This window comes from Streptomyces sp. NBC_00442, from assembly GCF_036014195.1.
Taxonomy (GTDB): domain Bacteria; phylum Actinomycetota; class Actinomycetes; order Streptomycetales; family Streptomycetaceae; genus Streptomyces.
On the sequence record NZ_CP107918.1, the window covers coordinates 7303167 to 7360837 of the forward strand.

Below are 57671 nucleotides of genomic sequence, written 5' to 3' on the forward strand. Positions count from 1 at the left end.
TGGGGCGTGCCCAGTGGTGGCGCAACACATTCAACCCCGAGTCCTCCTATGTGCAGCAGCACAAGAGCGACGGTTCCTGGAGCTGGCCGCTCGACCCGGCGAGCCAGTCCACCTTCACCGAGGGCAACGCCTCCCAGTACACCTGGATGGTCCCCTACGACTTCTCCGGCCTGATCAACTCCATGGGGGGCGCGGCGACCGCCGTGCAGCGTCTCGACCACCACTTCACCGAGGTCAACGCCGGGCAGAGCAGGCCCTATTACTACATAGGCAATGAACCCGAACACGGGGTGCCCTGGGCCTACGACTACGCCCGCCACCCGGCCGGTGCCACGGACGCGGTGCGCAAGGTGATGGCCGAGTCCTTCACCACCGGGGCCGGAGGACTGCCCGGAAACGACGACCTCGGCGCCACCTCTGCCTGGTATGTGTGGGCGGCGCTCGGCATGTACCCGGCGACACCCGGCGCGGACACCCTCGCGCTGCACGGGCCGCAGTTCCCCTCCGTCCTGATCCAGCGCGCAGCCGGGAACATCACCATCAACAGCTCGGGCAGCGGGCCCTATGTGCAGGGTCTGACCGTCAACGGAGCGTCCACCAGCCACAGTTACCTGCGCTATCCGGACGTCGCGGGCGGCGCGGTCCTCACCTACACGATGGGCGGCGCACCCGGCACCACCTGGGGGACCGGCGCCTCGGACGTGCCCCCCTCCTTCCAGGACGGAGCCGATCCGGTGCCCACCGCGCCCGAGCTCGGCCCCGACCTCGCCCTGGGCAAGCCGGTGACGGGATCGGCGCCCTGCGTCGCGGCCGAGTCGGCGGACAAGGCGGTGGACGGCTCCCTGGCGAACAACAGCAAGTGGTGCTCGTCCGCCGCGAACCCCTCGCTCCAGGTCGACCTCGGGTCGGTGCGGACCGTGTCGTCGTTCGTGGTCGAACACGCCGGTCTCGGCGGCGAGAACACCGGCTGGAACACCGGCGCCTTCCAGATCCAGACCAGCACCGACGGCGCCGCCTGGACCGCGGCGGCCTCCGTCACCGGCTCCCGTTCCAGCCGCACCTACCATCCCGTGTCGGCGAGAGCGGCCCGCTACGTACGCCTGACCGTCACCGGCCCCGCCAACACCGGCGGCGGAAGTGACGCGGCGCGCGTCTACGAGCTGGGGGTCTACGGGCCGAGCGGCGCCGGCCAGGACCTGGCGATCGGCCGGCCCGCCACCGGCTCGGCCGCCTGCAACTCCACGGAGACTCCCGACAAGGCGGTCAACGGCAGCTTCGCCGGCGGCACCGCGGACAAGTGGTGCTCGAAGGCCTCGGGCACCAAGGTCCTCCAGGTCGATCTGGGCGCCTCCCATCCGCTGTCCTCGATCACCGTGCGCCACGCGGGCGCGGGCGGCGAGAGCGCGGACTGGAACAGCAAGGACTTCGACCTGAGCGCCTCGGCTGACGGCACCACCTGGACCACGCAGGCCCAGGTGCGCGGCAACACCGCCGACTCGACCACGAGCCCCGTCGCGGTCTCCGCCCGCTATGTACGGCTCTCGGTGATCACTCCGACCCAGAACGGCGACGCGGCGGCCCGCATATACGAGCTGGAGGTGAACGGCACCTGATCGTCCCGGAGCCGATCCGGGGCGGCGTCTCCGGGACGGCCCCACCGCGCCGGCGGCCCACCCCAACTCCCCTGGGGCGGGCCGCTGTTGCATGGCTCGAACCCGTTGCCTCGGCAGACCCGGAGAACAGAAACCGGCCAGGCGCATAAAACGTCCGAAGCTTGGGAATTCAACCACCAGAACAGGGAACACGTGTGCGATGTAATACCTGTGTGACGCAGGGGCAAAGGTGGGGATGCACGGATGAAGGCCATACGGTTCGAAGGTGCTGGACGACCGCTCAACATGGAGACCATTCCGGACCCGGAGCCCGGTCCGGGGTGGGTGGTGGTCGACATCGAAGCGGCCGGATTGTGTCACTCGGACCTGCACATCATGAGCGGCATGGACCTGGGCGATCTCACCGTCAAGGCGCCGGTCACCCTCGGCCATGAGGGCGCCGGAGTGATCTCCGCGATCGGGGAGGGCGTCCGGGACTTCGAAGTGGGCGACCGGGTCGGCATCGCCCTGGTCTCGCACCCCGTGGAAGCGGCCCGCTTCGCGCCGGGAGTGGGACACGACGGTGCCTTCGCGGAACGGGAACTGGCCCATGTGTCGACGCTGGTGCACATCCCCGACAACGTGACGTTCGCCGAGGCCGCCGTCGCGACCGACTCGGTGGCCACCGCCTATCACGCGGTGCGGACCGCGGGTTCCGTGCGGCGGGGCCGCGCGGTCGGTGTCATAGGCCTCGGCGGACTCGGCCTGAACGGTGTGCGGATCGCCCATCTGCTAGGCGCGACGGTGTACGGGGTCGACATCAACCCGGCCGCCCACGGCCCCGCCCTTGAGGCCGGAGCCACCGCGTGCTTCCAGGACGTCAGCGGGCTCGCGGCCCGGCATCCGGACGTGATCGTGGACTTCGCGGGTACCGACACGACGGTCGCCTCCGCAGTGGCGAGCGTGCGCCCGGGAGGCTGTGTGGTGCTGGTCGGTCTCGGCACCCCGGTCGCGGCGATACCCGTGGCCTCCCTGGTGATGCGCAACGTCCGGCTCGTCGGCTCCCTGGGTGCGAGCAAGGACGAACTGCGCGAGGTGTACGACCTCATCGCGAGCGGGGCGCTGAAGCCGGCGGTGCAGGAGGTTCCCTTCGCCGAACTCCCCGCCGCGATGGACCGGTTGGCGCGTGGCGAGGTTCGCGGCCGCCTCTATACGCGGCCGCGCGCCGATCTGCGCGTAGAGGTGGGAGCTGTCTGAGCGACGGCGGGGCGGGGTGTCTCGTCGACCCGCAGGGTGAAGACGTCCGGGCGTGCGTAATGGCCGGTGGCGTCGAAGTCGAAGCGGCTCCGGGCGATGTCCCCGAGGTCGAGTTCCGCGACGAGCACCCCCTCGCCGTCCCGCAGCGGTCCGGCCAGTACCTCGCCGAGCGGGGAGACGATGGTGCTGCCGCCGCCGATCAGGACGGTGTCGGGGTCGTCGCCCTGCAGAGGATGGACGTTGCCCGGAAGGCCTGAGCGCAGCAGATACTGAGCGGCGCTCAGCACGAAGCAGCGCCCTTCGAGGGCCACGTGCCGCATCGTGGCCTGCCAGGTCTCCCGGTCGTCGACGGTGGGGGCACACCAGATGTCGACGCCCTTCGCGTACATGGCGGTGCGAAACAGCGGCATGTAGTTCTCCCAGCAGATGGCCGCCCCGAGCCTGCCGGGTCCGCAGTCCACCACCGGCATCGTCGAGCCGTCGCCGCATCCCCAGATCAGCCGTTCGGCGGCGGTCGGCATCAGCTTGCGGTGCTTGCCGATGAATCCCCCGGGCCCGAAGAACAGGGCGACGCAGTACAGAGTCGAGCCCGACCGCTCCACCGCCCCGACCACCGCGTGACACCTCAACTCACGTGTCAGCGCGGACAGTTCATTCGTCTCGGGGCCGGGCACGACGATGGCCGACTCGAAGTACCGCCGGAACGTCTCACGTCCTTCGTCGCTCCGGCTGCCGACCCGGACCCCGAAATCGAGGCCCTTGGGGTAGCCGCCCAGAAACGCCTCGGGCAGCACGACGACCTCGGCGCCGCGCCCGGCCGCGTCGCGCACCAGGTCCAGCGCCTTGGCGAGGGAAGCCGCAGTGTCGAACAGATGGGATCCCGCCTGGACCACGGCGGCGGTGAGGACAGTCACGGCACCGAGCCTAGACGCATCGCCGTCCCGAAGCGCCGAACACGGGCCAGTGGCGGATGCGAGTCCCGGGAGCGGCACACCGGCACACGATCAAGTCCCGTGCGGGCGGACCCATATGACGGTTGGCCGGGGCGCTCGTCGGCGCCGGGGGTGTTCGAGGAGTGAGACCGGCGGTATGTCAGAGTGATCCACATGGTTCTTCTTGGTCAGGCACCGCAGTACACCTCCCATCGAGGTCCCTCCCGCCGGAACCTCCTGATGGCCCTCGCCGTCGGTCTCGCCGTCTGCCTCGGCATCGGAGCCGTGGCGGTGTCGGCATTCAACGACAAGCCGCTGTTCCACGACGACGTTGCCTACGAGGGCGGCTACGTGGTGGCCCTCGCCGGGATGAAGGCGGACCCCACCGGGAAGACCCAGGGCTTCCTCAAGAGCGGCGGCTGCGAACAGTGGCGTCACGAGCAGGGCGGCCCCAAAGCCGCCGCCTCGCCCGGACGTTGGCTTCAGGGTTGCCGCGACGCGGCCGACGACGGTGACTGCCGGGACGGACAGGCAGCCGCCGCACCCAAGGGCTCGGCGGGGATCAGGGGTCTGGTCTGCGACAGCAAGAAGGGCGCGAAGGCGCCCGTCACCGGCCGGTAGCCCAGCGGCCGGCCGGGCACACCGGATTCGGGCCCGGCGTGATCCGTACCCTGACGACCCCGCCGTCCAGGGTCTGTCCGGCGGATCTGGTTGGCTTTGGTTCCGGGTGCGTTCGGACAGACCCTAGGCAGTCCCGCCGGCACCCAGTACAACGGTGGGGCGGACCCGGCGGGCGCCGGGTGCGGAGCGGGCGGAGGCACGGGTGCGCAGGATCGCGATCATCGGGGCGGGACAGGCAGGGCTGCAACTGGCGCTGGGACTCCAGGCGGCACACTACGACGTGACGCTGTTCTCGGAGCGGACCGCCGAGCGGATCCGCCACGGCCGGATCACCTCGACACAGCTCATGTTCGGGCCGGCGCTCGCCCTGGAACATGCGGCCGGGCTCGACCTCTGGGGCGCACAGGCCCCGGCGATGAGCGGCCTGGAGATGAACCACTGGGACCCGGCGGGCCACGAGCTCCGCGTGAGGCGGTTCACCACCTCCTACGACACCGAGGCCCGCTCGGTGGACCAGCGGCTCAAACTCTCCGCGTGGCTGGAGCTGTTCGCCTCGCGGGGCGGCCGGGTGGAACACCGTGCGGTCGAGGCCGCCGATGTCGCGGGCATCGCCGCCCGCCACGATCTCACCGTCGTCGCCGCCGGCCGGGGCACGCTCTCCTCGCTGTTCGGCCGCGACGCGCGACGCTCCGTGTACGACCGCCCGCAGCGCACCCTGGCCGCGTTCTACGCGAGCGGCGTCACGGGCCGGGCCGACGAGTCCGACACGTGCCTGCGCGTCACCGGTGTCCCCTCGGTCGGCGACGCGATCGCCCTTCAGGCCCTGACCGTCGGCGGCCCGTGCGAGATCCTGCTTCTCGAAGCCAAGCCCGGCGGCCCGTACGACTGTTGGGCCGACCGGCCCGGACCGCGCGAAGGGCTGCGGCGTGCGGTGGAGCTCCTGCGGGAGTACGCGCCCTGGGAGTACGAGCGCTTCGCCGACGCCGAACCCACCGACGCGGGCGCCGCGCTGTACGGCGCGGTCACCCCGACCGTGCGGGACGGCGTGGCCGCACTGGGGGCCGGACGGTACGTCCTCGGCATGGCGGACGCGGTCGTCGCGAACGACCCGCTCACGGGGCAGGGCGCCAACAACGCCGCGCGGGCCGCCGCCGGATACCTCGACGCGATCCTGCGGCGGGGCGAGCTGCCGTACGACCGGCGATGGATGAGCGAGACCTTCGAGGACTACTGGGAGCACGCGCGTCACGCGCACGCCTTCACCGACCTGATGCTGCGCCAGCCCTCGGCGGAGCAGGTCGGACGCGTTCTGGCGGCCGCCTTCGAGCACCCCGAGGTCGCCCACCGGTTCGCCAACGGCTATGCGGATCCGACCGACTACCGAGACTGGCTGCTGGACCCGGAACGTGCCGACGCCTACCTCTCCAAGATCATCTAGTACCGCTCGCGACTGACCCCGGCGCCCCGCGTCAGACTTGCGATGTACGGCACACGGGCTCTGAGGGTGACTCGTCACCGCCCCGACGTCTCATAGCTTCTTGATCAAGGCGGAGCCCTGGGCTCCACACCACGATCCGAAGCGAGACCACCATGTACGGCAAAGCGTTCGCCCCCGAATACCGGGGAAGCCTGGGGGAGTTGTCGGTCAACACCTCACTGGAGGAGGTGCTGGCCAAGGCCGTCGAGGAGCGACGAAGGGCCGAAGCGACGGCGGGCGCCGCGGAGGTGGCGCACGCCGGGCTCGCCGTCGCCGAGGCGAGCAGGCGGCTCGGCCGCGTCGACGAGGCGGAGCAGGCGTGGAAGGGCAGCTACCGCGCGGCGCGCGGCGCAGGTGACCTCGGTGCCATGGCCTGGGCCATGTGGAGCGGTGGCACCCTGGCCCGCCAGCGCGGCGCGCTCGCGCTGGCCCGCCGCCGCCTCGCCATCGCGGCCGAACTCGCCGAACAGGGCGGTGACATCGTTGCCCGCGGCTATTCCCTGGCGGGACTGGCCGAGACCGGACGCATCCAGGGCGACTACGAGGCCGTGGGCCGGCTGCACGAGCAGCTCCTCGCCGAGGCGCGCCGGCGCGGCGAGGCCCGCCACACGGTGTGGGCGCTCGAAGGCATCGCGCAGATGCACCGCAACACCGGCTCGTTCGACAGTGCGCTCGCCCTGTTCGAGGAGGCGGCTCGGATAGCCGAGAACGCCGGGGACGACCGGGGCCGGGCCTGGGCGCTGCGCGGGATCGCCGATGTGCACTCCGTCCGGGGCGACACCGAACGGGCCCTGGCTCTGCTGACCGAGGCGGAGACGCTGTGCCGGGCCATCCAACTGGTCGGCGCGCTGGCGTACAACCACAAGATGCGGGGCAACGTGCTGTTCCGGGCTGGCCGTCACGCCGAGGCGGAGGAGTGCTATCGCGGGGCGCTGGGCGAGTTCCGGGCGATGGGCGAGCCCCGGGGTGAGGCGCTCGCCCGGCTCGGTCTGGTGAAGGCGCAGGCCCGTCAGGGGCGCGCGGTGGAACGGACCGCCGCCGACCTCGACGAGCTGGAGCGGGCGTTCGGCGCCATCGGCCTGCTGCGGGGCAGCGACCTGATCGGCGCGGCGCGCGCCGAACTGGGCGTCCCGGCCGCCGCCGCCACTGCCGTCACTCGCGCGCGCTGAGGCCCTCGCCCCCGCGCTGTCCTTCGTACCTCCACACCGCGACAGGAACGGAACCGCATGTCCATCCACACCGCCGCGCACAGCGCACCCCAGGCCGAGCCGGGACCGCCCGCGCCGCACCCCGGTGCCCGTCCGGCCGCCGTCGCCACGCTCGCCCGGTGCCGGGACATGGTCGAGCCGGCCCTGCGCACGGCCGTACGGGAACTGCACCCGGGCCCGCGCCGGATCGCCTCGCACGCGTTCGGATGGTGCGAGGCGGACGGTACGCCGCGGGCAGGCGGCGGAGGCAAGGGGGTCCGGCAGGCCCTCGTGATCCTCGGCGCGGAGGCGGCCGGCGCGCCCGCGGAGGTGGCGGTTCCGGGGGCGGTGGCGATCGAGCTGATCCACACGTTCTCCCTGGTGCACGACGACATCATGGACGGCGACGGCCGACGCCGGCATCGCGACAGCGCCTGGAAGGCGTTCGGCACGGGCCCCGCGCTCCTGGCGGGCGACGCCCTGTTCGCCCTCGGCGTCCGTACGCTCGCCGAGGTCGGTGGAGCGCGGGGCGGCGAGGCGCTGGGCCACCTCACCTCCATGCTCGGCGAGCTGGTGCACGGCCAGGCCGACGACGAGCTCTTCGAGTCGCGGCCGTGGACCGGCGAGGACGCTGTGGGCCTGGGGGAGTACCGGGCCATGGCGGAGCGCAAGACGGGCGCCCTGCTCGGCTGCGCCGCGGCCCTCGGGCCGGTGCTCGCGGGCGCCCCGCCGCGGCTCACGGACGCACTGGCGCGGGCGGGCAGGCAGTGGGGCCTGGCGTTCCAGGCGGTCGACGACGTTCTCGGCATCTGGGGCGAGCCCGTCCGCACCGGAAAGCCGGCCCACAGCGACCTGCGGCGTGCGAAGAAGACGCTGCCGATCCTCGGGGCGATCGCCGCAGACCCTTCTCTCGGTGCCCGCCTCGACCAACTGCTCGGCGCGGGCGGCGTGTCCGACGCCGCGTGCCTGCGCAGGGCCGCCGAGCTCGTCGAGAAGGCGGGGGGCCGCGCGTACGCCCTGCGCGAGGCCCGCGCCAGGGTGGCCGCGGGGCGTGATCACCTACGGACCGCGGCACTGGGTGGGACCCCTGCGGACGCACTCGTCGCCCTGTCGGAACTGCTGTTGGACCGGCAGCTGTGACCCCACCTGAAGTGGCCGCGCGGGCCCACGAGTTCGAGTGCTACGACGTCGCCGCGGTGCCCGCGAGCGGGCGATCCGTCAGGAGCAGGTCCGCGTGGTGGCGGGCGGCGACCAGCGGGTGGGCGCGGAGCTTGCCCTTGAGCTCGTTGCGCCCGTACTCGGCGAAGAGCGGGTTGGCCGGGTCGGCGGTCGCTCCGGGAGCGTGCGCGGCATGAGGGAAGGGGAGGGGCTCGATGCGGGCGTCGAGGCGGGGGTTGTAGAAGAACGGCACGGAGAAGCGCTCGGTGGCTCCGGGCGGGCTCACCACGCGGTGGTTGGTGGCGAGCAGGTAGCCGTTGGTGGCCACTTCGAGCAGCTCGCCCAGGTTGACGACGAACGCGCCGGGCAGCGGCGGAACGGCGTGGAAACGGCCGTCCTCACGCTGCACCTGGAGGCCGCCGACGGTGTCCTGGTGCAGCAGGGTCAGGAAGCCGTAGTCCTTGTGTGCGCCAACACCTTGAGCGGTGCCGTCGCCCGCGCTGCCGGGGTAGCGCACCAGCTTCAGGTGCAGGTGGGCCCGGTCCCCGAAGACGTCGTCGTAGAAGTCGTGCGGCGCGCCGATCGACGCGAGCAGCTCGTGCAGCAGCTTCTCGGCGACCGAGCTCAGCCGGTCGATCCAGGTGAGTGCGGCGGTTCGCAGCGCGGGAAGGGCGGCGGGCCACTGGTTGGGGCCCTGGAGCCACCAGTACGCGGGCTCGCCCGGCCCCGGGATCCGGGCGGGCCGCTCGGCGCCGATGTCGAGCTGATCGCGCCAGTCGCGCGAGCCGCCGGTGCGTTCGTCACCGATGCGCGTATAGCCCCGGAAATGGGGCGAGTTGACGTTGTCGATGGCGAGCCGGTCGGCCTCGGGCAACCGGAAGAACGCCCGCATGGTGTCGTTCAGTGCGGAGGTCTCGGCATCGGTGACGCCGTGCCCGACGAGCTGGAAGAAGCCGACGCCGTGCGCGGCGCCGTGAAGCTGGGCGTGCAGGCGCCGACGGGCCTCGGGGCCGCGATCGGCGGCGGAGAGGTCGATGACCGGGAGCTGCGAAGAAGACACGTACGACATGGGAGCCATCCGCTGGGTGTGCCCCGGCCGGCGCGGGTGGCGCGGTCACGGCCCCGCCGGAGTGGGGCGGGCGCCGTGGGAGGCACGGGGAGAGAGGAAAAAAGGAGTCTGGGGTCAGCGGTGAGCGCGACAGGCCATGCTCGTGACGCGGACGAAGTCCACGTGGCGGCGTCGAACGAGCGGAGGCATGGCGCAAGCGTACTCCCGGCCGCCCCACCGGAGCTGTGATCACGCTCACAGGCCCGGCAGGGAGGCCCCTCCGGCCGGTGTCGCGGACGGCCCGCCGCACCTGCCGTCACGCCCCTGTCCATGAGCGGGCGAGAGGGACCGTCCGGGTGGTGGGCGCCCCCGGCAGGGCCGCGCGATCGCCACGGAGACGGCGCGTGAGGCGGGGCGGGACGGCGAACACTGACGGCTGAGCGAGAGCGGCCGCGTGAGAACGACTGACGGGCCCCACGGCGATCCGCTTCAACTCCGGGATTGCTGACCCGGGTTGAGGCGCATGCCGTGCGACCCGTGTGCGGGGGGGGCGCCGGGCCCCGGCGCCCGGGAGGCTCCGTACGGTCGACGGATGCCTCGCGGCGGGGCCGGAGCGAGGCGTCCGACGTCAGGTCTTGCGGGACCTGGTCATCAACATGCCGCCCGCGACCAGTGCGAACAGGCACACACATGCGCCTGTGATGACATTGCTGAGGATGGCTCCGGTGCCGGCGCTTCGTGCGACGACCCAGGGAGAGACGATCAGCCACGCGCCCAGGAGCAGAACCACGAAGTTCAGATCCTGGGACCTCTCCGGGACCATCGACATGCACAGGCCCAGGACGGCGAGGGCGATGCCGACGATGAGGTTGCTGATGGCGAGGGTGGGCTTGGCGGCCGAGAAGTGGACCGTCCAGCCGGAGATCGCCGCGTAGATTCCGGCAAGGATCACGAGTTCCTCGACGGCCGCGACACCACGGGTTTCCATCACCCGTGCGTAGCGGTCCCGCATTTCCGACACGTCGGGGTGCCCCGAGATATCACCAGGGCGGTGTGAGACGTCGGCCATCCGACTCGCCTCCTTCTAAAAAGTCTGCACGTCTGGCCGCGCTGCGACACGATGTCGCCATCCCATTGTGCGCTTATATGTCCTTTATGAGTAGGTGGGGCGTAAATCGGTTGTAAGAACTTTTTGCGCCATGCAAATAGTGACCAACAGGTGACACGTTGTGATCACGGCGCGTATGTCGTCGTGCCGATGCCCCGGCCACGCCCCGCGGTCACCCCACGGACATCCGGCGAGGATAGGACCGGACCATGTCACCCACGACGAGGCAGCCTGCGACCGCGCCCCCGGCTCAATTCTCCGACGTCAAAGGCTGGTTCTGGCCCGCCGATCAGCTCCTGTTCGACTGGTTCCTGAAGCGGCAGGACCAAGTCCCGCAACAGGCGGGTGACTTGCTCGAACTCGGTGCCTATCTGGGAAAGAGCGCGATCTTCCTGGGCGGCCGGCTGCGCCCGGGGGAGCGGTTCACGGTGTGCGACCTCTTCGACTCGCCGGCCCCCGACGACTCCAACGGCGCCGAGATGGACAAGTCGTACTCCACGCTCACCCGGGACGCCTTCGAGGTGAACTACCTTGCCTTCCACGAGGAGTTGCCCACCATCGTCCAGGGCCCGACCTCGGTCATCGGTTCGCGGGTGGAGGCGGGCAGCTGCCGCTTCATCCATGTCGACGCCTCACACCTCTACGAGCACGTGCACGGCGACATCGTGGCGTCCAAGAAGGCGGCCGCCGCGGAGGCGGTCGTGGCCTTCGACGACTTCCGGGCCGAACACTGTCCCGGCGTCGCCGCGGCCGTGTGGGGCGCGGTCGCGACACAGGGACTGAAGCTCATCTGCATCACCGCGACCAAGGCGTACGGCACATGGGGTGATGCCGGGCCGGTGCGGGCCGACCTCCTGAAGTGGCTGGAGTCCCGTCCCGACCTGTGGCACGGGGTGGAGGAGGTGGCGGGCGCGCCGCTGATCCGGATCAGCGGCAAGAGGGCCCAGGCGCCCGCACCGCCGCAGCCGCTCCACCCGGCTCCGCCGGAGGAGCGGGAGGCGTCGGAAGCGCGGGCGGTGCCGGACGTGCCGGGACTTCCCGAGGAGCGGGAGGTTCCGGAGGCGAGGCGACCGGCCGGTGCGGCCGGGGGGCGGGGGCTGTTCGCCCGAGCGCTCGGTGGGCGGCGCCGCCGCTGATCACCCCGGAGGGTGCTGTGTGTCGCGCCCACATGGGGGCGCGACACAGGTCCCGGGAGCCCCGGGACCGGGCCCTAGTGGTCGACCACCACACCGACGCCCTGCTCCTGCCCGAACAGGTCCGTCCACGAGCCGAAGAACAGGAACGAGTTGTTGGTCGCGAGCCCCACTGCGGCGAACACAAGCACCTGTGTCGCCACGAGCAGGCCGAGCCTGCCCAGGAACGTCTTCCAGTGCTGACGGGCCAGGCGCGGCCACAACCAGATGGTGACGACGAACATCACCACGGCGCACAGCACGGTCAGTACCAGCACCTTGTTACTCGTGAGACCCATGGGTCGACAAAACTCTCTGCCAGAAGAACGCCCGGACGCTCCCGGACGGCACCGCTCGGGGGTGCTCAGGAGAGTAGACAGCGAAGTGCGCCGATCCGTTCCCTACGGGCGTGCCATTCGGGCCGTACGAACATCACAGCTCCCTCATCACAACTCCCTTACGAACCCGAGCGCGGGGCGCCCGTTCAGCCGCATCGTGCCGGTGGGGACGAACCCCGTGCGTGCCAGGACCGTGCGGGAGCCGGCATTGTCCAGGGTGGTCTTGGCGCGCAGAGCGGTGAGGCCGTACCGCACCCGGGCGAGCGTGCAGACTTCCTCGACGCATGCCGTGGCCAGGCCCCGGCCGGCGGACCGCTCGGCGATGCGGTAGCCGAGCTCGGCCGAACCGCCGTCCGCGTCCACCAAGTTGACCCTCCCCAGCACCTCTCCGTTCTCGTCCACCACCACGTGGAAGAAGCAGTCACCCGCCTCCTGCTCGGCCAGCAGCGCCTGGAGCCGGCTGTCGAAGTGGGCGAAGTAGTCATCACCCCGGTCGGGAATCGACGCCGCGAAATAGCGACGGTTCTCCCGCTCGAATTCCAGGAGCGCGGGGGCGTGGTCGAGGCGGAGAAGCTGAAGCTCGGGCATGCGTCCAGGCTACGCAACGCGCGGCGCGCGACCCCGGACACGCTTGCCGCACCTGCTCGGGGCTGCTCTGATGGGTCGCCGTGACGGCAGTGAGTGCGACCGGGACGGTCGAAGCGGTATTCAGGATCGAGTCCGCGCGGATCATCGCGGGCGTCGCCCGCATCGTGCGGGACGTCGGCATCGCGGAGGAGCTGGCGCAGGACGCGCTGGTCGCCGCACTGGAACAGTGGCCCGACACGGGTGTGCCCGACAAGCCGGGTGCCTGGCTGATGACCACCGCCAAGCGCCGGGCGATCGACCTGGTACGGCGCAAGGAGACGTACGCCCGCAAGCTCGCGGAAGTCGGCCGGGCGCTCGAGGACGTGCCGCCGCCCGACCCGGCGGACTTCGACGATCCGGACGGCATCGACGACGACCTGCTGCGGCTCATCTTCACGGCCTGCCATCCCGTCCTGTCGACGCAGGCCAGGATCGCGCTCACCCTGCGGCTGCTCGGCGGCCTGACCACGCAGGAGATCGCCCGCGCGTTCCTGGCCCCGGAACCGACGGTCGCCCAGCGTGTAGTCCGTGCGAAACGCGCCCTCGCCAAGGCCGCGGTCGCCTTCGAAGTGCCCTACGGCGCGGACCGCGAGAACCGCCTGGCCTCGGTGCTCGAAGTCATCTACCTGATCTTCAACGAGGGGTACTCCGCGACGGCGGGCGACGACCTGGTGCGGCCCGGCCTGTGCGAGGACGCGCTCCGACTGGCACGGGTACTCGCCGTCCTGATGCCCAAGGAACCCGAAGTGCACGGCCTGGCGGCCCTGTTGGAGTTCCAGGCCTCCCGCATCGCGGCCCGCACCGGGCCCGACGGCGAACCGGTGCTGCTCGCCGATCAGAACCGGGCCCGGTGGAACCGCCTGTTCATCCGGCGCGGCATCGAGGCGCTCCAGCGGGCGGGAGACGGCCCGTACTCCCTGCAGGCCGCCATCGCGGCGTGCCACGCACGGACGATGCGGTACGAGGAGACCGACTGGGCCTCGATCGCCGCCCTGTACGGCCGCCTGATGGCGATCACTCCGTCACCCGTGATCGAGCTCAACCGGGCGGTCGCCGTGGCGATGTCCGAGGGCCCCGCGGCCGGTCTCGAGCTGGTGGACGCCCTCGGCGACGAACCCGCCCTGCGGGGCTATCACTTGCTGCCGAGCGTCCGGGCCGACCTTCTGGAGCGGCTGGGGCGCCACGCCGAGGCGCGCGCCGAGTTCGAGCGCGCGGCCGCGTTGACCCGCAACGTCCGGGAGCGGGACCACTTGCTGAAGCGGGCCGCGCAAGCGCGGTGAGGCGTCGCGCTCAGCCGCCGACGGCCGGGGCCGGTGCCGCGGTGTCGACGCCGTGCGCGGTGACGAGCCGGGCGTTGCCCTCGGCGAGCTGGTAGGCCAGGCCCACGACGCCGGTGTGGCCCTCGGCGACCTGGTCGGCGAGGACACGCGAGCGGTCCAGGAGCAGGTCGACGGTGTGCCTTATGTGGGCGTCGATGAAGTCGCTGTCCGTGGTGACGCCGGCGGCGCGTGCGGCGAGCACGCTCGGGGTGACGCGTTCGACGACGTCACGGACGTAGCCGGTGGCGGGGAGCCCGTCCTCGACGGCGGATCGCGCGGCAGCCACGGCGCCGCACGAGTCGTGCCCGAGGACGACGACGAGACGGCAGTCCAGGATGCTCGTGCCGTACTCGATGCTGCCGAGCACCTCCGGGCCCAGGACGTGTCCCGCCGTGCGGACCACGAACAGGTCACCGAGGCCCTGGTCGAAGATGATCTCGGCGGCGAGCCGGGAGTCGGAGCAGCCGAGCAGGACCGCGAAGGGCGTCTGCACGGGCGCCAGTTCGGCCCGCCGCGCGGCGTCCTGATTCGGATGCCCCGGGGTCCCGGCGACGAAGCGCCGGTTTCCTTCGAGGAGAGTGGCGAGTGCCTGACCAGGAGTGACTGGAGTGGATGCCATACCGCCAGCCTACGAGGTGCCCTGGTCCGCGCGATCCGGGGCCCCCACGTCCGGCCCCTCGGCGATCTCTTCGGCAGGCACGGCGGACAGCAGCCGCAGGGCGTTGAGGAAACCCCGGCGGTCCCCCGCGGGGAGGCGTGCGAGGAGGTGTTCCTCGCGCCTGCGGATCGCGGACCGCACCGTGTCGCGCAGCCGCCGTCCCTCGGGAGTCAGCGACAGCAGGCGGGCCCGCCGGTCGGCCGGGTCGGGGCGGCGGGCCAGCAGTCCGCGCCGCTCCAGGTCGTCGAGGACGCCGATGATGCGGGTCTTGTCGGCGCCGATGGACCGGGCGAGCGCGGCTTGGGTGCGCACGGGCTCGTCCTCCAGGTGCAGCAGCACGGAGTAGGCCCACATGGCCAGGCCGTGGGCCTCCAGGACGGGAAGCTCGGCGGCCACCAGGGCCCGCCCGAGCGGCACGACCATCGCCGCCAGATCCTCGCGCGCGGGCTGTCCGCCGCGCTCCGTCCCGTCCTCGCTCCCGGTCATGGCCCGAAAATACACGTTGACAGATGATGTGCTGATGCAGATCGTAAGCATATGCATATCGATAGGGATCTCCCCGCCGGCCTGGACCGGGTCAGGGACGCCGATGCCCGCGCGGTGCGCTACGGTGCCGGGTTCGTCGGCCGTGTGACGCCCGGCGATCTCGGCAGGCCGACTCCCTGCACGCGGTGGTCGCTCGCCGAGCTGCTCGCCCACATGACCGCCCAGCACCGCGGATTCGCCGCCGCCGCGGCCGGGCGGGGCGATCGGGCGGAGGCCTGGCGGGCGCTGCCCGCCGGCGCCGATGTCGTCGCCGAATACGCCGCGGCGTGCGACCTCGTGGCCGAGGCCTTCGCGGCCGTCGGCTCGGCGGAGCGGCCCTTCGCCCTCCCCGAATTCGGCCCCGGTGCGACGTTCCCGGCCGGCCGGGCGATCGGGTTCCACTTCATCGACTACGTGGTGCACGGCTGGGACGTGGCCCGCTCCCTCGGCCTGCCGTACGCCCCGCCGCCGGAACTCCTCGACGCGGCCCTGCCGATCGCCCTCGCCGTACCCGACGGCGAACACCGGCTCGCCCCGGGCTCGGCCTTCCGCCCGGCGCTGGCGCCGCTCGGTGCCGTACGCCCCCTTGACCGCATCCTCACCGCCCTGGGGCGCTCCCCGCAGTGGCCGGGATGACGCGGCGTGCCCCAACGTCCGGCGGGGAGGGGCCCGTTCGGCACGCGCCGACCCGACGGTCCGGGCCCTGGAGTGGGGCCGCCCGTTCGCGCCACCGATCGGCGAAACACTCCCCGCATCCGCGTGGCGGCCCGCGCAGGCGGACCGATTCTGTCCGCACACGATGTCAGGGTGGGCGCCGGGGACAGCCGAGTACCCCCGACGAATGGAGCAAGCCCGTGAGCCGCCACCTGCAAGTCACCTTCGACGCACACGACCCGCGGGCCCTTTCGGCCTTCTGGCGCGACGTCCTGGGCTACGTCCATCCCGGGCCGCCCGGAGTGGACCTGCCCCAGGGCGCGGACCCCCTGGCCGCCTGGGACGACTTCCTCGCGCGGGCCGGCGTACCGCAGGACCGGCGCAACACGAGATCGGCCGTCGAGGACCCGGACGGCCACGGCCCACGGCTCTTCTTCCAGCAGGTGCCCGAGGGCAAGACCGCGAAGAACCGGGTGCACCTCGATGTCCGCGCCGCCCCCGGACTGCGGGGCGAGGAGAGGATGGCCGCGCTGGAGGCCGAGTGCGTCCGGCTCGTGGCCCTGGGAGCGACGCGGGTGCGCCGTCACGAGCCGGCCCCGCCGATGGAGGCCGGCTTCATCGTGATGACCGACCCCGAGGGCAACGAGTTCTGCCTGGACTGACGCGGACCGACCACCGTGGTGGGCCGTGATCCCTGGGCCCACCGCGGCGGATCGAGCCACGCCGGGCCCGTAGCCACCCCCGGACCGAATATGGCTCAACTCGCCCGGTGTGCAACGGATGGGGTGGCGAGGACGCTGGGGAGAATGGCAACAAGCACACAGCCGGGAGGCATTCCCCATGGCGAACTTGGGCCGACGCGGCTTCATGACAGCAGCGGGATCATTCGCGACGACGACGGCGACGGGCACCCCCGCCCTGGCCACCGCGGACGCCGCAGACGCGGCGACCGCCTCCGAGTACGTGGACGTACAACTGCTCAGCATCACGGACCTGCACGGCTATCTGCAGGCCCCGCCCACCAGTGACCAGGTCATCACGGGTGCGGGCGGCCAGAAGTTCACCGTCGGCGGGGTCCCCTACCTGGCCGCACACCTCAAGGCGTTACGGGCCGGACACACCAACTCGTTCTTCTTCGCCCAGGGCGATCTGTTCTCGGGCTGGGCCTTCCCCGCCGTGTCCCTGGCCGACGAACCGACCATCGAGGCCCTGAACCGCATGGGCCTCGACTTCTCCACCGCCGGCAACCACGAGTTCGACCGCACGCCCGGGTTCCTGATCGACCACATGGAGAACGGAAGTCCCTATGCGGGTGAAGGGTGGACCAACACCTTCCCCGACTCCACCGGAGGGGTGTTCCCCGGCGCGGACTTCCGCTACTACAGCGCCAACATGCTCTGGGGAAGCTCGGGCGACACCGTCCTCGCCCCCGTCAACGTGGAGTGGGTGCACGGCCCCCACGGGCGGCGGCTGCCGATCGGGTTCATCCACCTCACCGTCACCGGAACCGAATCGGCCACCACGAGTTTCCAGACGGCGCTGCGCATGCTGGACGAGCTGGAGACCGCGAACCGCTGCGCGGCGCTCCTGAAGTCGCAGGGAGTCAACGCGATCGTGCTGAGCATGCACGACGGAGCGGTGGCCGGGAGCGACTTCAACAGCGGGAGCACACCCTCGGGGCCCGCCTACGACCTGGCCCTCGCCGCCTCTCCCGACATCGACGCGATCGTCACCGGCCACTGGCACTGCGCCTTCAACATGATGCTGCCCGACCCGGCGGGACGGGCGCGGCCGTTCGTCGAGGCCGGCTGCCACGGCCAGATCCTCAACGAGATCAATCTGCGCCTCGACCCGTCGACGGGCAAGGTCGTACGGGAACTGACCAGGTCGACCAACCATCCCAACACCCATGACGTGACGCCCGACCCGGAACTCAAGGAGATCGCCGACTACTGGACCGGATACGCCACCCGTCGCGGCGCCGTCCGCATCGGCCGTCAGACGGCCTCGTTCACGCGGTCCAGGACCGGCACGGGCGAGAGCACGATGGGCAACCTCGTGGCCGACTGGGCGCTGTGGGCGGGCGGTCGGGAACTGGACCCGTTCGACACGGGAAACATCTGGCCCAACGTCCCCGCCGACCTGGCGGTGATCGCGGTGGCCCCGCGCGTGGGCCCCTGCGTCATCAACGACGACCTTCCTTTCGACGCCGCCGCGCAGGGCGCCGTCGCCTACACCAAGGCGTTCAACGCGGTCGGCTACGGGGACCCCGTCGTCACGGCGACCGTGACGGGCCAGTGCATCCACGACGCCCTGGAACAGCAGTGGAAGACGCGGGCCGGCGTCCTCGCCTTCGCGCCCTTCGCCGTGTCGCACAACGTGCGGTACACCTTCGACGCCGCCGGACCGGTCGGGGACCGGGTCGATCCGGCCGACGTCCTCATCGACGACGCCCCGCTCGACCCGCACGCCACGTACCGGCTCGCGACCACCGCCTACACGCTGCTCGGCGCGGACGACTACCCCGCCCTGCTCGACCACATCGAACCGGTGCGTCACACCCGTGACTTCGAGAGTTTCGTCGCCTACGTGCAGAGCGTGCCCGTGCTCACCCCCGCCCCCCTCGGCCGGGTCACCGCGCGCACGGTCGCCACCTCGCGCGGCGACACCGCGCAGCTGCTGCCCCTGCCCGCCCCGCGCGACACCGACCGCACGCCCCGTGTGGCCGCCGCGGGCACGGACGGCGGTCGCGGGCGCTGCTGAGCCCAGTCCTCGGTCCCGTCGCGACGCCGCCCCGTCGGGGGACCGGGCGACGCGTACCAGCGCGTAGGGTCGACCGCGGCGGCGTGGCACGGGGCCCGCCGCCGTGATCGCCCGTCGTCCGGAGGCCGACCCTGAGTACCGTCACCGCCGAGATCGTGTCGGCCGTCCTCCTCATCGGCGTGCTCGCCTTCGCCGTCGTACGCCCCCGCGACTGGCCGGAAGCGGTCGCGGCGGTGCCGGCGGCGGGACTCGTCGTCGCGCTCGGCGCGGTCTCGCCCACCGAGGCCTGGCAGCAGACCCGCGACCTGCTGCCCGTCGTCGGATTCCTCGCCGCCGTCCTCGTACTGGCCCAACTCTGTGACGACGACGGCCTGTTCGCGGCCGCCGGAGACGCGGTCGCCCGGCTGTGCGGTGCCGACGCCCAGCGGCTGCTCGGCGGGGTCTTCGCCCTCGCCGCCGTCATCACCGCCGTCCTCAGCCTCGACGCGACCGTCGTGCTGCTCACGCCCGTGGTGTTCGCGACGGCGGCCCGCGCGGGTGTCCGGGCCCGCCCGCACGTCTACGCCACCGCGCACCTCGCCAACTCGGCCTCCCTGCTGCTGCCCGTCTCCAACCTCACCAACCTGCTGGCCCTCGCGGCCAGCGGTCTCTCCTTCACGCGCTTCGCCGCGCTGATGGCACTGCCCTGGCTCGCCGCCATCGCCGTGGAGTACGCCGCCTTCCGGATCTTCTTCCGCGCCGACCTGGCGGCGGTCCCCGGCCGGGCGCGGGCGGGGGAGAACACCCCGGTGCCGGTGTTCACCGTCGTGGTGCTCGCCCTGACACTCGGCGGGTTCGTGGTGACCTCGTTCGCCGGCCTCAGCCCGGCCTGGGCCGCCCTCGCGGGCGCGCTCGTCCTCGCCGCCCGCGCCCTGTCGCAGCGCCGCACCACACCCCGCAAGGTGGTGGCCTCGGCCGGGCTCCCGTTCTGCCTGTTCGTGCTCGGCCTCGGCATCGTGGTCAAGGCGGTCGTGGACAACGGCCTCGGCTCGGCGATCGGGCGTCTGCTGCCCGAGGGCGACACCCTGCCCGCCCTGCTCGCGGTCGTCGCCGTCGCCGCGGTCCTCTCCAACCTCATCAACAATCTGCCCGCCGTCCTCGCGCTGCTTCCCGTGGCGGCCCCGGGCGGTCCCGGTCCGGTCCTCGCCGTCCTCATCGGCGTCAACCTCGGCCCCAACCTGACCTACGTCGGCTCGCTCGCCACCCTGCTGTGGCGGCGCATCCTGCACGAACACGACGACGCGCCCGCGCTCGGCGACTTCACGCGCCTGGGGTTGCTGACCGTTCCCGTCACACTGGTCGCGTCCACCGCGGCGCTGTGGGCGGCGCTGCACACGATCGGAGGCTGACCGCATTCCATGAGCGTCATCATCTGGATCACCGAGGGCACCTGGCCCGCCTGCGTGGACGCCGCGCGCGAACACGCCGCCGCCGATGCCGACCTCGTACTCCTGCACGTCACCGACGACGCGGTGGCCGAGGCCGCCCACGGCGCGTTCGCCGGACTCCTGGGGCGCGGCCACCGCGAGCGCGATCCCGGCACCCGCCTCGAAGGCCTCTCCCGGGCGGCCACCGACGACCTCCTCGCCGAGGCCGAGCAGCGCCTGGGGCGTCCGGCCCGCCGTCTGGCACCGCACGGCCGCGCCGAGCGGGAGGTGGTGCGGGCGGCCGAGGGCGCCGACCTCCTGGTCTGCGCCCGCGACGGCGACCGCGCGCACCTGGGCCCCCGCAGTCTGGGACCCGCGACCCGGTTCGTCGTGGACCACGCGCCCTGCCCGGTCCTGCTGGTCTGGCCGGACGCGGCACCCGGCCTAGGCTCCCTGCCACCGCCACCGCCACCGCCACCGCCGACGTCACCCACACCCCCACCTCCACCGCCGCCTCCGGCATCACCCCCACCGCCCGGCCGTGTGGGCCCCTGACCTCGGGTTCGTGCCGGAGCCGGTTGGCGAGCGGGCGATCGCGGGCGCTAGCCTGGGACCAGCGGTGGCCCCCGTGTCCGCCGCGCGGCGGTGGGGCCCGCCGTACCCGAACCGCGGCATCCGCGCCGCCGACGGTCCCTACTTGCCAGCGCAGGTAGGAGAGGAATGCCCGAAGGAACAGCACGCCACGGCGCCGCCGGTGCCGGCCGGGAGCTGGGTGCCGCGCCCGACATCGACCCCGACGCCGCGCCCGACATCGACCCGGACCTGCTTCCACGGGGTGGCGATGCCGCACAGGGGCTCACCCCGGTCGTGGCCGTCGTGGCACTCGGCGGAGCCGTCGGAGCCGCCGCCCGCTACGGAGCCGCACTCCTGTGGCCCACCGCGCCCGGCTCGTTCCCCTGGACGACGCTGCTGGTCAACGCCGCGGGCTGCGCCGTGATCGGCGTCTTCATGGTGGTCGTCACCGATGTGTGGGCAGCGCACAGGCTCGTACGTCCCTTCTTCGGAACCGGCGTGCTCGGCGGCTTCACCACCTTCTCGACGTACGCCGTCGACATCCAGAAGTTCCTCTCCGACGGACAGGCCGGCACCGGCCTGGCCTATATGGCGCTGACCCTGCTGGTGGCTCTCGTCATGGTGTGGAGCGCCGTGTGGGCCACCCGCCGCGTCCTGGGGGAGCGGACCCGATGAGCTGGCTGCTCGTGGTGGCGGGGGCGATGATCGGTGCCCCCCTGCGATTCCTCACCGACCGCGCGGTGCAGAAGAGGCACGACGGCGTCTTCCCCTGGGGCACGCTGATCGTCAACGCAGCCGGCTGCCTCATCCTCGGGGTGCTCACCGGCGCGGTCACCGCGGGCGCCGCGTCCTCGCAGGTGAACCTGTTCGTCGGCACCGGCCTCTGCGGGGCCCTGAGCACGTACTCGACGTTCTCCTACGAAACGCTCCGGCTCGCCGAGACCGGGGCCACGTTCCACGCCGCGGCGAACGTCGTGGTCAGCGTGGCCGCCGGGCTCGGCGCGGTGTTCCTGGGCGTGGCGCTCGCCCACGCCCTGTGGAGCTGAGCGCCGCCGACGGGGCGGATCGGGGCCGAGGCGCACCGGACCGTGCCCGCCACGCAACCGATCCCGACCCTGTAGCGTCTACGAGCCTGTAGACGTTCATGTCCCGCACGCCGGGCCGTCACGTGCAGGACCCCTCCTCGGCCTGCCCCGTGTCCGGCCGGGCGCGTCGTGCCCCCACCGAACCTCCGGAGAAGCGCATCCCATGACGAGTCCCACCTCCACGACGTCGGCCCTGGACGGGGCGTCCATCGACGGTGGCCTGTACGGCGACATCACCGACTTCGCCCGGCACACGCACTGGCTGAACGGTCCCGTGTTCGCCTACACCAGTTACGGCGTCGCCCTGTTCGCGGTGTTCATGCTCGTCGGCTGGTGGATCGCCCGGCGCAAGGAAGCCCCGGTGATGGCGGCGGCACTGGCCGCGCCGGTCGCGATGGTGCTCGCGTACGGGGTCAACGACGCGGTCAAGTCGGTGTTCACGGAGCCGCGCCCCTGCCGGGCGCTTCCGCACGACTTCCTGATCGAGAAGTGCCCGCCGCTGGACGACTACGCCTTCCCCAGCAACCACACCACGGTCGTGGCGGCGGCGGCGGTCGCCCTGTTCTTCGTGGACCGCCGCCTCGGCGCCGTCGCCACGATGGCCGCACTCGTCATGGGTGCCTCGCGCGTGTACGTCGGCGCGCACTATCCGCACGATGTGCTGGTCGCGTTCGTCGTCGGAGGGGTGGTCGCGTTCGTGGTGTCGTGGTCCGCGCGCCGGTACGCGGCTCCGCTCGTCACCCGGCTCCGAGGCGGCGCCCTGAAGCCGCTGCTGGCCTGAAGCGGGCATGTCGAGGGCGGCCCGTCCGCGTCCACGGGAAGCCGGTCGACGGGGCTGCGACGGAGTCGGCCGGTGCGGGCGGACGTGCACCGGTGTCGCACCGGTGTCCAGAGCGGTCCGGACCCCCTAGGCTCGGCGACGTGCTGAGAATCGTCGACGAACTCGCCGGACCCGGACCGCTGCGCATCTGCGCCCATGCCCCCGCCGACGGCGATGCGGGGACGGGACTTCGGGTGCTGCTGATCGCCGACGTCCTTGCCCGCGTCGTCGAACTGCGGGGCCGGGCCGTGCTCGTGGGGTGGACGGGACCGGCCTACTCGGCGGCCGCCACCGGGCTCCGCCCGGCCGACGCCGAGGGCGATGCGGCGGCGATCGCCGAAGCGCTCGGCGGTCCGCCCGGCGTCCACCTCACCAGCGGCACGTACGAGGGGGCGAGCAGCGCCTGCCTGCGGATCGGCGAAGCAGCACTGCCTCCGCTCGACGGTCTCGATCCACTGGCGGTACGCCTGCTCCTGCTCGGCCACGCCTACGAGGAGCCCGTCACGGCCACGGCCGGCGCGATCGGCGAAGCGGCGGTCACACTGAGCCGGTGGCGGCGCGCCGTGGCGCACTGGGCCGCACGGCCGTCCAAGCCGATCCCCGCCGACCTCAAGGCCGCGGCACGCGCCGCCCTGGACGGCCGCCTCGACACCGCCGCCGTCCTGCGCCTTCTGGAAGACCTGGAGACGACGGCCGAGGTGCCCGAGGGGGCCAAGTTCGAGACGTTCTCCCATCTGGACCGGGCGCTCGGCCTCGAACTCGTCCGCGAGGTGGGCACGGTCTGACCCGGCGGGCTGCGGGGGGGCTTCCCCCCTGAACCCGCGCCGCGTGCACGGTGGTTGAGTGCTGCCCCTCAACCCTGACCGCCCTTCAGTCTTCGAATCCGCCTTCGCTCAGGATGACGTCGATGCGGCTGCGGTGCGCCGCTTCCCACGCGTCGAGCGACTCGTCGGCCTCCTTGGCCAGTTTGCGCCGCGCGTCGACGAGCACCTGCTCCCTGCGGGCGTGCGGCGTGACCACGACGCCCTCCTCGTCGGCCACCACGACATCGCCCGGACTCACGCGCACTCCGCCGCAGAGCACCGGCACGTTGAGCGGCTCGACGGCCTTCTTGGCGCCCGGCACGGGAATGACGCCACGGGCGAAGACGGGGAAGCCCAACTCGCGTACCTCTGCGAGATCGCGAATGACTCCGTCGGCCACGAAGGCCGCGATGCCCCGGCGTTGGGCGACGGCGCACACGTTTCCGCCGGCGAGCGCGTAGTCCAGGTCGCCCGATTCGACGACGATGACCGAACCGGGCTCGGCGCGGTGAATGGCCGCGTGCAGCATGAGGTTGTCACCCGCAGGACACCGAACGGTGAATGCGGGACCGGCGACCCGCGGAACCGGTGACCACAAAGGGCGAATTCCGATATCCATGACCTGCTTGCGCCCGAGGAGATCGGCGAGCGTGGTCGGCGGAATGTTCTTGAATTCAGCGATGTCGTTCATGTTCTTCCTTGGTCGGGGCGCGAGTTGTGCGGGACAAGCCAACGGCGGTGACCCTGCGGCGCCGAATTGCCCATGGTCTCAGGCCGTCTGATCCGCCGCCAGGACCCTTCCCCCGTGTGAGGGGGTCCGTGACGGCATGCGGTGTGGTGCGGGGCGCGGTGCTCCAGAAGGCGGGAAGGCGGGGGTAGGAGACGTCTGGCCCTCCCTGGCCATGGCCACCACCGAGTCCGCGCAGACCTAGCGCAGACCTCGCGCAGACCTCGCGCAGAGATCGTCGGAGCGAAGCCCCCCCACCCTCCCTCGGTCGGCTGCGCACACAAAAGTCCCTAGTGTCCGAAATGGAGCATTATGGGATTTACCGTCGCGCGCCGAGAAATGTCCATATTGGGACTAATGGGTGGGCCTCGCCGCTTTTGCTAATACGGCGTTCGGTTCCCGGATGGCCGAGTGAATTGGGTCACTCGCCCGACGGGCTGTCAGGAAAGCTCCCCAGGGTCATTCGGGTTCATTTTCAAGAGAGTTGACGGATTCGGCGGGGGTGTCCCAGGGGCATGGATTTCCGTGGATCAATATTCCGGATCATGCGCAATGAATTCTGGCCTTGTTTCCGCTCGGCCCCTTCGTTTACGTTCACCGTCAATCCGGATGGAACGCCGAATCCTGCCACCGTCCGGTACCTCCCAGACACGTAGGGCAGGAGCGGGGGACCCAGGTAAGCCGCCGGTCCGGATTTCCGGAACGGCTGGGGTGAAGTCGCGTGCATCGCGGCCGGACATCTCCCGTCCGAACCCGACAGCTCACCTCGCAGGCGACGGAGAGGAAAAAACCATGCCTGCAAAGGGCAAGCACCGCCGCCCCAAGTCCCGCTCGTTCAGCCGGGGCCTCGCCGTCGCCGGTACGGGCGGCGCCGTACTCGCCATGCCGGTGATCGGCGCGACCACGGCCGCCGCCGCGCCCGCGTCGGTCCACACCGCCACGGTGGCGAGCGTCGCCGCGGCCGCCAAGTCGGTCACGGCGGTGAAGGCGGCTCCCCTGAGCTACGACGTCGTCTCGGGCGACTCGCTCTCCCGGATCGCCGACGCCCTCAAGGTGAGCGGTGGCTGGAAGCAGCTGTACCAGGACAACCGGAGCGTCATCGGCAGCAACCCCGCCGTGATCCGCCCCGGCATCAGGCTCACCGTCGGTGGCCCGGCCCCGGCCGCCGCCACGACCGCGCGCGACGCCTCGGCCGACCGGGCCGACCGCTCCGCGCGCCCGGCCACCCTCACCACGGCGAGCACGGCCTCCTACACCAACAACCTCGACGGCTGGATCAAGCAGTCGCTCGCCATCATGGCCCAGCAGGGCATCCCCGGCACCTACGACGGCATCTACCGCAACGTCATGCGGGAGTCCTCGGGCAACCCCATGGCGATCAACAACTGGGACTCCAACGCGGTGGCCGGAACCCCCTCCAAGGGACTCCTCCAGGTCATCCAGCCCACGTTCACCGCCTTCCACGTGCCCGGCACCTCCACGGACCTCTACGACCCGATCGCCAACATCACCGCGGCGTGCAACTACGCCGCCAAGACCTACGGCTCGATCGACAACGTCTTCGGCGCCTACTGAGCCCGCTGCCGCGGACCGAACACGCAAGACGGCCGGACGCCCTCGACGTGAGGAGGGCGTCCGGCCGTACCGTCGGGCCTCCGCGCGGCGGCGGCGCAACTTCGGTTCACCCGCCGGGATGAACAATCTCAAGGCTGCACGTTTCTGCAGGCGTGCTTGTTCCTAGGGTGGTAAGGCGTCACCCGGACCACGGTGACTGCCCGATTACCGTGCCCCCCCGCACCCCCCGGGGGCCCTTGCTGGACCGGGAGCTGCCATGGGAACCACCGCTCGGCCGTCCGTCTCGGCCCCCGTGCCGCTCCCGCCCGGCCTGCTTCCGGAGCGGTGCCGCCACGCCCGTACCCATCTGGTCCGGGGAGTCACGGTCGTCGAGGTCCACGGCACCGTCGACCTGGCCAGCGCCCCCGACGTACGGGTGCATCTCGACGCGGCCACCCAGCCGCCCGGCGCCCGCGTGGTCGTGGACCTGCGGCCCGTGGAATTCTTCGACTGTGCCGTCCTCACGCTGCTCTTCCGGGCGCACCGCAGGATCCGGGAGCGCGGCGGCCGGCTCGGCGTGGTGTGCGTACGGCCATGGCATCTGCGGGTGCTCGCCGCGGGTGGGCTCGACGCGCTGGTCCGTCCGGTCGCGACGGTCGAGGAGGCGGCGCTCACCGCGCCGTTCGCACCGCCCCCGGAGACCGACATCAATCACCGCTGAGGCGAATCCAGTTGGACGGGTCCGTGGCGCGGTGACGCTCTTCGCCCATCACACCGCGAGCGCCCCGTCGGTGCCCCTGCGGCTGCCCTTCCGTACCTTCACCGGCGTACCCCCACGGTGATATGCACGTACGGCCGGACATCGCGTCCCACCACCAAAGGGGTTCACGTGCACGCCCAGGACAGCCAGCAGGGCCGATCCGCCACGCCCGGCGGGCCCGTGCCGCGGGCGGGTGAGCGCGACGAGGCGGCACTACGGGGACCTGGCGGGGCGGCCGCGGGGTTCAGCCCCGCGCAGGTGCTCGCCCTCCAGCGGTCCGCCGGGAACGCCGCGGTGGCCGGACTTGTCGCCCAGCGTGCCGCGGCCGTGCGGTCCTCCGGCCACGATGTGCAGCGCTCCTCCGTCCACGACGTGCTGCGCGGGTCCGGTCAACCCCTGGCTTCGGAGGTGCGCGCCGACATGGAGAGCAGGCTCGGCGCCGACTTCGCGGACGTCCGGGTGCACAACGACGTCGCGGCGCAGCGCTCGGCGGCCGAGATCGGCGCCCGTGCCTACACCTCCGGAAGCCATGTCGTGGTGGGCCGGGGTGGTGCCGACCGCCATACCCTCGCCCACGAGCTCACCCATGTCATCCAGCAGCGCCAAGGACCCGTGGCCGGCACCGACACGGGCGGGGGCCTGAGCATGTCGGACCCTTCGGACGCCTTCGAGCGGGCGGCGGAGGCGAACGCCACGCGCGCGCTGTCCGAGCCCGCGGCCGGTGCCGAGGCGACGGCCGACCCGGTACAGCGGGCATGTGACGGGGCGTCGCACCCGCACCCGGCGGGCCCCGCCGTCGTACAGCGGGCCGTGGGATTCGAGTTCGAGGCACAGTGGAACGTCCGGCGGGTGGCCGATCCCGTGGCCGACACCGCGACCCATGAGCAACGGACCGCGGACAGGGAGCGGTTGCTCGATGCCAAGCTCCTCGCCCTGGCGATCAAACCCGAGGCGAAGCAACTCACCGACGAGGAGAAGGCGGAGTCGCCCGAGGCCCTCAGGGCGCGCTGGTTCGACGGGGCGTTCCTCACCGAGGCCGGTGAACGCCGCCTGGAGCAGACCGAGTTCAGGCGGGGCACCGCGCAGCGGGCGGCGTCCGAGATGAGCCTGATGATCTCCAGCCAGATTCCCGAGGCGCCCCTGCTCGGTGAGAACCTCGGCAAGGGGCGCGGGCCCGAGGGCGTGGTGGTGCGGGGCACCAAGTACGACCTGACCGCCGACGCCAGTCCCTCGGGCGGCTCTAACCTGGAGTGGGTGACCGACCCGTTGGACACGGTGGCCGAGGTCGGTTCCGTGCTCGACGGCATCACCGGCATGACCCGCTACCTCAACGGGCGTCAGAAGGACTCCTTCATCCCGTCGGAGGACGTCACGGCGGGAGGCGGCACCCCCGAGCCGCACCTGCGCATCTACCCCTTCCGCGGGGCGCTCTCGTTCGCCCCGCAGACCACCGCCGGGATGCGCCTCGACCGGCTGCCGGACCTGATCGGCTATCTGGCCGACAAGGAGGAGAAGCCGAAGTCCAAGTCCCTGGGCGGCGTGTTGAACAGCGTGCACGGGAAACTCACCCACGCCGGTGAGCGGCGTACGCAGGCACGCCGTGACCTCTTCGGCGGCGGGTTCGGTGCGCTGCCCGCGGCCAAGTCGGGAGCGGAGCGGGCGGTGGGGGAGTTCGGCGCGTCCCCTCCCGAGGGGCTCTCCCTGTCGAAGGGCGACATCGGCAGCCTGACGGGTCTGGTCATGCATCTCGGCGCCTACGTGCTGGAGGGCGAGGAGATGAAGGCGGGTGCCAACGCCAAGTCGATCGCGGGCGGCCTCATGGCCCGCACCGACTTCGCCCACACCTTCGGACTGCTGCCGCGTCCCGTGCAGGAGTACTTCCGCGCGCACCCCGATGGGTTCGCCGATCTGGTCCTGACCGCCGTCGACCGCGAGGGGAACAGGCCGCTGTTCGGGGCGCCGGTGGAGCGCGGCCTGGCGAACGACCGCACCCGGACGGCGATCGCGCTCACCCGGTCGAAGTGGCTCCGGACGGTGGCCCTCGGGCACGACCTCCTGAAGAACACCGAGCACCTGACTCCCGAGCAGCGGGACATGGCCGACGACGAGCCGGGAACGCAAGCCGTCCACAAGTCGCTCGGCGCGCTGGGCGACCAGGACAACAGCGTCACCGTGAAGAAGCAGGAGATCCAGCTGATGGTGGCCGAGCTGCGCCGCATGGAGGAGCGGGTCCCGGCCGAGAAACTGAAGCCCCTGGCCGTGGCCGCTTTCAAGTTGATCGAGCAGCTCAACCAAGGAAAGGACCTCAAGTACGCGAAGCGGGAGTAAGGCGTAAGGGCGTGCGCCACGGGGCGGCGTATCGTTTCGCGCGTGACTGCGAAGCGAAAGATCATCTTTGCCATGTCGGTCTCGCTCGACGGCTATTTCGAGGGGCCGGAACGACAGATCGACTGGCACCAGGTCGACGATGAACTGCACCAGCACTTCAACGACGAACTCCGCACCATGGGCGCCTTCCTGGAAGGCCGGGTCACGCACGAGCTCATGGCGCAGTTCTGGCCCACGGCCGACGCCGACCCGTCGGCTCCCGCGCCGGTGGCCGAATTCGCCGGGATCTGGCGGGAGATGCCGAAATTCGTGTTCTCGCGCACTCTCCAAGAGGCGGACTGGAACACCGTCGTCAAGCGTGAGGTCGTCGTGGAAGAGATCGAGGCGCTCACGGCGGAACCGGGCGGAGACCTCGCGCTGGGCGGCGCCGAGCTCGCGGCGGCCTTCCGGCGCCACGACCTCATCGACGAGTACCGCCTCTACGTCCACCCGGTCCTGCTCGGTGCGGGCAGGCCTCTGTTCGGCCCCGGGGATGCGGCCGCGGCCGGCGGCCCCCGCGAGCTGCGCCTCGTCGAGACCCGGACCTTCGGGAACGGCGTCGTGCTGCTGCGTCACCGACGGGCCCGGAACGCGGCGTGACCGGCGCCCGTGGACAACAGACGCGAGAGGGCGGCGGCACATGGAACTCCTGACACCGAAAACGGCCGGGCAATGGCTGACGACGGCCGTCGAAGAGGCGAGGGCGGGTCTCGCCGAGGGCGGCATTCCGATCGGCGCGGCGCTCTACGGCGCCGACGGCACGATCCTGGGGCGCGGTCACAATCGGCGCGTGCAGGACGACGATCCTTCCCTGCACGCGGAGACCGCCGCCTTCCGCAATGCGGGACGGCAGCGTTCCTATCGGGGCACGACCATGGTGACCACCCTGTCGCCGTGCTGGTATTGCAGCGGCCTGGTGCGGCAGTTCGGCATTTCGCGCGTAGTCGTGGGCGAGGACCGGACATTCCGCGGCGGCCAGGAATGGCTGGCCCGGCACGGGGTCGACATCGTGGTGCTCGACGATCAGGAATGCGTGGCCATGATGACCGAATTCATCACGACGCACCGCGCTGTGTGGAATGAGGACATCGGAGCGTGACGTGCGTGGTCAGTTCGCTGACGTGTCCGAGCGTGGCGATCGCCGCGGGCAGTGTGGCCGGACGCGGCCGCGAGGTGATGAGAACGGCCGACATGCCGAAGGCGTGCGGAGCGACGGCGTCGTTCTCCGGGTTGTCGCCGACGAACAGGATGTCCTCGGGCGGACAGCCCGCGGCCCGGGTCACCGCGGCGTAGAAGCGGGGATCCGGTTTACGCAGGCCGAGCGTGCTGGAGAGCACCAGCGCGCCGAAGCAGTCGGCGATCCCGGCCGCCCGCAGCGTCTGCAGGCGCACGGACCGCGGGCGGTCGGTGTTGGACGCCAGGACGCAGGACAGGCCGTTCGCGCACAGCGCCCGCAGCGCCTGCGCCGCCCGTGGGTCGACCCGGGCGTCGGGCACCGCGGTGAAGACCGCCTCGACCGCGAGTCGCAGGTCGGGGACCGAGGCGCCGCAGTCGTGGGCGGCGCGGCGCAGCCGGGTGGCGAAGGAGGTGCGTACCCCTCGTGCCTGGTCGGTCAGCCGGAAGCGGCGCGTGACACTGTCGAACCGGCTCGGAAAGGAGTCGGGGACCGTCGCCCCCGGCAGCGTGCGCAGCACGTCCGCGACCAGCCGGCCGTCCGGGGCCGGTCCGTGACCGGCCAGGGTGCCGACGAAATCGAGCGCGAGCACGCGTACCTGTGCCATGCGGACGTCCTTCTGCCGGGATGGGGCTGCCGGGATCGGGGCTCACCCTACTGACCCGGCCCGTGCGCAACGGGTTCATCCGGGTGCGTCGCCGCACGGCGTCGGACCGCGCCGCATGCGCCACCCGGCAGGTGCGGATCACGCGTGCGCCGGGCCCGGCGAGGGAGGAAGGACCGCGCGGGCCTCCCATGGTGTGATGCCGCGTGGACATGACGTCACGCGAACGACGTCGCGCGAACGAGGAGAGAGGGACCGGCCATGGGGAAGTGGCACGCAAGCCGATGGCCCGCGGTGGCGGTTCTGACGGCGCTCGGCCTCGCCGCTCAGGTGCTGCCCGCGGCCGCCGCCCCACCCCCGCAAGGCACTCAGGACGCTGAACAGGCCTACGTTCAGGACTACTTGGGGCGCATCGCGGACTCGCCGAGCCAGCTGCGGCGGTTCCTGGCGGACATGCCCAAGGGGGGCGACCTCCACCACCACCTGGGAGGCGCGGTACGTGCCGAGTCGCTGATCGGGTACGCCGCGCACGACGGGAAGTGCATCGACACGACGACCCATGTCGTCACACCGGGGCCGCGGCCCTGCGCGGCGGGCCAACGCCCGGCGGCGGACGCCGTGCCACCCGGGCCGTTCCGGCGCGACGTGGTCCGGGCGTGGTCGATGGACGGGTTCGTCCTGCCGCCCGACGAAGATCCGCAGCCAGGACACGACCACTTCTTCGGAGCGTTCGGCAAGTTCGCCGAGGCCGCGACCGGTCACGACGCGGACATGCTCGCCGAAGTGGCCCGCGCCGCGGCGGCCGAGCACAGCGGCTACCTGGAGACGCTCGTCACCCCCGAGGCCGGGACACTGAACCGGCTCGTCGACCGCATGCGCCTCAAGGATCCCGGCGCCGGCGACCTCGCGGCGTTCCGCTCCACCCTGACCGCGGACCCCCGGTTCGAGGCGCTGGTCCGGCAGGCCGCCGCCGACACCGGCCGCGGCATGCGCGACCACCGCACACTGCTCGGCTGCGGGAGCGATCCCGTTCCGCAGGCCTGCGCGGTCGCGATCCGCTTCGACTACCAGGTGCTGCGCGCCCAGGACCCCCGCTACGTCTTCGCCCAGCAGATCCTCGGCTTCGAGCTCGTACGCCGACGGCTCGGCGGGTTCGTCGGGGTGAACATGGTCCAGCCGGAGGACGCGCCGATCGCGCTGCGGGACTACAGCCTGCACATGAACATGGTCGGCTACCTCAAGTCCCGCTCCCCCCGGGTGCGGGTCAGCCTGCATGCGGGTGAACTGACCGAAGGCCTGGGCGGGGTCGACGGCCACGATCTGAGCTTCCACATCGACGAGGCCGTCCGGGTGGCCGGAGCCGACCGCATCGGACACGGTGTGGACCTCGCCCACGAGCAGGACCCCGCAGCACTGACCGCCCGGATGCGCCGGCAGCACATCCTCGTCGAGGCACCCCTCATCAGCAACGCGCAGATCCTGCGCGTCACCGGCGACAGGCATCCGCTGCACACCTACCTGGATCGCGGCGTCCCGGTCGCCCTCGCCACCGACGACCCGGGCGTCAGCCGCACCGACCTGACCGCGGTCTTCCAACAGGGCGTCACAGACCAGGAGTTGAACGTCGTGCAGCTGCGGACCCTGGCGCGCGCCTCGCTGGACCACGCGTTCGTGGAGGGCCGCGACCTGTGGAGGGAGCGGGACCAGTACGACGCGTACGCGCAGCCGTGCACCCAGGACACCCCCGACTCCCACCGGCCGCCGAGCCGTACCTGCCGTGCGTTCCTCGCCGCCAGCCCCAAGGCGGCGCTTCAGTGGAGTCTGGAGGCCGACTGGCGGGACTTCGAGAACCGGTACGCACGCGCCTGAGGCGGTCGCGGGGCGCCGCCGGGTCACCGGTGGCGTTCGTGCGCGGTCACCGCGAACAAGCTTCGGCCGTGCGGATGTCGGCCCGCCGCAGTGCCGGAGCGCAGGCGCCGACCACGACGGCCAGCAGGCAGACCGAGCCGCAGCCGGCGAAGAACGCGGAGGCCCCCCACCGCGCGACGACGACGCCGCCACCGAGCATGAACAGCGCCCGGGGGAGCGCGCCGGCGGCCATCACCAGGCCCATCTGCGAAGGAACCCGCGACGCGGGTGGCGGTCCAGGTCAGGGCGAGGAAGTACACGAGGTCGCCGGTGACCGACGCGGTGTGGGCGCCGAACCGGCGCAGGACGTTGGCGTCCCGGTGAGCGGGTGGCGCGGACGCGGGCGGGGCTATGCCGTGGGCCGTCATGCCTCACCCGGACCGAGCGGCATCGTGCCGGGCACCGGGAACGCCTGCAGTTTCACCGACACCGTGGCGGAGCCCTCGGGGGACAGGGGCTCGCTCCCGCGGTAGCGGTCGATCACGTCGAATATCTCGGTTCTCATCCGGGCGAGGTCCTGCGGGGTGATCCGCAGGAGGAAGTCGCTGTAGGCGCTGGCGCCGAACCAGTCGTCGGGGAGCCGGGTGATCTCCTGCGCCGCCCGGGTGAGGTGCTCGGCGTAGGCGAGCGCGAGCGCCTGCACGTAGGCCCGGCCGGCTTCCCGCTGCTCCGGCGGTGCGGTGGCCGGATCGTGGATCGACTGGCGGTGGGCGGCTCTCCACCACCGCTCACGTCCGGTGCCGCGCTCCCGCTCTTCCTCGATCAGCCCTCCGGCCGCCAGCCGCCTCAAGTGGTAGCTGGCCGCACCGGGGTTGATGCCCAGTTCGCCGGCGACGCGCGTTGCCGTCGACGGGCCGTGCCGGCGAAGGATCGCGAGGACCTGGAGGCGCAACGGGTGGGCGAGGACGCGCAGGGCGGCCGTGCCGAGCAGCACGTCCTCTCGCGCGGCTCCGGACGATGGCGCGGGCGGGGTCGTCATGGCGTCGAGAGCAAACCCACAACAGATGTTTCAAAAGAGTTGTTGTGAGGGCCCTGCCTACGACACCACCTTCGCCGGGCACAGGCGGTGCGGCGTGCCGCCCTTCAGGGTCGCGTCCACGCAGCCGCCGGGGAGCCCGGCACGGGTGGTGGCGCCGAAGTTGGCCGTGACGGTCAGGACGCCGTCGCCGAACACGGTCCGCTGCACGGCGCGGTCGGCCGTCAGCCAGGCGAACGACGTCAGCTCCCGGGTGCCCGCCGCCTGGTGCAGTGGAGCGAAGTATCGCTGGAGGGCGGCCAGTTCACGCAGGTTCTGCTCGTTGCGCGGATCCTCGTCGCTGAGCGCGAAGTTCAGCGGAGTGTTGTAGAGCATCGCCAGCAGGGCCCTGGTCGTCTTCTGCTCCGGCAGCTTGCCGAAGGGCAGCTCCCAGCGCTCCACATTGACCAGCGAGCCGTGCAGGGCGGTCTCGTACAGCGGAACCCGGTAGGCCGGGTCGTACATCGCCGTGAGGGCGTCGGCCACCGCCGCCCGGTGCTCGGGCTCGAAGTCGCCCACCCGGACCGGCTTGAAGAAGGTGTCGGGGGCCGCCGCGGGGCTGTAGCCGCCCCAGGCGGTGTCGTCCTTGGGCCGGTCGGGCGCGGTGTCGAAGTGCCCGGTCTCCATCGGCCACAACCGCCCGTCGACGACGGTGGCGGAACCGTGGTCGAAGGCCAGCACCTGATTGGCCCAGGAACCTGCCGCCTCCGAACCGAGCACCAGCGGAGCGCGCCGCGCGGCCGCCGGATCGTAGGTGCCGACGCTCAGGCGCCGCATCCGCGCCAGCCGGTTGGCCCGGTCCTGCGCCATCGTCATGGGGTGGGCGGCGTCGTGGTCGTGGAAGAGCTCGCCGGCGGCGTCCACGTCGAGGAAGTAGCTGCTCGCACCGCCCGCCACCAGGGAACGTGTGCGGTCGGCCAGGTAGTGCCGCTGGGGCTCGGCCTGTTCGAAGGCCTGCGAGCTGAGATAGCAGCCCTGCTGGTGAAAGCCCGGCTGGGGCGTGCCGTCGGCCCTGCGTACGCAGAAGGACGGGTAGACCCCGCCGGGCCACACCGAGTTCGGGGGAGTGTCCGGGCCCTTCTCGCGTCCGTTCGCGAACGAGTCGTAGGGCCCCACCAGATAGCCGGCCCGCCGCGCCGCCGCGATGTCCTCGCTCCTCATGGGCGCGTCGTCGGCGTCGTAACCGACCCAGAGCCGGGAAACGCCCAGGGAGGCGAGGTGTTCCACGGCCGGCGCGCGGCGGGCTCCGCCCCAGGCGTAGGCATGGAACGCGCCGAGCAGCTTGCCCGTCTCGGGGTTCTCGCGGATCTTCTCGGCGAGGCTGCCGAGCATGCCGTGTTCGGACAGCCAGCGCCGGTAGTCGACGGCGGGAGCGATCGCCGAACCGTCGGTGAGGGCGAAGGCGACGGTGTAGTCACCGGTCGCCCCGGCCCGCGAGAACGAGTGCTCGGCCGTGGTGCGCAGGCGCCCGCCCCGGGAGGCGTACGCCAGTGACGTACCGATGTCGGTGGGGGTGAGATAACTGACGCCGTGGCCGCCGCGCAGCGCGTAGCCCCACACGGGGAGCGTGAGCTGGGAGGTCATGTCCTCAGTGGAGCCCGCCAGTTGGCCGCGCGAGGAGTTCCAGAAGGAGTCGGCGACCGGCAGTGAGAGGCCCTCGCCGCGCGGGAGTTGGAGGGAGACGGCGGCCGGATCGGCGCCCGTGACGGGCCAGGCCAGGGTGGCGTCACGGTCCGAGGTCATCGCGACGAGCAGCCTGCCGCGCTCGACACGGGCCTCGACGTGCAGGCCCCGGCCCGGGTAGGACCACTGGGCTCCCCGCTCCGACCGGGTCACGTCGCCGGGGCGGCCCAGATCGCCGGTGGCCGGGTCCGACACCCGCAGGGTACGGCCGTCGTGGGTACGCGCGTCGATCCCGAGTGTGGCGGGGTCGATGGTGGCCATGCCGCCGTCCACTGGCAGATCCACCCGCCCGTCATGGATCCGCACCCCCGCGGCGCCGGCGGTCACGGCAGAGGCGGCGGGAGTCGGGCCGCCCGCGAGGGCGGCGGTGACGGCGACGGCAAGAAGGGAGCGCCGGGCACGGCGGCGGACCGGGCGCGCGCCGGGGGAGTTCCCCGTGGTGGTGTCCATGGCGCAGTGATAACGAAGAGTTGTAAGAGCGCTCTAAGAACACGCCCAGACCGGCCGGATCACCGGAGCCCCGACCGTGATGGGGGGAGCCCTGCGCGGCCACCCGACCGGGCGCCCGCGCAGGGCCGTTGGGATGCCCGCGGGCCTGGCGGGACCCCGGGCGTCGCAGGCCGTACGGCTCAGCCGAGGGGCACGGCCGAGGCCAAGTCCCTTTGCCGCTCGGTCAGACGGCCGTCCTCGGACGGGGACCTCACCGCCTGGTCCGACGCCGACGGACGACTGCCCGCGGAGGGCGGGGGCTGGGATCCGCCGGTCGAAGGAGGCGCCGGAACGGAGACACAGCTGGACCGGCCCGATTCCAGCGCGCCGTTGATCGCGCTGACGCAGAACTCGAAGTTCCAGGCGCCCGGGAACAGGAACGCGACCTGCCGGTCGGGGTTGTCGAAGAAGTCCTCGTCCGTCTTGTAGGTCTGCCCCGGGTCGTTGATGTTGCGCCACCACACCCGGTACCCGGCGGCCTGCGGTGAGCCCTGCCAGTTCAGCTGGACGGTCGTGTCGTCGAGGGACCTGATGGTCACGTTCGCAGGCACGGCCGGTGTCCCCGCGCCGATGGTCACGGACCGCGCCACACCGGGCATGCCGCCGCCCGCCTTGTTCCAGGTCGCGAGCGCGACGAGGTAGTGGTGGCCCGGCGTGAGCCCGTCGATGTGCACGGACGTTCCCCGGACGGCCGTGCCGCCGATGTACGCCCCGGGCACGTCCCTGTCCCAGGTGATGATCTGGTACCGGTCGATGCTGTCGGTGCCCGTGCCCTTCGCCGCGTCCCACGACACGTCGACGCCGGTGGACGTCGCACGCGTGACGATGTTCCCGGGGGCGGCGGCGGTCTGGGGATGCGCGGTCGCGCTGGTCATGGACCAGGCCGACGTGCCGTCGGTCTTGTTGTCGGTGCGGACCTGGTACTCCCAGGTCCAGCCGTCCGCGGTCCAGGTGGTGTCGTACCGGTTCGTCGGCACCGTCACCTCCGTCCAGTCCGTGGCGCCGACGACCCGGTAGCGGACGGTGTAGCCGCGGGCCCCGAACACGGGATTCCACGTCACCGCGATGCCGCTGGGAACGGCCTGCGCCGTGAGCCCCGACACCGGCGGGGCCGGACGCCCGGGGAAGGAGGCGATGCCGCTCGGCGTGGACCGGCCGATACCGAACTGCTCGTTGAGGGTGCGAGCGTAGGCATAGGCGATCTGGTACTCGCCCGTCGCATTGGGGTGCAGGCCGTCGTAGCCGGCGGAGCACGACTGGGGTGAGCAGCTGTAGGAGCCCGCCCAGTCGACGAGCTTCACGGGGGAGGCCGAGGTGCTCCACGCCGGGATGGCGTTCTTCAGCAGGGCGTTGTACTGGTTGGTCTTGTCGACCAGGTCCTGGCGGCCGTTGATGAACAGGCGCTGCGGCACGTTCGCCACGGCCATCTTGACGTCCGGCTTCGCGGCGCGGGCCCGGTCGACCAGGGTCTTCATGCTGTCCAGGGTGCCGTTCGCATCGCTGACGAACCAGCCCATGTCGTTGAACCCGAGGCCGAAGAGGATCAGGTCCGGCTTGTACTGCGCGACCATGGGACCGATCAGGTCCTTGTCCTGGGCGGCCTGGCGCCCCCACACGGCGAAGTGGTCACTGTCGAAGTTCGGCGGAACGCCCGGGGCATAGGCGCCGGAGACGGGCGGGGGCGTGGCCGAGGGGTTCTGGATCTCTCCCTGCAGCGGGGGCGGCGCCGGCGGGCCGGCCGGGTCGGGCTGCTTGGTCCCCTTGTACGGGCCGACGAAGTCGACGTTGACGCTCTGGTCCTGGAACCACTGCCACAGCCGATAGCGCCAGGTCCAGTCGCCCTCCATGCCCTCGGTCATGGAATCACCCACGACCATGACGCGCAGCGGGTGAGTGTCCGTCGTCGTCGGCGGTGGCCCCCACTCGGCGATCCCGTCCGGGAGCATGTCGGCCATGTCCCGCAGCACTTCGGCGATCCACCCTCCCGCGGCCTCGGCCCACGAGCTCAACTGTGCCTTGACCGACCCGGCGATGAGGGACAGAACACCGGGGAACTCACGCTTCAGCCATGCGATGAGACGGTCGCGCGCGGTGGGCCACACGGCGGCCTTGAGCGCGTTGAGGAACGTCTTGGCGATGGCCTTCGGGTCCGAGAGCTCATGATTGAAGTACTGCGTCGTCAGGCCCCTGATCAGGGATCCGGTGAACCGTCCGATCACGGGGCACATGAGGGCGGCCTCCGGGAGGGCCCAGAAGCAGCCCGCCGTGGTGAGGTACTTCGCCAGATACCCCGCGGCCATCGCGAAGAAGTACTGCTTCCAGCTCTCGGCCGTCCGCACCTCCGCGGCGGGGACGGTGAGGGACAGGCCGGTGTTCCCGACCATGTTCACGGTGCCGTCGAAGTCCACCCAGTGCGTGTCGTCGTCGTTGATGCCGCCCAGGTCCTCGTCGACCGCCTGCCGGATCGTGTCGCTCAGGCGGCCCTGATGCCCCTCCTCGTCGAACTGACGCTGCATGACCTGAGGGTCGTAGGGAGTGCCCGTGTCGAGGGTGACCGTGAGGTCGCCGTTGGCCTGCGTGACCAGCGAGGAGCGGGCCAGGCCGGCCCCGGAGAGCGCGTCCTGGGCGCTCCCCTGCGCCGCGGGCCGCGCGGGCGCCGCGGCGGCCGCCGGTCCTGCGGTGCCGGCCAGCAGCGCGAGTGAGACGATCAGGACCACCAGGGTGTGCGCCCGTAGGACCGCCCGTCTGTACCGCTTGCTTCGCGTTCTCCACTTCGGCATGTCGCCGTCCGCCCCTTCCGGTTCGCCGCCCGCCGTATGCGGGTGGCGTACGGCACGCGAATCCATGTGCCGCACACGCAAGACAGGCAGAGCATCGACACGGTTGTGTGCACGGGGAGACGAAAACACGCAAGGAGCGCTCCGGGCCGGCGTCGCCAACTCGGCCTCGTGGCGCGGCGGGTGACGCGGACGGCCGGCCGCACGTGGAAGACGGCAGCGGACGGGCGGCCGTCAGGGCGTGGTGACGCCGTCCGCCGTCGCCGGGGGCCAGTGGCCGGGGGCGAGGACGCCCAGTGCGTACGCCTTGGCCACCAGAGCCGTCCGCCCCTGCACGCGCCAGCGCTGGGAGAGCCGCGCCAGGTGGTAGTTGACGCCGTCGACGGTCAGACCGAGGTCCTTGCCGATGACGGCCGTGGTCGCCCCGGACGCCGCGAGGGCCAGGATGCGGGCCTGCGCCTCGCTCACCGCACCGCGCGGCGCGGGTGGCTCGGGATGCTCCTGGCGGACGTACAGCATGGCGAGGAGCACCGGCGGCGGCCCGGGAGCCCCCATGATCGGGTCGATGGTGAACTCGCCGTGGCGCTCGGCGCCGTCGGAGCCCGCACGCCAGGTCACCTCGATGGGATAACGGGACGTGCGCCCCGCACGCAGCGCCCTGACCAGACGCTCGATCTGGTCCTCCGAGCGCGGCGTGAACAGCTCGCGCAGCGAACGTCCCCGCAGCCGGCCGGGGGCGGTGCCCCACTCGGCGGCCATCGCGGGATTGGCGACGTGCACCTCGCCGTCGATCCGGCACAGCGCGATCGGCATGGGGATGCGGTCGAACAGGTTCAGGAAGTGGTTGCGCCAGGTGCTGATGTCCTCCACCGCCGCCTGCTCGTCGACCATGCCGGCTGCCACCGCCCCTTCCAGGTCCGTCCGCAAGTACCGGACGCGAGAAACCACTGCACAATCATGCAGTCCAGCGCTCCGGGGCAGCACACCGGGCGGGTGAGGCTGGAACCATGACGGACACGATCCTGATCCCCAGCGCAGCACGTCCCGCCGACGACGGCGCAGTCCCCCTCGTGGACATCACGGCCCGAGGGCTCGGCGAAACGCCCATCCAGCAGGCCATGGAGCTGGCCCGGTCCTACGGGCCGTTGTTCCGCCGGCGTCTGGGCGAGCACGAGCACTATTTCGCCAGTTCGCTCGACCTGGTCACCGAACTCGCCGACGAGACCCGCTTCTCCAAGGGCATCTCGAAGGCCCTCGACCACGTACGCGAGTTCACCGGTGACGGGCTGTTCACCGCCTACAACGACGAGTCGAACTGGGCCAAGGCGCACGACATCCTGATGCCGGCCTTCGCGCTCGGCTCGATGCGCACCTACCACCCGGCGATGCTGCGCGTCGCACGCCGCGTCATGGAGAGCTGGGACCGGCGGGCGGCGCTCGGTTCGGCGGTCGACGTCGCCGACGACATGACGCGCATGACCCTGGACACCATCGGCCTCGCCGGGTTCGGCTTCGACTTCGACTCGTTCGGACGGGCCACCCCCCACCCCTTCGTCGAGGCCATGGTGCGCTGCCTGGAGTGGAGCATGCGCCGGCTCGGCCGCGCCCCCGACGCCGACCACAGCGAGCAGGACGCACGGTTCGAACGGGACTCCGCCTACCTCGCCTCCGTGGTCGACGAGGTCATCGCCACCCGCACCGGAAGCGGGGACACCTCCGCCGACGACCTGCTCGGCCTGATGCTGGGCACCACGCACCCGGGCGACGGCACCACCCTGGACACGGCCAACATCCGCAACCAGGTCATCACCTTCCTCATCGCGGGACACGAGACCACATCGGGCACCCTGTCCTTCGCGCTCCACCACCTGCTCAAGGACCCGACCGCGCTGCGGCTCGTCCAGCGCGAGGCCGACGAACTGTGGGGCGACACCACGGACCCCGACCCGTCCTTCGAGGACATCGGCAAGCTGCGCTTCACCCGCCAGGTGCTGAGCGAGACGCTGCGCCTGTGGCCGACGGCCGCCGCCTTCACCCGGCAGGCCCGCGAGGACACCCTGCTCGGCGGCCGTCTCGCGCTGCGCGCGGGCGACCTGGTCACCGTGCTCACGCCGATGCTGCACCGCGACCCCGTCTGGGGCGACAACCCGGAGCTCTTCGACCCCGCGCGCTTCACACCCGAGGCGGAGGCGGCTCGTTCGCCGCACGCCTACAAGCCGTTCGGCACCGGTGAACGGGCCTGCATCGGGCGGCAGTTCGCGCTGCACGAGGCGACGATGCTGCTCGCGCTGCTCGCCCACCGCTACCGCTTCGTGGACTCGGCCGACTACCGGCTGCGCATCAAGGAGACGCTCACCCTCAAGCCCGACGGGTTCACCCTCTCCCCGATCCCGCGCACCCCCGCCGACCGGGCCCTCGACCGGGCCGCGCTGCCCGGCACGCACGGCTCCGCGGCGCGCGGCACCGCCGATGCCGCGCCGGCCCTGCCCGCCCGGGTCCGCCGGGGCACCGGTCTGCTGCTCCTGCACGGCACGAACTACGGCACGTGCCGCGAGTTCGCCGAGCGCCTCGCCGCCGAGGCCACCGCCCTGGGCCTCACCGCCGGGGTCGCCCCGCTCGACGCCCACGCGGGCGCGCTGCCCCGAGACCGGCCCGTCGTCATCGTGGCCGCCTCCTACAACGGACAGCCGACCGACGACGCGGCACGGTTCGTCCGCTGGACCGAGCAGGCGGAGCCCGGCGCGGCCGACGGCGTGCCGTACGCCGTGCTCGGCGTCGGGGACCGCAACTGGACCGCCACCTACCAGCGCGTGCCCACCCTCATCGACGAACGCCTCGCCGCCCTCGGCGGTGAGCGGCTCCTGCCCCGCGCCGAAGCCGACGCCTCCGGTGAACTCGCGGGTAAAGTAAGGGAGTTCGCGCACAGCCTGCGGGTGGCGCTGCTCGAACGGTACGGCGACCCCGACAGCGTAGGCGCCGCCACGGCGACCGCCGAGGCCGCGTACACCGTCACCGAGATCACCGGCGGGCCCCGGGAGGCCCTGGCCGCGCGGCACGGCCTGACGGAGATGACCGTCACCGAGGCCCGCGACCTGACGAAGCCCGGCCACCCGCGCCCCAAGCGCTTCCTGCGCCTGGCCCTGCCCGACGGCGTCGACTACCGCACCGCCGACCACCTCGCCGTGCTGCCCGCCAACGCGCCCGCGGTCGTGGCCCGCGCCGCCGCAGCCCTCGGCGTCGACCCCGACACCCTGGTGAACATCCACGCCCATGGCTCGGCGGCCGACACGCTGCCCGTCGACCGCCCGCTGTCGGTGCGCGAACTCCTCACGCACTACGTGGAGTTGGGTAACAGGCCGAGCGCGGAACAGATCACCCTGCTCGCCGCCCACAACCCCTGCCCGCCCGAGCGTGCCGCCCTCGAAGGCCTCACGGCCGACGACCCGCGCCCCCTCCTCGGGCTCATCGAGGACCATCCCGCACTGCGGGGCGCCCTCGACTGGCCCACCATCCTGAAGCTGCTGCCCCCGCTGCGTCCCCGCCAGTACTCCGTGTCCTCCTCGCCCGCCCGCGACCCGCGGCACGCCGAGCTGATGGTCGCGCTCAACCCCGGTGGGACCGGCTCCGGCCATCTGCACTCGCTGCGGCCCGGTGACACGGTGCTCGCCCGCGTCCAGCCCTGCCGCGACGTCTTCCGCATCGCGCCCAACGCGCCGGAACCCGTCATCATGATCGCCGCTGGCACGGGCCTGGCTCCCTTCCGCGGAGCCGTCGCCGACCTCCTGACGCGTCGTCAACCCACCCCTGCCGTCCTGTACTTCGGCTGCGACGCGCCCGAGGTCGATTTCCTCCACGCCGACGAACTCCGCGCCGCCGAACGGGCCGGCGCCCTCTCGCTGCGACCCGCCTTCAGCGCCCCCGCCGACGGCGCCGGCCGCTTCGTGCAGCACCGCATCGCCGCCGAGGCGGACGACCTCTGGCCGCTCCTCCAAGCGGGCGCGCGGGTGTACGTGTGCGGCGACGGCGCCCGCATGGCGCCGGGCGTGCGCGCCGCGTTCCGCGAGATGTACGCGGGGCGCACGGGGGCTTCGGCGGCGGACGCCGAAGCCTGGCTGGGCCGGCTGACCGCCGAGGGCCGGTACGTGGAGGACGTCTACGCGGGCTGAGCCCCGGGCCGCGTTCCCGGCCGCCATCCCGCGGCAGGTCCGGCAGGGTCCGGCCGGTCCGGCCGTCCGGGGGGCGGGCCCGCGCGGCGGGCACCAGAATCGTAGGGACCAGGGAGGCCGGCCGCCGTGCGGGCCTCCCCGCCACCTCGACGTCGGGAGAGAGCACGCGATGCCCACCAGCTCCGCAAGCACCGAGAAGAGCACCATGAAGGCCATGACGTACACCGGGTACGGGGACAACTCCGTGCTCGGCCTCACCGAGCAGCCCCTGCCGAAGGTGGGCCCAGGCGAGGTGCTCGTACGGGTGCGCTGCGCGGCCGTCAACCCGGTCGACTGGAAGATCATGTCCGGCGGCCTCGACGGCATGATGGACACCGTCTTCCCGGTCGTCCCGGGCTGGGACGTCGCCGGGGTCGTGGAGCGCGTCGGCATCGACACCCCGGAGTGGAAGGAGGGCGACGAGGTCTACGCCTACGCCCGCAAGGACTACGTCCACGGCGGCACCTTCGCCGAGTTCGTGACCGTGCCCGTGCGGGCTCTCGCACGCCGCCCGAAGTCGCTGAGCTGGGAGGAGTCCGCCGGTGTTCCCCTGGCGGGGCTCACCGCCCAGCAGACCCTGACCCGGCTCGGCACCGGCAAGGGCGACACCGTCCTGGTGCACGGCGCCGCGGGCGGCGTCGGCACGTTCGGCGTACAGATCGCGCGGGCCCTGGGCGCGCGGGTCATCGGCACCGCGTCGGAGCGCAACCACGACCGGCTGCGCGAACTCGGCGCCGAGCCCGTGACCTACGGCGACGGCGCCGCCGAGCGCATCCGGGCCCTTGCCCCCGACGGCGTGGACGTCGTCGTCGACTACGTCGGCGGGGTCCTCGACACCACCCGGGCCGTCCTGCGCGACGGCGGCCGCCACGCCTCCATCGCCGACCCCTCGGTCATGGAGGCGGGCGGTCAGTGGATGTGGGTACGCCCCGACGGGGCCGGCCTCGACACGCTCGCCGGCCTCGCGGACGCGGGGCAGCTCAAGGTCCCGGTCGCCGAGACGTTCCCCCTGGAGCGCCTGGCGGACGCGTTCGAACTCAGCCAGACGGGCCACGCCCACGGCAAGATCGTCATCCGGGTCGGCGGGGACGCCTGACCTTCGCGGCCCGGAGACCGAACCGGCGACGTGCCGGTGAACGCGGGCACGAATCCGGACGCGCGGCCCCGCGGCTGCGCGTCCGGCCGTCACCGGGTGCCTAGCATGGGCGGCGTCGACCTCCCGCCGACCCGAACGGAGTGCCGTGATGAGCGACCCCGACCCGGGGCCGGGCCGGGCACCTTCCGCACCCGAGGAGGGGTCCGGCCGGCCGGCTCGCGGGGCCCGGCGGGCCGGGGCGCGGCGCCCGGCCGTCGTCGTGGCCGTGGTGGCGCTCGCCGCTCTGGTGGCCGGGGGCGTCCGGGCCCTCGGCCCGCTCGGCGACGGCTCGGACGCGAAGAGCCCGGCGGCGAAGAAGCCGGCCTCCGTCGAGGTCTCGGCCGGCGCCTGTGGCAGGGGATGGAGCGGCGGCACGGCGGGGCCCCAGGTCTTCGCCCTGCGCAACACGTCCACGACGGCAGCCGAGGTCTATCTCACCGACCCCGCGACCGGCGCCGTCCACGGCGAGGTCGAGGGCCTCGCGCCCGGCACCACCCGCGAGATGCGGGTCGTTCTCGGCGGCGGCGCCTACGCGTTCAGGTGTCTGCCGGACGACGCCGACGCCGTCACCGGCCCCACCGTGAAGGTCGCGGGTGCTCCGGCCGGCGGCGGCCCCGCGGTGGTCCCGATAACCCAGCACGACCTCATCCCGGTGGCTCTCTCCTACCAGGGCTGGATCACGGCTAGGAGCGTCGAACTCGACGACCTCACCGATGAGTTGAAGCGGGCCGTGGACGGTGGCGACCTGGACGCGGCGCGCGCCGCCTGGCTGCCCGCGCACCTGGTCTACGAGCGGATGGGCGCCGCCTACGACGCGTTCGGCGACGCGGACGGCGCCATCAACGGCGCCGACCCCGCTCCCGCCGACGCCGGGGCCGCCCGCGGCTTCGAGGGCTTCCACCGTGTCGAGTACGGCCTGTGGCACGGCGAGTCGGCCGCATCCCTGCGCGGACCCGCCGACCGGCTGTCCCGGGCCGTGCACGCGCTGCGCGCGTCCTGGCCGCGAGAGCGGCTCGACCCCGCGCAACTCGGCCTGCGCGCCCACGAGATCCTGGAAGTCACCGACCGGTCGGAACTGACCGGCCGCGGCGACTACGGCAGCGGCACGAGCCTGGCCACCGCCCGCGCCAACCTCGACGGCACACGCGAACTGATCACCCTGCTGCGCCCGTTGCTCACCGGCCGCTACCCGGACCTGCCGCGCCTCGACGCCTGGCTCGACCGCAGCCGGCGCACCCTGGACGGCTTCGCGAGCGACGGCACGTGGACACCGCTCGACCGGCTCGGCCACCAGGACAGGCAGCGGCTCAACAGCGACATCGGGCAGGCGGTGGAACTCCTCGCCCCGGTGGCGACGATCTGCGACCCACGGAGGACGGCATGAGCGGGGTGGGGCGACGGGGACTGCTGCGGGGTGCGGCCGCGGGGGCGGGGGCCGCCGTCGCGGGGGCCGCCCTGTCCCGTGCCATCCCAGGCCCGGCCCGTGCGGGGGCGGCCGACGCCGCCGCCGCGCACGTGGACTTCCACGGGACGCATCAGGCCGGGATCCTCCAACCCCCTTGTCGGGCAACGGCGTTGGTGTCCTTCGACGTGACGGCCGCGGACCGTGGGGAGCTCACCGAGCTGCTGCGGACGCTCACGGCACGGGCCCGCTTCCTGGCCACGGGAGGCTCACCGACCCCGGTGGGCATCACCGCGCCGCCCAGTGACTCGGGCGTGCTCGGGCCCCAGGGACCCACCGGAGGGGTGAGCGTCACGGCAGCCGTCGGCGCCTCCCTCTTCGACGACCGCTTCGGCCTCGCGGGCCGCGGACCGGCCCGGCTCACCGCGATGCCGGCCTTCCCCGACGACGACCTCGACGCGGCCTGGTGCCACGGAGATCTGAGCGTGCAGCTGTGCGCCGACAGCCCGGACGTCGTCCTGCACGCCCTGCGTGACATCGCCCGGCACACCCGCGGCGCGATGCAGGTGCGCTGGCGCATGGACGGCTTCACCAGTCCACCGCGGCCGAGCGGAACGCCCCGCAACCACATGGGGTTCAAGGACGGCACCGCGAACCCGGACACCGCCGACGCCGCCGCGATGGACCGGCTGGTCTGGGTGCGCGCGGGCGGGGCGGAACCCGCGTGGACGGCCGGCGGCAGCTACCAGGTCGTGCGCCTCATCCGAATGATGGTGGAGTTCTGGGACCGGGTCTCGCTCAGCGAACAGGAGCGGATGTTCGGGCGCAGCCGCGACACCGGCGCACCGCTGGACGGCTCCGCCGAGTTCGACGAACCGAGGTTCGCGGAGGATCCCAAGGGAGATGTGATCCCCCTGGACAGCCACATCCGGCTCGCCAATCCGCGGTCCGGGCCGCCGAGCGAGAGCGCGCGGATCCTGCGCCGCGGCTACAACTACGACCGGGGCACGGACGCCAACGGCGACCTCGACATGGGACTCGTCTTCTGCTGCTACCAGCAGGACCCGGCCCGCCAGTTCGAGACCGTACAGAACCGGCTGAAGGGCGAGCCGTTGACCGACTACATCAAGCCGTTCGGCGGCGGCTACTTCTTCGCCCTGCCCGGGGTGCGGGACCGGTCCGACTGGTTCGGCCGGGCCCTGCTCACGTGAGGACAGGGCGCCCCGGCACTCCGCCGACGCGGGGTCGCGTTCCGGCCTCGCCGTTCGGACGGGCCGTTCACCCGGAGGACACGGTGGGGCGAGCGCGGTGTAGTGGTGCGCGCGAAGCATCGTGTTCTGTCAACGACATCACGACGGCGGCCGCACGCCGGCCGCCAGTGGAGGCACGGGCAGCATGGGAAGCAAAGGCAGCGCGGTGGGCAGCGGGCGCCGGACCGGACGCTGGGGAGCCCTCGCCGGGGCGGCGGCGCTCGGCCTTCTGAGCGGCACGGGTCCGGCTCTCGCGGACCCGGCGGACCATCCCGGCGGCCACACCGCCACCCCGGTCAAACACCTGGTGGTGATCTTCCAGGAGAACGTGTCCTTCGATCACTACTTCGGCACCTACCCGGTGGCGGCCAACACCGACGGCACGAGGTTCACCGCGGACCGGCACACGCCGAAGGACATCGACACACTGCGCAACGCCGGGCTCCTGGAGAAGAATCCGAACCAGTACCCGCCCAAACGGCTCACCCCCGAGCAGGCCCTGACCTGCGACCAGAACCACAGCTACGGCCCCGAGCAGTACGCGGCCAACGCCGGCAGGGCCGACCAGTACGTGCAGAACACCGACTCGGGCAAGTGCTCGGGCAACCTGTTCGGCGAGCCCGGCCTGGTCATGGACTACTACGACGGCAACACCGTCACGGCGATGTGGAACTACGCCCAGCACTACACGCTCGGCGACAACTCCTTCAGCACCACCTACGGCCCCTCCACACCCGGCGCGATCAACCTCGTCTCGGCGCAGACCCACGGGGTGATCTCCACCGACCCCGCCTCGGGCACCGAGCACCCCGAGCAGACCACCACGCCCGATCCGTACGCGGTCACCTCGCCCGACGCCCGCGGCGTCGGCACCCTCACCAACGATCCCGACCCCGCGTACGACGACTGTTCGGACAAGGACCACACCAGCAAGGACGCGCTGGCCGCCCTGCGGGGCCGCAACATCGGCGACCTGCTCAACCGGCGCAAGGTCTCCTGGGGCTGGTTCCAGGGCGGCTTCAGGCCCAGCACCCCCTGGAGCGGCGAGCGGGACGATCACGCGAAGTGCTCGGGGAGGACCCACACCAATGTGGGTGGCGCGGCGATGGTGGACTACAGCCCGCACCACGCGCCCTTCCAGTACTACGAGTCGACGTCCAACCCGCACCACCTGCCGCCCGAGGACACCGCCGAGATCGGCCACGACGGCCGGGCCAACCACAACTACGACCTCACCGACTTCGACGCCGCGCTCGCGGCGGGCAGCCTGCCCTCGGTGAGCTTCCTGAAGGCGGCCCAGTTCCAGGACGGCCACGCCTCGTACTCCGACCCGATCGACGAGCAGCACTTCCTCGTCGAACAGATCAACAAGATCCAGCAGTCCCGCCAGTGGAAGGACACCGCGGTCCTCATCGCCTACGACGACTCCGACGGCTGGTACGACCACGCCTATGCCAGGCCGCAGAACGGCTCGAAGGACACCAAGCCGGGTTCCAGCGGCAAGCCCGCGGACAGCCCCGCCTGCCGGGCGGCTCCGGCCGCCGCCGGCGGCTACAGCGACCGCTGCGGCCCCGGCACCCGCCAGCCCCTCCTCGTCATCTCCCCGTACAGCAGGGTCAACGCGGTCGACCACACCCTGACCGAGCAGGCCTCCATCACCCGCTTCATCGAGGACAACTGGGGCACCGGACGGCTCGGTGACGCCTCCTTCGACGCCCGTGCGAACTCACTGACCTCGGCCTTCGACTTCAAGCACCCCAACGGCAAGCAGGTGCTCCTGAACACCGACGGGTCGGTGAGGTCCGTCAGGGACATCCCCACGTACCCGGCGCCGCCCGCAGCGGGTCCCGGCGCGGCCGCCACCACCGGCGCCGGCAACGCCACGGCCCCCCGGACCGCCGATGAGCGCCTGGCCGAGTCCGGCGCGTCCTCGGTGCTCCGGCCGGCCGGGATCGTCGCCGCGGCCCTCGCGGCGGGCGGTGTGGGCGCGGCCCTCGCCGTACGCCGCCGCAGGAACCGCGGCCCGGCGGCGCGGTAACACCCGTCACACCGCCGTACACCGGGCCGCCCACGCGTCGTGGGCGGCCCCACGCGTGCCGCGAGAAAGCGGAGCGCGACACGCCGGTGCGGGAGTCGGGCCGCTCCAATGCGGGCAAGCAAGAGAGAGGAAGAGGTGGTTCCGGCCCGCTCGCGGAAGGTGTCTGATGGGGATCTACGGGCAGGACTGGGCTTCGTACCAGTCGTCGACACCGAATACGAGCGGCCTGTCCTTCGCCTTCGTCAAGGTCACCGAAGGACTCTCGTACATCAATCCGCGCTGGGTCGCCCAGCGCGACCACGCCAAGGCCAACGGGCTCGTGTGGGGCGGCTACCACTACCCGAACATGGGCAACAGCCCCCGGGCCGAGGCCGACTACTTCATCGCCCAGGTCGACTGGCGGCCGGGCGACGTCGTGATCCTCGACTGGGAGGGATACGACCCGGCCAACTCCGGCGTGCCCAAGGCCACCCAACGCGCCTACAAGGACGCCTGGTTGCGCTATGTCAAGGGCCGTCTGCCGCACAACCCCGTCGGTATGTACGCCAACCTCGACTACTGGCGCAACGTCGACCAGGACGGCTTCTACGCCGACTTCCTGTGGATCGCCACGGCGGGACGCGCCGCCGGGGACCCCGGCATCCAGGCCCCTTGGCTGTTCCACCAGTACGGCGAGTCCGGTGGGCTCGACCGCGACTACTGCCCGCTGGCCGGCACCGCCGAACTGCGCCGCTGGACGCTCTCGTTCCAGCCCACACCGCCCGAGGAGACCGACATGCCCCAATGGATCACCGGCCGCGTCGACCCGGGCGGCCAGCCCACCGTCGTGCTGTTGCCGCACGGCACCGCGTGGGACGCCTACAACCGCAGGCTGCACCTCGGCATGGACCAGATCACGGACGCCCCCGCGACCGGATCGGTCCGCGTCGCCATCCACGACGGACACATGTGGCGCGACATCGAGAACGTGCACGTCACCTCCGCGACCGGGTCCGTCGACGTGAACATCACCCGCAACGACGTGAAGCTGAGCCTGCAGACCGACGCCGCGGGCGTCAGCTTCGCCGTGGAAACCTGGTAGGACTCGGGCGTCCTCCTCGCGGACACCCGGCGCGGGACATGACACGCTGAGCACTCTGGTGTCCTCCAGTGTCCTCATGTCATGCAAGGAGGCGGGTGCGCGTGCGGCCGACGCAGCCGGGGGAGACCCCCGCGGTCCTGACGGTCCTCGGCGAAGAGCGCAGGCTCCGCAAAGAGCTCGGATTCTGGAGCCTGACCGCGATCGGGTTCTCCAACATCCTCGGCTCCGGCTGGCTGTTCGCCGCCATGTTCGCCGCGCAGACCGCGGGGCCCGCCGTGCTGCTCTCCTGGGTCGGGGCCGGTGTCCTGTGTGCCCTGGTGGCCCTGGTCATGGTGGAGCTCGGGGCCACCCGCCCGGAGGGCGGCGGCACCGTGCGGTGGCCGCTGTACGCGAGCGGCCGCCTGGTGGGCACCGTCATCGGCTGGTCCGTGCTGCTCTCGGTCGGCGGCACCGCGGCCGAGATCAGCGCGATCATGCAGTACGCCGCGCACTATCTGCCCGCGCTCTACGACCACGGCCGCCTCACCGGTTCCGGGCTCGCCGTCGCCACCGGCCTGAGCATCCTGCTGACCGCGCTCAACTGGTTCGCCGTACGGGCCTTCGCGCGCCTCAACAACCTGGTGTCGCTGTTCAAGGTCCTCGTCCCCGTCCTCACGGTGGTCGCCCTCTTCCTCTCCGGAACCCACGCGGGCCGCCTCACCGACCACGGCGGCTTCGCACCGTACGGGTACGCCGCGTGCCTGACCGCGCTGGCCGGCGGCGGAATCGTCTACTCCGTCAACGGCTTCCAGGCGCCGCTGGACTTCTCCGGGGAGGCCCGCAACCCGCGCCGCACCGTGCCGCTCGCCGTACTGACCGGGATCGGACTCGCGGTCCTGGTCTACCTGGGCCTCCAACTGGCCTTCCTCTTCACCGTTCCCGACTCCCTCCTCACCCACGGCTGGCACGGCGTCAACTTCGACTCGCCCTTCGGCCAGCTCGCCCTCGTGCTCAACCTGCACTGGCTCGCCACCCTGCTCTACGCGGACGCGGTGGTCTCACCCGGCGGCTCGGCCTACGTCGGCGTCGCCATCGACGCCCGGCACACCTACGCCCTGGCCAAGAACGGGCTGCTGCCGCGCTTCTTCATGCGGATCGACCCCCGCTCCGGCATGGCGCGCCGCGCCCTCCTGCTCAACCTCGTCGTGATCGTCCTGTTCATGCTGCCGTTCGGAGGCTGGCAGGACATCGTCAGCGTGATGGGCGACATGTATTTGCTCGTGTACGCGGCTTCCGCGGTCGCCGTCGCCGCGTTCCGCGCCCACGGCAAGGAGCGCGGGCTTCCGCCGGCGGACGGGCAGGTACCCGGGGTGCACTGGATCGCGCCCATCAGCTTCGTCGTGGCCAGCGAGTTCGTCTACTGGTCGGGATGGCACCACCTGCGGCTCGCCCTGCCTCTGGTCCTCGCGGGCGTGCCCCTGTTCCTGATGCTGCGCCGCGAGACCGACGGGCGGCCGCCGCGCGAGGAGCTGCGCAACGGCGCCTGGCTCGTCTTCCACCTGGCGGCCCTGACCCTGCTGTCCTGGCTCGGGACCTTCGGCGGCTCGGGCGAACTTCCGGCGCCGTACGACTCCTTGGTGGTGGGCGTCGTCGCGCTCGCCGTGTTCGTGTGGGCGGTCCGCTCGGGCCGGGCCCACCTGCGCACCGCTCCGGTCACCTCCCTGGCCCCCGAGTGAACCGGACCCGGTGCGCCAACTGCGGCGCGCACGTGCGCAGTTGACGCCACCGCACGGCGCCGGGCTCCGCCCTGAATCCCCGCAACTGCCTCACCGGTGAAGCTCCTTCGGAGCGATGTACGGGAACACCCGTCGCAACGCGTCCTTGAGGTGTTACCTTCCGTGTCAATCGATGCGGAAGGTGCGCCCTGTGCGCGTCGGTTCCGGGGGGGCGGTGAGTGGGGTGGGGGATCTTGACGCGGCAGAGGGAGCGGACGCGTTCCTGCGGCACATGTTGTGGCGGTACCCGGGGCAGCGGCAGCCGATCGTGGCGCTGCTCGGGCCCCGGCAGTCGGGCAAGTCCGATCTGCTGAAGGCGGTGTCGCGGGCGTGCGGTTCGACGGTGGTCCACGCGGCGATCGACTTCGACGACAACCCGGTCGATCCGGTGTCGGCGGCCGCGCTGGCCGCGTTCCAGATGATGCGCGGCTGGGACAACCTGCGCCAGCCACCGGTCTTCCACCGTTTCGGTCTCGGGCTGCTCGCCCTCAACGAGAACCTGGACCCCGACCGCGGGCGCGCCGCCGACCAGATACGCGACCTCATTCAGCAGTACACCAGCAACACCCGCCGGGGCAGGGCCTTCCGGCAGCTGGAGCAGGTGGCGGCCACCACCGTGGACGTCGTCGCCCAGGGCGCGCTCAGCCCGCTCGTGTCGGGACCCGCGCGCGAGGTGGTGTCCGCCGTCCGCGACCGGGCCAAGCCCGTGATCGGGTCCCTGCTGCAGAGCGCGGCGCGGTGGGGCGTACGGGACGCGCTGCGCTGGCACATCAGCGTTCCCGAGGCCGAGTCGGCCCGCTCCATCGACGCGTTGATCAGGCTGAGTTCCACCTCCAGGTCCGCCGCCGTCGGTCCCCTGATGGCGGCCTTCCTCGCCGACGTCAAGGACCAGGCGGAGCGTCATCCTCCGCTGCGTTCCACGTGCTCGTGCGTGCTGCCCACCCGGGCCGCACGCCATGACCGGCACGACCACGCCTGGGTGCTCCTGGCCGACGGCGCGCAGACCCCGGCCGGGCGCCGCTTCCTGACCGAACTCGCGGCGGCGCGCTCACGCAACCAGCAGGCCGACGTGGACGGTTCGGGCGCGGCCGATCCGCTCCTGGTGCTGTCCGCGTGCGAGCAGTGGCAGTCCGAGTGGACGTCCTGGTGGTGCGAACCCTGGCGCTCGACGCCGCTGACCGCCACTCCCCAGCGTCGTGTGCCGCTGCTCTCCCGGGCGACCCGGTCGCTGTGGGCGCGGGACAACGAGGCCGCCGTGGGCGTCGAACGCGGGCCCGCGGCCGCCTGGTGGTATCCCGTGTGGCTCGACCCGATGACCGAGGACCAGGTCGGATACGCGATGGACCGCTCCGACCCGTCACCCGCCCGGCCCCTGCCCGCATCCGTCGTCCACCGGCTCACCGGGGGCCACCGCGGCGCGGTCTCCGCCGTCCTCGACGAACCACCCGGCACGCATCCGGCGCCGCACGGCACGGGGCCCGTCCTCTCGCTGCTCGCCCCGGCCGACGAGGACGGCACGCCCCTGTGGGTCCGCGCCCTGGAGGCCGGCCTGCCCGAGGGCCTCCCCGTGCCCGGCGCCGCCTGGAGCACCGCCCCCGCGGTCGTGCTCGCCGCCGCCTACCTCGCCGATGTGCGCACGGCCCACGACCCGCGGCTCCCCGCCACCTCCACGGAACTCCCGCGCAGCCTCGAACTCCTGCGCCGCCACCTGTGGGTGAGCACCTTCACCCACCGCCCCTCACGCATCCGGCGGATCGGCTGGGGCGACGACGCCGACGGCCCGGCCACCCTGCACCCCTGGCTGGCCCGCTCGGTCCTGACGGCGCTGAACTCCGCCCGGCCGGCGCGGCCGGACGAAGTGAACCCCTGGCACGACGTGTTCGCGGGCCAGGCGCTCGCGCTGGCCGCGCTGCCGGTCCCGGGCGGAGAGGCCGCGGCCGTCGAACGAAGGCTCTTCCACGACCTGGCGCTCGGCCGCTTCACCCCGGTCGCCGCGGCCCTGGCCGACCGCTTCGACGACGACCACCGCGCCTGGATCCGCCTGCTCGACTACCTCACCTCGGCCCCCTGCCGGCTGCTGTACAAGCGCTCGCCCCAGGAGGCGTACGCCCTGCTGCTCGACGGTGTCGAGGACCGCGGGCAGACGGTCCTCGCGGTGGCGACCGCGAAGCTGCTCGCCCTGCTGTGGCTCTACAACGACCCGCTGACCGAGCACACCCGGCGCTGGGACGGCGAGATCCAGGAATGCTTCACCCGTCTCGCGCACAACTCCCGTCTGCTGGACGTCAGTCCGCTCCAGCAGGCGGCGGCCGCCTTCGCCTAGCCCCGCGGTGGCCGCGGCACCGCCGCGGCCACCGACCGCACCGCAAGGAGTGTCCATGCCACCCGCTGTAGGCAACCCCCGCTTCGGCCGGCTGCGCCGTCACCGCACCCTTTCGGTCGTCGCGGCGCTCGTGATCCTGGCCGGCCTCGTGTTCGGCGGCCGCTGGGGCTACGGCCGGCTCTTCCCGCCCTCGCTGACCTGCGGCTCCGGCATGACCGCGACGGGAACCCCGCTCGCCTGCGCCGGAGTGAACATCGACAGCACCCCGTTCACCGACCACGAACCGCCCCGCATGCGGGAGTTGGAGAACGCGGTCAAGGCGTCCAACGACGAGGTGAAGGGGGACTACACCAGCATCGTCCTGATGCTCGACCTCTCACCGGTCTCCGACGTGGACACCCTCACCTACGGTTCGCTGTACCCCAACATCGAAGGGGCCCTCGCGGCGGTCTGGCGGGCCAACAACACCGCCGCCTACGGCAGTACTCCCGCCATCAAGCTGTACCTCGCCAACATGGGCAGCCAGTACGGCGGTTGGGCGGTGACCGTGGACAAGCTGAAGGAGAAGGCGAGCGCCGAGCACATCTCCGCGGTCGTCGGGCTCGGCCAGAGCACCGACCAGACCCGGCGCGCCGCGGCGGCGATCTCCTCGCGGCTGCACATACCGGTCGTCGGCTCCACGGTCACGGGCGACTCGATGAACATCGACCCCGCCGACCCCGCCGGCAAGAAGCAGATCATCGACATGTTCCGGGTCTCACCGACCAATTCGGACTCGGTGGTCGCCGCGACCCAGTACGTCTCCACGCTCAAGCCGGCGGTGACCGCGCTCGCCGTCGTCGCGGACAGCGTCACCGGAGACGACTACACGCAGACGCTCGCGACGGCGGCCAAGACCCGCTTCGGGGCGCCGAACCGTACCGTCACCGTGCTCCCGTACACCTCGCCCAACGATCTGCCGGCGGGTTCGGGCCGACAGGACTATCTGGTGCAGCAGTTCAACCTCATGCACGCCAACCTGTGCCAGGCCGCGCCGTCCGTGGTCTACTTCGCCGGCCGAGGCCGCGATCTGGGCGCGTTCGTCGAGAACTGGGTGCAGGGCGCACCGTGCGGCATCGCCCAGCTGCACATCCTGGCCGGAGACGACGCCTCGGAGAGCATCCACGACAAGGGCGTACTCAACGGCATCGCATCGGGCCGGGTCACCGTCGCGTTCACCGCGCTCGCCAGCCCCGACGAATGGGGCACGGAGTGCCCCGGCTCCGACGCCAAGCACAACTACGACCAGTTCTGGTCCGCGTTCACCGGCCGGCCCGACCCCTGCACCGGCCAGCCGCTGACCGCCGACAAGGACGTGCCGATGCTCTCCTTCGATCCCGCGGACCTGGCCAGCGGACAGGCCATGCTCACTCACGACGCGGCCGTGGCGGCGATCAGCGCGGGCCGGCGCGACGCCGTCGGGTTGCGCAACCCGGGGTTGCAGACCGGCATCCTGCACCAGTTCTACTGCGCGCAGATGCTGCCGGGGGCCAGCGGATGGCTGTCGTTCGGCAGCGACGGCACTCCGGCGGGCAAGCCCACCCCGGTGGTTCAGCTCCGCTCGGACGGCACGACCAAGACGATCGCCCTGACCTGGCCCGACGGCGCCCCCAACCTCAGCCTGCCGCAGCGCGGCGGCAAGGGGGCGCCGGGCTGCCCGAACGGAGGCTGAACAGCACGCCGTCGAAGGGCGTGACGACGGCCGCGGCCGCGCCAGCGACGAGCGGTGCGGCACGCGCCGCGGATCGGTCCGCCCCCGCCCGCATGTTCCGGCGTGGGCACGGTACTCGCAGAGGCAGGGGGCGGCCGGACGGGTCGCCCGCGCACTCCCGGAGGAGGTGGCTTCGCATGACGGAGCCGATGGCACAGACACTGCGGAAACCCGACACGGACGAGTTCCGCACGCCTGCGGACAGTACGACCCTGGAGCCCGCGAGGAGCGGACCGGGTGGAGCGCCGGCGACCCGGGGCTGCACCACCATCGCCGGGGGCGTCGTGGAGAAGATCGCCGCACTGGCGGCCCGCGAGGTGCCGGGCGTCAACGCCATGGGCGGCGGTCTCGCCCGTACGCTCGGCGCGATGCGGCCGGGCCGCGCGTCCGTCACCCGCGGCGTGAAGGTCGAGGTCGGCGAACGGCAGACCGCCGTCGACCTGGAGATCGTCGTCGAGTACGGAGTGAGCATCACCGAAGTGGCCGCCGAGATCCGGCTCAACGTCATCGCGGCGGTGGAGCGCATGACGGAACTGGAGGTCGTCGAGGTCAACATCGCCGTAGGCGACGTCCACCTGCCGGACGAGAGCGCGCCGGAGATCCCTGAGAGCCGGCTTCAGTAGCATCGCCGCCACAGCGCCAAGGAAGGCGGCTCGATGAGCACCGAAGTGACAGTGGCCCTGATCCTGGTGGCCCTCGCGCTCCTGGCGGCCGCCGTGGTGGCGGCCGTCCTGACGGTACGGCTGGTCCGTGCGCGCAAGGCCCTCCGGGACGCCGGGATCCCCCTGACGCACAAGGCCGCCTTCTGGGGCGCCCTCGTCTACGTCGTCAGCCCGGTCGACCTCCTTCCCGACCCCGTCTATCTGGACGACATCGGCGTCCTGCTGCTCGCGCTGCGCGCCCTGCACATGGCGGCGGCCGCTCCGCGGGGTGAGCGGGAACTCGGCGAGCGGTGGGCGGAACGGCCCGCCGGGCGGACGAAGTGATCAGGGCCTCGGCGCGGCCGTCGCCCAGGACGACCGCGGTGTCGTACGGGTGCCGGGTCAGCCGGGCGGTGGCGGCGTCGAAGGGTTCGCCGTAGCCGAAGCGGGTGGGGCGGGGGCGTCCCTAGGGGTGGCCCGTGGTGTCGCGCGGGATGGGCGCCGTGCGCTCCCAGGGGTGGAGGTGCTCCAACTCCGCTACCAGATCCAGGAGTTGATGCTCGGATCCGGGTCGCCCCACCAGCTGCACCGAGCCGGGCATCCCCGTCGGCAGCGAGCCGAAGGGCATGGCGAGGGCGGGCCGGCCGGACAGGTTCCACGGGGGTGTCATCGGCGAACAGGCGGTGTTCATCAGCACGTTGGCGAGCCAGCCGCGCTCGTGCCAGGGCTGCGCCGCCGCGCCACGGCGGGCGAGCGCCGGGGTGAGGAGCACGTCGTAGGTGGCGAAGAACGGCTCGAGGCGGCGGTTCAGGGCCGCCTTGTGGTCCGACCGCAGCATGCCGAGCCGCGCGGCCAGCCGCCCGATCGCCGCGTGGCGCCGGGTGCGGGGCGCGAGCAGCCGGGGGTCGAGGCCCTCGGCGTCCTGAGCGGTGCCACCCGTCCAGTGCGCGAGGACGACCGCGCCGAAAGAGACCGGGTAGGGCGGGTGCGCGAGGGCGACCTGGTGGCCCGCCCGGTACAGGGCCCGTGCCGCCTCGCGGGCGAGCGCGGCGTACGGCGCGCCGACGCGCACGCCCGTGATGGGGCTGCGGGTCGAGAACGCGATCCTGAGCCGGGGGCCGGGCTCCGGCACGCTGCGGTCCACCTCGCCCGCGAGTACCGAGAACATCAGCCGCGCGTCCGCCGCCGTCGTCGCGAGCGGGCCGTTCTCCGACATCCCGTACCACCCGCCGCCGAGGTCGCGGGGCACCCGCCCGGTACCCGGCTTCAGGCCGATCACGCCGCAGTGCGCGGCGGGAATCCGCAGCGAGCCCATGCCGTCGTTGCCCACCGCGAGCGGCACGAGGCCCGCGGCCACCGCGGCGGCGCTCCCTCCGGACGAACCGCCCGCGGTCCGTGACGGATCCCACGGATTGCGGGTGATGCCGTGCACGCCGTCGGTCGTCCCGAAGACGCACAGCTCCGGCACGTGAGTGAGCCCCACCACCACCGCGCCGGCCGCGCGCAGCCGGGCCACCAGGACGTGGTCGTCGGCGGCCGGCGCGGCGGAGGTGGCCGCCGAGCCATTGCGGGTGCTCTCGCCGCGCACCGCCAGGTTGTCCTTGACCGCGACGGGCACCCCCGCGAGCGGCAGCCGGTCGAGATCGGCCCGCGCGCCGACCGCGTCGGCCTCTTCGAGGGCCGCGGCGGCGCGCACCACCCGGAACGCGCCGACGCGGGAGTCCCGCGCGGCGATCCCGGCCAGATGGCCGGCGACCACCTCCCGCGGTGTGACCTCCTTGCGGCGCACCGCCGCGGATATCTCGACGGCGGTCCGGCCTGCCCATGCGGTCACGGTGGCTCCTCGGGATTGATCGTCACGACGGCTGAGGAGGCCACTGTGGGGGGCGGATGCGGGGCCTGTCGATAGCG

Annotated in this window: 48 protein-coding genes, 1 pseudogene and 1 riboswitch (1 of these 50 only partly in view); of the genes and pseudogenes, 34 read left to right on the forward strand and 15 right to left on the reverse strand. The window is 72.2% G+C overall.

The genetic code is table 11. The features are described 5' to 3' along the window. Positions 1 to 1613, forward strand: the 3' portion of a protein-coding gene (locus tag OG432_RS32845; RefSeq protein WP_328314596.1) for a GH92 family glycosyl hydrolase. It extends 1570 nt beyond the left edge of the window; the window shows 1613 of its 3183 coding nt (coding positions 1571-3183); its start codon lies beyond the left edge, outside the window; its stop codon occupies positions 1611 to 1613. Between the two features lie 285 nt (positions 1614 to 1898). Then, positions 1899 to 2849: a zinc-binding dehydrogenase gene (locus tag OG432_RS32850; protein WP_328314597.1), complete on the forward strand. Its 951-nt coding sequence runs from the start codon at positions 1899 to 1901 to the stop codon at positions 2847 to 2849. Here the strand turns inward: OG432_RS32850 and OG432_RS32855 are convergent. Then, positions 2801 to 3763: a nitrilase-related carbon-nitrogen hydrolase gene (locus tag OG432_RS32855; RefSeq protein ID WP_328314598.1), complete on the reverse strand. Its 963-nt coding sequence runs from the start codon at positions 3761 to 3763 to the stop codon at positions 2801 to 2803. The genes OG432_RS32850 and OG432_RS32855 overlap by 49 nt on opposite strands. A gap of 192 nt (positions 3764 to 3955) precedes the next feature. Here OG432_RS32855 and OG432_RS32860 point away from each other — a divergent pair, with 192 nt between their 5' ends. From OG432_RS32860 to OG432_RS32875, 4 genes are all read left to right on the forward strand, one after another. Continuing rightward, on the forward strand, positions 3956 to 4402 hold the full coding sequence (locus OG432_RS32860; protein WP_328314599.1) for a hypothetical protein: 447 nt from the start codon (positions 3956 to 3958) through the stop codon (positions 4400 to 4402). 202 nt (positions 4403 to 4604) lie between these two features. Further along, the gene (locus OG432_RS32865) at positions 4605 to 5840 is read left to right on the forward strand and encodes a styrene monooxygenase/indole monooxygenase family protein (RefSeq protein WP_328314600.1); all 1236 of its coding nucleotides are present in this window, start codon (positions 4605 to 4607) and stop codon (positions 5838 to 5840) included. A 152-nt stretch (positions 5841 to 5992) separates the two neighbouring features. Next, positions 5993 to 7048 carry a tetratricopeptide repeat protein gene (locus OG432_RS32870; RefSeq protein ID WP_328314601.1) on the forward strand — a complete coding sequence of 352 codons (1056 nt, stop codon included), beginning with the start codon at positions 5993 to 5995 and terminating at the stop codon, positions 7046 to 7048. A gap of 57 nt (positions 7049 to 7105) precedes the next feature. After that, a complete protein-coding gene (locus tag OG432_RS32875) occupies positions 7106 to 8206 on the forward strand; it encodes a polyprenyl synthetase family protein (protein WP_443058511.1) in 1101 nt (366 codons plus the stop codon). 40 nt (positions 8207 to 8246) lie between these two features. On the opposite strand, the gene OG432_RS32880 is transcribed toward OG432_RS32875, so the two are convergent. Together OG432_RS32880 and OG432_RS32885 are read right to left on the reverse strand one after the other, a co-directional pair. Next, a complete protein-coding gene (locus OG432_RS32880; protein ID WP_328314602.1) occupies positions 8247 to 9293 on the reverse strand; it encodes an isopenicillin N synthase family dioxygenase in 1047 nt (348 codons plus the stop codon). A 607-nt stretch (positions 9294 to 9900) separates the two neighbouring features. Next, on the reverse strand, positions 9901 to 10341 hold the full coding sequence (locus OG432_RS32885; RefSeq protein ID WP_328314603.1) for an SPW repeat protein: 441 nt from the start codon (positions 10339 to 10341) through the stop codon (positions 9901 to 9903). A 248-nt stretch (positions 10342 to 10589) separates the two neighbouring features. Here OG432_RS32885 and OG432_RS32890 point away from each other — a divergent pair, with 248 nt between their 5' ends. Then, the gene (locus OG432_RS32890) at positions 10590 to 11516 is read left to right on the forward strand and encodes a class I SAM-dependent methyltransferase (RefSeq protein WP_328314604.1); all 927 of its coding nucleotides are present in this window, start codon (positions 10590 to 10592) and stop codon (positions 11514 to 11516) included. 77 nt (positions 11517 to 11593) lie between these two features. Here the strand turns inward: OG432_RS32890 and OG432_RS32895 are convergent. Together OG432_RS32895 and OG432_RS32900 are read right to left on the reverse strand one after the other, a co-directional pair. Further along, positions 11594 to 11851: pseudogene (locus OG432_RS32895) on the reverse strand (esterase); the annotation flags it as partial. A 147-nt stretch (positions 11852 to 11998) separates the two neighbouring features. Then, positions 11999 to 12478, reverse strand: a complete 480-nt coding sequence (locus OG432_RS32900; protein ID WP_328314605.1) for a GNAT family N-acetyltransferase — start codon at positions 12476 to 12478, stop codon at positions 11999 to 12001. A gap of 89 nt (positions 12479 to 12567) precedes the next feature. Between OG432_RS32900 and OG432_RS32905 the strand changes: the two genes are divergently transcribed. Beyond that, complete coding sequence (locus OG432_RS32905) at positions 12568 to 13797, forward strand: RNA polymerase sigma factor (RefSeq protein WP_328315342.1); 1230 nt, start codon at positions 12568 to 12570, stop codon at positions 13795 to 13797. 10 nt (positions 13798 to 13807) lie between these two features. On the opposite strand, the gene OG432_RS32910 is transcribed toward OG432_RS32905, so the two are convergent. Next, the gene (locus OG432_RS32910; protein WP_328314606.1) at positions 13808 to 14455 is read right to left on the reverse strand and encodes a carbonic anhydrase; all 648 of its coding nucleotides are present in this window, start codon (positions 14453 to 14455) and stop codon (positions 13808 to 13810) included. Positions 14456 to 14464: 9 nt separating this feature from the next. Continuing rightward, positions 14465 to 14980 carry a MarR family winged helix-turn-helix transcriptional regulator gene (locus tag OG432_RS32915; protein ID WP_328314607.1) on the reverse strand — a complete coding sequence of 172 codons (516 nt, stop codon included), beginning with the start codon at positions 14978 to 14980 and terminating at the stop codon, positions 14465 to 14467. Positions 14981 to 15031: 51 nt separating this feature from the next. Between OG432_RS32915 and OG432_RS32920 the strand changes: the two genes are divergently transcribed. The 9 genes from OG432_RS32920 to OG432_RS32960 all read left to right on the forward strand — a co-directional run bounded on the left by OG432_RS32920 (position 15032) and on the right by OG432_RS32960 (position 23105). Then, positions 15032 to 15655 carry a TIGR03086 family metal-binding protein gene (locus tag OG432_RS32920; RefSeq protein ID WP_328314608.1) on the forward strand — a complete coding sequence of 208 codons (624 nt, stop codon included), beginning with the start codon at positions 15032 to 15034 and terminating at the stop codon, positions 15653 to 15655. Positions 15656 to 15873: 218 nt separating this feature from the next. Further along, a complete protein-coding gene (locus OG432_RS32925; RefSeq protein ID WP_328314609.1) occupies positions 15874 to 16335 on the forward strand; it encodes a VOC family protein in 462 nt (153 codons plus the stop codon). 178 nt (positions 16336 to 16513) lie between these two features. Beyond that, on the forward strand, positions 16514 to 18436 hold the full coding sequence (locus tag OG432_RS32930) for a bifunctional metallophosphatase/5'-nucleotidase (RefSeq protein WP_328314610.1): 1923 nt from the start codon (positions 16514 to 16516) through the stop codon (positions 18434 to 18436). A gap of 155 nt (positions 18437 to 18591) precedes the next feature. Continuing rightward, positions 18592 to 19824: an SLC13 family permease gene (locus tag OG432_RS32935; protein ID WP_328314611.1), complete on the forward strand. Its 1233-nt coding sequence runs from the start codon at positions 18592 to 18594 to the stop codon at positions 19822 to 19824. A 9-nt stretch (positions 19825 to 19833) separates the two neighbouring features. Then, positions 19834 to 20397, forward strand: coding sequence for a universal stress protein (locus OG432_RS32940; protein WP_328314612.1), 564 nt, complete (start codon positions 19834 to 19836; stop codon positions 20395 to 20397). Between the two features lie 165 nt (positions 20398 to 20562). Continuing rightward, positions 20563 to 21090: a fluoride efflux transporter CrcB gene (gene crcB / locus OG432_RS32945; protein WP_443058512.1), complete on the forward strand. Its 528-nt coding sequence runs from the start codon at positions 20563 to 20565 to the stop codon at positions 21088 to 21090. Then, a complete protein-coding gene (gene crcB / locus OG432_RS32950; RefSeq protein WP_328314613.1) occupies positions 21087 to 21461 on the forward strand; it encodes a fluoride efflux transporter CrcB in 375 nt (124 codons plus the stop codon). The genes crcB (OG432_RS32945) and crcB (OG432_RS32950) overlap by 4 nt, the downstream gene beginning before the upstream one ends. A 202-nt stretch (positions 21462 to 21663) precedes the next feature. After that, positions 21664 to 22281, forward strand: coding sequence for a phosphatase PAP2 family protein (locus OG432_RS32955; RefSeq protein WP_328314614.1), 618 nt, complete (start codon positions 21664 to 21666; stop codon positions 22279 to 22281). Positions 22282 to 22421: 140 nt separating this feature from the next. After that, on the forward strand, positions 22422 to 23105 hold the full coding sequence (locus tag OG432_RS32960) for a hypothetical protein (RefSeq protein ID WP_328314615.1): 684 nt from the start codon (positions 22422 to 22424) through the stop codon (positions 23103 to 23105). Positions 23106 to 23190: 85 nt separating this feature from the next. Here OG432_RS32960 and OG432_RS32965 read toward each other — a convergent pair whose 3' ends face one another. Next, the gene (locus OG432_RS32965; protein WP_328314616.1) at positions 23191 to 23814 is read right to left on the reverse strand and encodes an RraA family protein; all 624 of its coding nucleotides are present in this window, start codon (positions 23812 to 23814) and stop codon (positions 23191 to 23193) included. 641 nt (positions 23815 to 24455) lie between these two features. Next, a riboswitch (cyclic di-AMP (ydaO/yuaA leader) is annotated at positions 24456 to 24640 on the forward strand. A 2-nt stretch (positions 24641 to 24642) separates the two neighbouring features. Between OG432_RS32965 and OG432_RS32970 the strand changes: the two genes are divergently transcribed. From OG432_RS32970 to OG432_RS32990, 5 genes are all read left to right on the forward strand, one after another. After that, on the forward strand, positions 24643 to 25425 hold the full coding sequence (locus tag OG432_RS32970) for a LysM peptidoglycan-binding domain-containing protein (protein WP_328314617.1): 783 nt from the start codon (positions 24643 to 24645) through the stop codon (positions 25423 to 25425). 256 nt (positions 25426 to 25681) lie between these two features. After that, entirely contained in the window at positions 25682 to 26125 is a 444-nt protein-coding gene (locus OG432_RS32975) for an anti-sigma factor antagonist (RefSeq protein WP_328314618.1), read from the forward strand. Positions 26126 to 26293: 168 nt separating this feature from the next. Beyond that, positions 26294 to 28492, forward strand: coding sequence for an eCIS core domain-containing protein (locus OG432_RS32980; RefSeq protein ID WP_328314619.1), 2199 nt, complete (start codon positions 26294 to 26296; stop codon positions 28490 to 28492). Between the two features lie 42 nt (positions 28493 to 28534). After that, positions 28535 to 29131 (forward strand): dihydrofolate reductase family protein, encoded by a 597-nt coding sequence (locus tag OG432_RS32985; RefSeq protein ID WP_328314620.1) that lies wholly within the window; start codon positions 28535 to 28537, stop codon positions 29129 to 29131. A 40-nt stretch (positions 29132 to 29171) separates the two neighbouring features. Next, the gene (locus OG432_RS32990) at positions 29172 to 29630 is read left to right on the forward strand and encodes a nucleoside deaminase (protein ID WP_328314621.1); all 459 of its coding nucleotides are present in this window, start codon (positions 29172 to 29174) and stop codon (positions 29628 to 29630) included. Here the strand turns inward: OG432_RS32990 and OG432_RS32995 are convergent. Then, a complete protein-coding gene (locus OG432_RS32995; protein WP_328314622.1) occupies positions 29587 to 30312 on the reverse strand; it encodes an HAD family hydrolase in 726 nt (241 codons plus the stop codon). The two genes, OG432_RS32990 and OG432_RS32995, sit on opposite strands and share 44 nt — an antisense overlap. A 258-nt stretch (positions 30313 to 30570) precedes the next feature. On the opposite strand from OG432_RS32995, the gene OG432_RS33000 reads away from it, so the two are divergent. Next, a complete protein-coding gene (locus OG432_RS33000) occupies positions 30571 to 32178 on the forward strand; it encodes an adenosine deaminase (protein ID WP_328314623.1) in 1608 nt (535 codons plus the stop codon). A 46-nt stretch (positions 32179 to 32224) separates the two neighbouring features. On the opposite strand, the gene OG432_RS34990 is transcribed toward OG432_RS33000, so the two are convergent. The 5 genes from OG432_RS34990 to OG432_RS33025 form a co-directional block, all read right to left on the reverse strand. Continuing rightward, positions 32225 to 32422 carry a hypothetical protein gene (locus OG432_RS34990; protein WP_443058513.1) on the reverse strand — a complete coding sequence of 66 codons (198 nt, stop codon included), beginning with the start codon at positions 32420 to 32422 and terminating at the stop codon, positions 32225 to 32227. A 159-nt stretch (positions 32423 to 32581) separates the two neighbouring features. Then, positions 32582 to 33196 carry an ArsR/SmtB family transcription factor gene (locus tag OG432_RS33010; RefSeq protein ID WP_328314624.1) on the reverse strand — a complete coding sequence of 205 codons (615 nt, stop codon included), beginning with the start codon at positions 33194 to 33196 and terminating at the stop codon, positions 32582 to 32584. A gap of 57 nt (positions 33197 to 33253) precedes the next feature. After that, on the reverse strand, positions 33254 to 35365 hold the full coding sequence (locus OG432_RS33015; RefSeq protein ID WP_328314625.1) for a glycoside hydrolase: 2112 nt from the start codon (positions 35363 to 35365) through the stop codon (positions 33254 to 33256). A 179-nt stretch (positions 35366 to 35544) separates the two neighbouring features. Beyond that, positions 35545 to 38184, reverse strand: coding sequence for a fibronectin type III domain-containing protein (locus tag OG432_RS33020; protein ID WP_328314626.1), 2640 nt, complete (start codon positions 38182 to 38184; stop codon positions 35545 to 35547). A gap of 231 nt (positions 38185 to 38415) precedes the next feature. Then, positions 38416 to 39129: a PAS domain-containing protein gene (locus OG432_RS33025; protein WP_328314627.1), complete on the reverse strand. Its 714-nt coding sequence runs from the start codon at positions 39127 to 39129 to the stop codon at positions 38416 to 38418. Between the two features lie 59 nt (positions 39130 to 39188). On the opposite strand from OG432_RS33025, the gene OG432_RS33030 reads away from it, so the two are divergent. From OG432_RS33030 to OG432_RS33080, 11 genes are all read left to right on the forward strand, one after another. Next, the gene (locus tag OG432_RS33030; RefSeq protein ID WP_328314628.1) at positions 39189 to 42347 is read left to right on the forward strand and encodes a cytochrome P450; all 3159 of its coding nucleotides are present in this window, start codon (positions 39189 to 39191) and stop codon (positions 42345 to 42347) included. 205 nt (positions 42348 to 42552) lie between these two features. Continuing rightward, positions 42553 to 43482 (forward strand): NADP-dependent oxidoreductase, encoded by a 930-nt coding sequence (locus OG432_RS33035; protein ID WP_328315344.1) that lies wholly within the window; start codon positions 42553 to 42555, stop codon positions 43480 to 43482. A 148-nt stretch (positions 43483 to 43630) separates the two neighbouring features. Next, the gene (locus OG432_RS33040; protein WP_328314629.1) at positions 43631 to 44905 is read left to right on the forward strand and encodes an EfeM/EfeO family lipoprotein; all 1275 of its coding nucleotides are present in this window, start codon (positions 43631 to 43633) and stop codon (positions 44903 to 44905) included. Next, positions 44902 to 46134 (forward strand): iron uptake transporter deferrochelatase/peroxidase subunit, encoded by a 1233-nt coding sequence (efeB, locus tag OG432_RS33045; protein WP_328314630.1) that lies wholly within the window; start codon positions 44902 to 44904, stop codon positions 46132 to 46134. Before OG432_RS33040 ends, efeB begins: the two co-directional genes overlap by 4 nt. A gap of 184 nt (positions 46135 to 46318) precedes the next feature. Next, entirely contained in the window at positions 46319 to 48211 is a 1893-nt protein-coding gene (locus OG432_RS33050; RefSeq protein WP_328314631.1) for a phospholipase C, read from the forward strand. 166 nt (positions 48212 to 48377) lie between these two features. After that, positions 48378 to 49292: a glycoside hydrolase family 25 protein gene (locus OG432_RS33055; RefSeq protein WP_328314632.1), complete on the forward strand. Its 915-nt coding sequence runs from the start codon at positions 48378 to 48380 to the stop codon at positions 49290 to 49292. 101 nt (positions 49293 to 49393) lie between these two features. Continuing rightward, positions 49394 to 51007, forward strand: coding sequence for an APC family permease (locus OG432_RS33060; protein WP_328314633.1), 1614 nt, complete (start codon positions 49394 to 49396; stop codon positions 51005 to 51007). Between the two features lie 271 nt (positions 51008 to 51278). Further along, entirely contained in the window at positions 51279 to 53369 is a 2091-nt protein-coding gene (locus OG432_RS33065; RefSeq protein WP_328314634.1) for a hypothetical protein, read from the forward strand. Between the two features lie 55 nt (positions 53370 to 53424). Next, positions 53425 to 55080 (forward strand): hypothetical protein, encoded by a 1656-nt coding sequence (locus tag OG432_RS33070; RefSeq protein ID WP_328314635.1) that lies wholly within the window; start codon positions 53425 to 53427, stop codon positions 55078 to 55080. A gap of 176 nt (positions 55081 to 55256) precedes the next feature. After that, positions 55257 to 55742, forward strand: coding sequence for an Asp23/Gls24 family envelope stress response protein (locus OG432_RS33075; protein WP_328314636.1), 486 nt, complete (start codon positions 55257 to 55259; stop codon positions 55740 to 55742). 33 nt (positions 55743 to 55775) lie between these two features. After that, positions 55776 to 56105 carry a YkvA family protein gene (locus OG432_RS33080; RefSeq protein WP_328314637.1) on the forward strand — a complete coding sequence of 110 codons (330 nt, stop codon included), beginning with the start codon at positions 55776 to 55778 and terminating at the stop codon, positions 56103 to 56105. A 121-nt stretch (positions 56106 to 56226) separates the two neighbouring features. Here the strand turns inward: OG432_RS33080 and OG432_RS33085 are convergent, their stop codons facing one another. Next, the gene (locus tag OG432_RS33085; RefSeq protein ID WP_328314638.1) at positions 56227 to 57594 is read right to left on the reverse strand and encodes an amidase; all 1368 of its coding nucleotides are present in this window, start codon (positions 57592 to 57594) and stop codon (positions 56227 to 56229) included. Positions 57595 to 57671 lie beyond the last annotated feature (77 nt).

What these genes read in the sequence shown, in the direction of transcription:
- OG432_RS32890 (WP_328314604.1), top strand. Translation starts at nt 10,590, where the DNA reads ATGTCACCCACGACGAGGCAGCCTGCGACCGCGCCCCCGGCTCAATTC.
- OG432_RS33030 (WP_328314628.1), top strand. Translation starts at nt 39,189, where the DNA reads ATGACGGACACGATCCTGATCCCCAGCGCAGCACGTCCCGCCGACGAC.
- OG432_RS32880 (WP_328314602.1), bottom strand. Translation starts at nt 9,293, where the DNA reads ATGTCGTACGTGTCTTCTTCGCAGCTCCCGGTCATCGACCTCTCCGCC.
- OG432_RS32850 (WP_328314597.1), top strand. Translation starts at nt 1,899, where the DNA reads ATGGAGACCATTCCGGACCCGGAGCCCGGTCCGGGGTGGGTGGTGGTC.
- OG432_RS32995 (WP_328314622.1), bottom strand. Translation starts at nt 30,312, where the DNA reads ATGGCACAGGTACGCGTGCTCGCGCTCGATTTCGTCGGCACCCTGGCC.
- OG432_RS34990 (WP_443058513.1), bottom strand. Translation starts at nt 32,422, where the DNA reads ATGGGCCTGGTGATGGCCGCCGGCGCGCTCCCCCGGGCGCTGTTCATG.
- OG432_RS33015 (WP_328314625.1), bottom strand. Translation starts at nt 35,365, where the DNA reads ATGGACACCACCACGGGGAACTCCCCCGGCGCGCGCCCGGTCCGCCGC.
- OG432_RS32965 (WP_328314616.1), bottom strand. Translation starts at nt 23,814, where the DNA reads ATGAACGACATCGCTGAATTCAAGAACATTCCGCCGACCACGCTCGCC.
- OG432_RS33080 (WP_328314637.1), top strand. Translation starts at nt 55,776, where the DNA reads ATGAGCACCGAAGTGACAGTGGCCCTGATCCTGGTGGCCCTCGCGCTC.
- OG432_RS32940 (WP_328314612.1), top strand. Translation starts at nt 19,834, where the DNA reads ATGAGCGTCATCATCTGGATCACCGAGGGCACCTGGCCCGCCTGCGTG.
- OG432_RS32990 (WP_328314621.1), top strand. Translation starts at nt 29,172, where the DNA reads ATGGAACTCCTGACACCGAAAACGGCCGGGCAATGGCTGACGACGGCC.
- OG432_RS32875 (WP_443058511.1), top strand. Translation starts at nt 7,106, where the DNA reads ATGTCCATCCACACCGCCGCGCACAGCGCACCCCAGGCCGAGCCGGGA.
- OG432_RS33050 (WP_328314631.1), top strand. Translation starts at nt 46,319, where the DNA reads ATGGGAAGCAAAGGCAGCGCGGTGGGCAGCGGGCGCCGGACCGGACGC.
- OG432_RS32910 (WP_328314606.1), bottom strand. Translation starts at nt 14,455, where the DNA reads ATGGCATCCACTCCAGTCACTCCTGGTCAGGCACTCGCCACTCTCCTC.
- OG432_RS32870 (WP_328314601.1), top strand. Translation starts at nt 5,993, where the DNA reads ATGTACGGCAAAGCGTTCGCCCCCGAATACCGGGGAAGCCTGGGGGAG.
- OG432_RS32955 (WP_328314614.1), top strand. Translation starts at nt 21,664, where the DNA reads ATGACGAGTCCCACCTCCACGACGTCGGCCCTGGACGGGGCGTCCATC.
- OG432_RS32915 (WP_328314607.1), bottom strand. Translation starts at nt 14,980, where the DNA reads ATGACCGGGAGCGAGGACGGGACGGAGCGCGGCGGACAGCCCGCGCGC.
- OG432_RS33055 (WP_328314632.1), top strand. Translation starts at nt 48,378, where the DNA reads ATGGGGATCTACGGGCAGGACTGGGCTTCGTACCAGTCGTCGACACCG.
- OG432_RS33065 (WP_328314634.1), top strand. Translation starts at nt 51,279, where the DNA reads ATGTTGTGGCGGTACCCGGGGCAGCGGCAGCCGATCGTGGCGCTGCTC.
- OG432_RS32920 (WP_328314608.1), top strand. Translation starts at nt 15,032, where the DNA reads ATGCATATCGATAGGGATCTCCCCGCCGGCCTGGACCGGGTCAGGGAC.
- crcB (WP_443058512.1), top strand. Translation starts at nt 20,563, where the DNA reads ATGCCCGAAGGAACAGCACGCCACGGCGCCGCCGGTGCCGGCCGGGAG.
- OG432_RS32860 (WP_328314599.1), top strand. Translation starts at nt 3,956, where the DNA reads ATGGTTCTTCTTGGTCAGGCACCGCAGTACACCTCCCATCGAGGTCCC.
- efeB (WP_328314630.1), top strand. Translation starts at nt 44,902, where the DNA reads ATGAGCGGGGTGGGGCGACGGGGACTGCTGCGGGGTGCGGCCGCGGGG.
- OG432_RS33035 (WP_328315344.1), top strand. Translation starts at nt 42,553, where the DNA reads ATGAAGGCCATGACGTACACCGGGTACGGGGACAACTCCGTGCTCGGC.
- OG432_RS33040 (WP_328314629.1), top strand. Translation starts at nt 43,631, where the DNA reads ATGAGCGACCCCGACCCGGGGCCGGGCCGGGCACCTTCCGCACCCGAG.
- OG432_RS33010 (WP_328314624.1), bottom strand. Translation starts at nt 33,196, where the DNA reads ATGACGACCCCGCCCGCGCCATCGTCCGGAGCCGCGCGAGAGGACGTG.
- OG432_RS32970 (WP_328314617.1), top strand. Translation starts at nt 24,643, where the DNA reads ATGCCTGCAAAGGGCAAGCACCGCCGCCCCAAGTCCCGCTCGTTCAGC.
- OG432_RS32930 (WP_328314610.1), top strand. Translation starts at nt 16,514, where the DNA reads ATGGCGAACTTGGGCCGACGCGGCTTCATGACAGCAGCGGGATCATTC.
- OG432_RS32885 (WP_328314603.1), bottom strand. Translation starts at nt 10,341, where the DNA reads ATGGCCGACGTCTCACACCGCCCTGGTGATATCTCGGGGCACCCCGAC.
- OG432_RS33020 (WP_328314626.1), bottom strand. Translation starts at nt 38,184, where the DNA reads ATGCCGAAGTGGAGAACGCGAAGCAAGCGGTACAGACGGGCGGTCCTA.
- OG432_RS32975 (WP_328314618.1), top strand. Translation starts at nt 25,682, where the DNA reads ATGGGAACCACCGCTCGGCCGTCCGTCTCGGCCCCCGTGCCGCTCCCG.
- OG432_RS33075 (WP_328314636.1), top strand. Translation starts at nt 55,257, where the DNA reads ATGACGGAGCCGATGGCACAGACACTGCGGAAACCCGACACGGACGAG.
- OG432_RS32900 (WP_328314605.1), bottom strand. Translation starts at nt 12,478, where the DNA reads ATGCCCGAGCTTCAGCTTCTCCGCCTCGACCACGCCCCCGCGCTCCTG.
- crcB (WP_328314613.1), top strand. Translation starts at nt 21,087, where the DNA reads ATGAGCTGGCTGCTCGTGGTGGCGGGGGCGATGATCGGTGCCCCCCTG.
- OG432_RS33000 (WP_328314623.1), top strand. Translation starts at nt 30,571, where the DNA reads ATGGGGAAGTGGCACGCAAGCCGATGGCCCGCGGTGGCGGTTCTGACG.
- OG432_RS33070 (WP_328314635.1), top strand. Translation starts at nt 53,425, where the DNA reads ATGCCACCCGCTGTAGGCAACCCCCGCTTCGGCCGGCTGCGCCGTCAC.